Origin of the sequence: Massilia oculi (genome assembly GCF_017582745.1) — a bacterium.
GTDB lineage: Bacteria > Pseudomonadota > Gammaproteobacteria > Burkholderiales > Burkholderiaceae_D > Telluria > Telluria oculi_A.
On the sequence record NZ_JAFVIM010000033.1, the window covers coordinates 1 to 51,913 of the forward strand.

Here is a 51,913-nt window from a genome sequence, read left to right on the forward strand (position 1 = left end):
ATGCCGCGTTGTAGTCTTTCCAGTTGGTCGTTCGGTACTTCAGCTTTACGGGAGCAATCATGCCGTCAGTTTACCCGTGCTGCGCCTCGGCCGCTGATGGGCCGATTTGTGCAACAAAGCCACATCACGTATATCCACGCATTTGAAGGTTGGCTCTGTCTGGCCATCATCCTGGCCATCAAGTAGCACACGACGCGCTTCTGGTCGCAAGTCCCGCGCATCGACCAAAGTCACCTCAGGATATAGCCTGAATCCGATGTCTGTTTCCATCCCCCACTGATCAGGGCGTCGCTGAGCGCCCTTGCGAGCGTCGGCATTCAGACTCCTCCCGACTGTTATGCGGTCAAGGAGGGGGTAGCAGGTCGGTTTAAAAAGTGGAAGTTGCAGAATCCTTTGCGGATGTACTCTGCTGATGACCTCAAGACTTGGACGCATGAGGACGTTAGAATACAAAAAACCCCCGGACCTCATAGGAGATCCGGGGGTTTCATGGGACTGCTGAGTCTCAGCAATCACTTATCTGGCGGAGACGGTGGGATTCGAACCCACGATACGGGTATAAGCCGTATGCTTCCTTAGCAGGGAAGTGCCTTCGGCCACTCGGCCACGTCTCCAATCAGAACCAACGTTTGCACGTCAGCGCTGAGTGCAGGCATCTTAAGGGCTGGACCTCATCGCGTCAAGGACGCACGCCCAAAAATTTTGAAATTTGTTAACCTTGCTCCAGGCCAAATGCCTTGTGCAGCGCGCGCACGGCCAGCTCCATATACTTCTCGTCGATCAGTACCGAGATCTTGATTTCCGAGGTCGAGATCATCTGGATATTGATACCCTCTTCCGACAAGGTACGGAACATCTGCGACGCCACGCCGACGTGGCTGCGCATGCCCACGCCCACTGCCGACACCTTCGACACCTTGGCGTCGCCCAGCACGCGGGTTGCGCCCAGCGCTTCCTGCTGGCTCTCCAGCACGGTCATCGCGCGCACGTAGTCGCCCCGCGGCACGGTGAAGGTGAAATCGGTCTTGCCGTCCACCGACTGGTTCTGGATGATCATGTCGACTTCGATGTTCGCATCGGCGATCGGTCCCAGGATGTGGTACGCCACGCCCGGCTTGTCCGGCACGCCCAGGACGGTGATCTTTGCTTCGTCGCGATTGAACGCGATGCCGGAGATGACGGCTTGTTCCATATTGCTTTCTTCCTCAAACGAAATCAGGGTGCCGGACTGGGCTTCTTCTTCCAGCGGCATCAGGGGATCGGTCAGCGACGACAGCACGCGCGTCGGCACCTGGTAGTTACCGGCGAACTCGACCGAGCGAGTCTGCAGCACTTTCGAGCCCAGCGAGGCCAGTTCGAGCATTTCCTCGAACGTGATCTTCGACAGGCGGCGCGCCTCGTCCACCACGCGCGGGTCGGTCGTGTAGACGCCGTCGACGTCAGTGTAGATCAGGCATTCCTCGGCCTTCAGCGCGGCCGCAATCGCCACTGCGGAAGTATCCGAGCCGCCGCGGCCCAGGGTCGAGATATTGCCTTCTTCATCCACGCCCTGGAAACCGGTGATGATGACGATCTTGCCGGCCGCGACGTCGCGCAGCACGCGGCTGTCGTCGATCGACTGGATGCGCGCCTTGGTGAACGACGAGTCGGTGCGGATGCCCGCCTGCCAGCCGGTGTACGACACCGCATCCTTGCCGATGGCCAGCAGTGCCATGGCCAGGAGGCCCACCGACACCTGCTCGCCGGTCGAGGCGATCATGTCCAGTTCGCGCGGGTCCGGTTGCGGCATGATTTCCTTGGCCAGACCAATCAGGCGGTTGGTCTCGCCCGACATCGCGGACGGAACAACGACGATTTGGTGACCTGCGTCATGCCACTTGGCCACCCGGGCCGCGACATTCTTGATACGGTCCGTCGAGCCCATCGACGTCCCGCCATATTTGTGGACAATTAAAGCCATATCAGGAAGGGTTCCAGCTTGTGTAAAGAGAAAAGAGGACCCTAAATGTAGCATGCTGCAACGCGGCATCACAAGGCTTGAAGAACGAAAAAGCTATATGGAAAGAAAATAACTTAATGCGTTTTCGGAATACACTTGCCTATACAATCCCGCGTCAGCTCGCTTCCCAACGAAGTCCGATCAACTCCCGGCCGCTTGCCGACCAGTGCCGGCAGTCCATGCCGATGCCCGCCGCGAACAGCAGGTCGAAGTCGCGGCTCACGGTCGGCAGGCGCTCGCGTTCCCAGGCCGGCACGCCCAGCGCCTGGTAATGCGCCTTCAGACCACGCGATGGCCGGTTGGCCGCGAGTTTCAAGCGCTCCCCGCCCTTGCGAAAGTCGAGCGTCAGCGTTTGTGCGCGCAGCCAGGCCGGATCGAAACCCTGCTCGGCCCGCTCGAAGTGCAGCACCCCGCCGTAGTCCGGGAAAGCGATCGACGCCTCGCCCTGCCAGCGGAACGTCTGCCCTTCCCTGTCGAGCACGCCGATATCGTCCGGATCGCGCATGCCGGAGAGAATCGGCAGGTGCGGCGTCAGGTAGAGCTTGCCGCGATGGCGGCGGATGTGGCAGCCCGGATGCGTGACCTTCAATTGCGCATCCTCGCGCGCCGAGAACAGCTGCGACACCATCTCGTTCAGCCAGGCCGTCGACGGCATCGCCAACCCGCGCACCGAGAACAGGTGACGCATGAAGTTGTCGATGCGGTCCTCGCTCAAGCCACCCAGATAGGCCAGGTCGATGGCGTCGCCCTCCTGGCAGGCCGCCAGGTCCTGGGCCGCCAGCTCGTCGAGCAGGCGCTGGGCCGAGGCCACGTGGGCCGCGCCGCGCGCCAGCCGCGCCTGGAATCCCGGGAAGTTCGTCGCCAGCGCCGGCATCACCTGGTGGCGCAGCGCATTGCGGGTGTAGCGCGGGTCCTGGTTCGATTCGTCCTCGACCCAGGCCAGCGTATGCTCGCGCGCATACGCTTCCAGCGCCGTGCGCGGCTGCGACAGCAGCGGCCGCGCCAGCACCAGGTCGGCCACGCCCAGCAATCCCGGCGCGAGATTGTCCGCATCCATGCCCGACAGCCCGGCGGCGCCCGAGCCGCGCAGCAATTGCAGCAGCACGGTCTCGGCCTGGTCGTCCAGGTGGTGGGCGGTGAGCAGCAGCTTGACGTCGTGCGCGCTACACATCTCGCCCAGCGCGGCGTAGCGCAGCTTGCGCGCCGCGGCCTCGATGCCGGAACCGTCGTGCGGGATCGTCACGCGGCGATGGTCGAAGCCGATGCCGAGTTCGCCGGCGCTGCGCTCGCAATGCGCGCACCAGGCGTCGGCATGCTGGCTCAGTCCGTGATGCACGTGAAAGGCATGCAGCCGCACGCCCTGCTGTGCGCACCAGTCGTGCGCCAGCCGCAGCAAGACCATCGAATCGAGGCCGCCGCTACAGGCAACTGCTATGGATTGGGGAGTGTATTTGTCGCGCAGGCCGAGCATGGCCTGCGCGAACGATGCCGGGACCAGCCCGGCCGGGTTGGCCCCGCGTTTGGAACGGCTCAGAGGATTACTCCTCGCGCGGCAGCGTTTCCTTGAACTTGCCATAGCTCATCAGCTTCGCGTGACGGGCTTCCAGCAGGTCCTTGGTCTTCATGCCCTGGAACTGGCGCAGCGAGTCGGCCAGTGCGCGCTTGAGCAGTTGCGCCATCTGCGCCGGATCGCGGTGGGCACCGCCCAGCGGTTCGCTGACGATCTTGTCGACCAGGCCCATCGCCTTCAGGCGGTGCGCGGTCAGGCCCAGGGCTTCGGCGGCATCGGCCGCGCGTTCCGAGGTCTTCCACAGGATCGAGGCGCAGCCTTCCGGCGAGATCACCGAATAGGTCGAGTACTGCAGCATCAGCACCGCGTCGCCGACGGCGATCGCCAGCGCGCCGCCCGAACCGCCTTCGCCGATGATGGTGGCGATCAGCGGCACCTTGAGTTCGGCCATGACGTACAGGTTGTGGCCGATGGCTTCCGACTGGCCGCGCTCTTCGGCGTCGATGCCGGGGAAAGCGCCAGGGGTGTCGACGAAAGTGAAGATCGGCAGGCCGAACTTCTCGGCCAGCTTCATCAGGCGCATCGCCTTGCGGTAGCCTTCGGGCTTCGGCATGCCGAAGTTGCGCATCGCGCGCTCTTTGGTGTCGCGGCCCTTCTGGTGGCCGATCACCATGCATGGCTGGCCGTTGAAGCGGGCCAGGCCGCCGATGATCGACTGGTCGTCGGCGAAGGTGCGGTCGCCGTGCAGCTCATGGAAATCGGTGAAGATCGCGTTCACGTAGTCCATCGTGTAAGGACGCTGCGGGTGACGCGCGATCTGCGACACTTGCCACGGAGTCAGCTTGGCATAGATGTCCTTGGTGAGCTGCTGGCTCTTCTTGTCCAGGCGATCGATCTCTTCGGAGATGTCGACAGCGGAATCGTCTTGTACGAAACGCAGCTCTTCAATCTTGGAATCGAGCTCGGCAATCGGCTGCTCAAAATTGAGGAAAGTTGTTTTAGTCATTGTACCTCCGGGGTAATGTCTTGGGCCGCGCTCCGTGATGCGCGGCCGATCAGGGCGCTATTCTACCGTAAGCCGACAGCGGATCGAACGTCGGAATTGCAGGGTTAACGTCGAGTATTAGCGTCTAGGCAAGAGGCGCAACGGGGTCCAGGCTGCGCCACAAATACCAAGTAGCAACCGTGCGCCAGGGTTCCCAGTTGGCGGAGACCTCGCGCGCATCGCTGCGCGAGACCGGCTCGCCCGAGAAATAATTTTGGCTGATGCCCTGGATCAGGCCGGGGTCGTCCAGTGGCAGGACGTTCGGCCGCAGCAGATTAAATATCAAAAACATCTCGGCTGTCCAGCGCGTGATGCCGCGGATCTGGACCAGCTCGGCGATGACGGCTTCGTCATCCATTTCCGACCACAGGTCGGCATGCACCCGCTTGGCCTTGAAATGGTCGGCCAGGTCGAGGATGTATTCGGTCTTGCGCTTGGACAGGCCGCAACCCGACAGTTCCACGGCGCCCAGCTTGATCACCTGGCTCGGCGCCAGCTTGGGACAGACGGCAAGCAATTTACCCCAGGCCAGGTCGGCCGCCTTTGGCGTCACCTGCTGGCCGACGATCGAACGGGCCAGCGTGATGAACGGGTCGGGCTGGCCGCGCAGGTGCAGGTCGCCGAACTGGGGGATCAGCTTGTTCATGATGCGGTCGCGCTGCATCAGTTCGCGCTTGGCCTCGGCCCAGTAGATCGGCACCGCCAGCGCATCCTGCGCCGGCGATGCCGACGACTCCACGCTGGCGCCTGCGGCGGCGCCGCCGGCCTTGTCCTTGTTGGCTGCCATTATGCGCGGCGCCAGGTCGTTCCGTCGGCCTTGTCTTCCAGGACGATGCCGGCTGCCGTGAGTTCCTTGCGGATCGCGTCGGCCTGGGCGAAGTCGCGCGCGGCCTTGGCGGCCGCGCGCCGCGCGATCGCGTCCAGGATCGCTGCTTCGTCGAGTCCACCCTCGCCCGGCGTGCCCGCCTGCAGGAAGTCTCGCGGCGTGCGCTCGAGCAGGCCCAGCACGGCGGCCAGCGCCTTCAATTGGCGTGCAGTTTCCACCGACTTGCTGCGGTTGACTTCGCTCGCCAGGTCGAACAGCTCGGCCACCGCCAGCGGGGTATTGAAATCGTCGTCCATCGCTTCGCGGAAACGCTTCGCGTGCGCTTCGTCCCAGTCGACGGCGAGCTCGCCATCGCCCAGGTCGATATCGTTCAGCGCCGTGTACAGGCGGGTGAGCGCGCCCCTGGCGTCGTCGATGTGGACGTCCGAGTAATTCAGCGGGCTGCGGTAGTGGGCGCGCAGGATGAAGAAGCGCACCACTTCGGCGTCGTACTTGGCGAGGACTTCACGGATGGTGAAGAAGTTGCCCAGCGACTTGGACATCTTTTCGTTGTCCACGCGCACGAAGCCGTTGTGGATCCAGTAGTTGACCATCGGGCCGCCGAAGGCGCCTTCGGATTGCGCGATCTCGTTCTCGTGGTGCGGGAATTGCAGGTCGGCGCCGCCGCCGTGGATGTCGAAGTGTTCGCCGAGCGTGGCGCACGACATAGCCGAGCACTCGATGTGCCAGCCCGGACGGCCGCGGCCCCATTGCGAATCCCATTTCGCTTCAGCGGGCTCGGATTCCTTGGCAGCCTTCCACAGCACGAAGTCGAGCGGATCGCGCTTACCGGTATTGACGTCGACGCGCTCGCCGGCGCGCAGGTCGTCCAGCGACTTGCCCGACAGCTTGCCGTAGCCCTCGAAGCCGCGCACGGCGTAGTTGACGTCGCCCTCTTCGGTTTTATAGGCCAGGCCCTTCTGCTCAAGCTTCTCGATGATCGAGAGCATGTGCGGCACGTATTCGGTGGCGCGCGGCACCACGGTCGGCGGCAGGATGCCGAGCGCTTCGGTGTCTTCGTCCATGTATTTCTCGAAGCGCGAGGTCAGCGCGCCGATGGTCTCGCCATTCTCGACCGCACGCCGGATGATCTTGTCGTCGATGTCCGTGATGTTGCGCACGTAGTTGACCTCGTAGCCGGACGCCATCAGCCAGCGGTACACGACGTCGAAAGCCATCATCATCCGCGCGTGGCCGACGTGGCAGTAATCGTAGACGGTCATGCCGCACACATACATGCCGACCTTGCCAGTGACCTTGGGAACGAATACCTGCTTGTCACGCGCGAGCGTGTTGTAAATCTTGAGTTGGCTCATTGAATTCCGATTCGGAAGAGGAGCGCCGGGCGCAGCACAGACCGCAAACTCCGGCGCAGCAACAGCAATGCTGGTGCGCCCTGGACGGGTGCGGCGTCGGGTTCGCCTGACTCCTCGGTGTTGTTCTTATTTGATAGAATGGGACGTTGCTCTGCGCACGCCTTTTGTAAAGTATAGCATTGATAAAATCCCGGCTGGCCGCCTACGGTCCAGCTTTATTTTTGGGGAAAACCCTTGACAGCGCCTTGCGCGAGGTCCATCAGAGGAAGCCAGATGTCGTCACCGATCACCCGCCGTTCCCTGCTCGCCCGTATGACGGGCGCCACTGCCGCCCTGGCCTGCGGCCTGCTGCTCCCGGGCGCCGCGCTGGCCCAGGACGCCCTTGATCCGGCGGCAACGCCCGCGGTTGCCGAAGCCCCGGCCATGGTCGGCCCGCAGTATACGATCAAGACCACGATGGGCGAGATCGTCGTCCAGCTGGACCAGGAAAAAGCCCCGAAGACCGTGGCCAACTTCGCCGCCTACGCCAAGTCGGGTTTTTATAAAGGCACGATCTTCCACCGCGTGATCGACGGCTTCATGATCCAGGCCGGCGGCATGAACGAGAAATTCGAGGGCAAAAAAACCCTCAAGCCGGTGAAGAACGAGTCGGACAACGGCCTGTCGAACCAGCCCTATACGATCTCGATGGCGCGCGAGGACAATCCCGACAGCGCGACCTCACAGTGGTTCATCAACGTCGCCGACAATTCCGGCATCGACCATCCCTTCGTCAAGGGCTCGGGCTATACCGTGTTCGGCAAGGTCGTGAAGGGCCAGGACGTGGTCGACAAGATCAAGGGCGTGGTGGTCGACGACGTGCGCGGCATGCAAAACGTGCCGGTCGTGCCGATCAAGATTACCAACGTCATCCTGCTTCAGCGCGACAAGCTAGTAAAATAACGGTTTGCCGCAGTTGCAATACAGAGCAAACAACAACCCATAGAACAGGACAAGCCATGACGACTATTCTCATCACCACCAACCAGGGCAATATCACCGCCGAGCTGGACGCCGAAAAAGCACCGAAGACCGTTGCCAACTTCCTCGACTACGTGGGCAAAGGCCACTTCACCAACACCATCTTCCACCGCGTGATCAAGGACTTCATGATCCAGGGCGGCGGTTTCGAGCCAGGCATGAAGCAGAAACCGACCGAAGCGACCGTCGAGAACGAAGCCAAGAACGGCCTGAAGAACGACAAGTACACGCTGGCCATGGCCCGCACCTCGGCGCCGCACTCGGCATCGGCCCAGTTCTTCATCAACACCAAGAACAACGCCTTCCTCGACTACCCTGGCCAGGACGGCTGGGGCTATGCCGTGTTCGGCAAAGTGACCGAAGGCCAGGAAGTGGTCGACGCGATCAACGGCGTCAAGACCAGCCGCAGCGGCATGCACTCGGACGTGCCGGTCGACGCGGTCATCATCGAAAAGATCGAAGTGCTGTAATGGGCGGCGCGCACCAGCACCAGTCAATCCGATGACGCTGTCCGCGCGCCCGCTCGCGCTGTTCATCTCCGACCTGCACCTGCAGGTCTCGCACCCGCGCACGCTGGAGGCCTTCCTGGCCTTCATGAAAGAGCGCGCGGTGCATGCCGAGCGGCTCTACCTGCTCGGCGACATCTTCGAATACTGGGCCGGCGACGACGACCTCGCCGACCCGTTCAATGCGCAGGTCGTGGCCGCGATCCGCGCAGTCAGCAACGCCGGCACCGCCGTCTACTGGATGGCCGGCAACCGCGACTTCCTGGTCGGCGACGGCTTCGCCGAAGCCGCCGGCCTGCAGCTGCTGCAAGACCCGCATGTGATCGAGGCCGGCCCACGCCGCGTGGCCCTGCTGCACGGCGACGCCCAGTGCACGCTCGACACCGCGTACATGGCGTTTCGCGCCCAGGTGCGCCAGCCTGCCTGGCAAGCCAACTTCCTCGGCATGCCGCTGGCCCAGCGCAAGGCCATCATCGCCGGCCTGCGCCAGGGTTCGCGCGACGCGCACACCGACAAATCGTACGAGACCGTGGACGTCACGCTTGACGCGATCGACGCCGTGTTCCTTGATACCGGCGCCGACGCCATCATCCATGGCCATACCCACCGCCCCGCCGTGCACGAGCACGGCAATCGCTTGCGCTACGTGCTGCCCGACTGGGAGCTCGACGCCGAGCCGGTACGCGGCGGCTGGTTCGCGCTGCATGCCGACGGCAGCATCGTGCGCCACGACCTGACCGAACTCAAGCGATAAGCCGCTGCCGCTCCCCGCTCCTGGCCGCGCGCTCGACCGCCGCGACCAGCCGGCTATTGTGCAGCGCATGCGCGAAGCCCGGAGTGGCGTAGGTGCCGCCGGCGATATCGCGCGCCAGGCTGGCATAGACTTCGCCGACATTGATCGCCGCGCCTGCCCAGAAGTCGGCGGCGGTTGGCCCGACGCCGGACGCGACCGGCGCATCCGGCGCCGCGAACGCCACGCTGGCCGACAGCGCCAGGTCGCCGACCTGGACGCCGGCCAGGTGGGTGCCCGACAAGGTAAGCGTGCCTTCCGTGCCCCGCAGCTCGAGCCTGAACCCTGCATCCGGCGACGCCACGCCCGCCAGGACTTGTACCGACACCGAGGCGCCGCGCGCGGTGCGGGCGATCAGGTCGACGTGGTCCTGGATCTCGCGCACCGAGACCGTGCCGGTATCGACCAGTTCGATCTCCGGCCACAACAAGGCGGTGCGCGCATCGACCTCGACGATGTCGCCCAACACCGCCTCGACCACGTCCAGCACGTGGGCCGTCGTGATCGTCAAGAAGTTCGCGCCGGATGCCGATTTATTGAAATAGTCGTAGGCAGCCATCGATTGCGGACCGAAGCCGAAGGTTGTCGCGCGCACGTGCGCCGACAGCAGGCGCCCGAGCTTGCCCGATGCGACCAGTTCGGCGGCGCGGCGCACCGACGGATTCAGGCGCCCCTGCAGGCCGATCGCCGTATGCAGCCTGCCGGCCGCAGCCGCCATCTCTTCGGTCTCGGCCAGGCTGGCGCCGAGCGGTGCCTCGCAGTAGACCGCCTTGCCGGCGCGCAGGGCCGCCAGCACCAGTTCGCGGTGCGCCGGCACCTTGACGGCGACGGTGACGATATCGATCGTGTCGTCCGCGATGAGCCGGTAGGGATCGGCATACCAGCGCCCGGCGCCGAAGCTGTCGGCCGCGGCGCGCGCGCTGTCCTCGTGGCGCGTGGCCACCGCCGCCAGGACCAGGCCCGGCTGCGAAATGATCGCGGGCACGTGGGAAGCGCCGGCCCAGCTGGCTTTGGCGTCCGCACCGATGATTCCGACCCGTAATGATGTGCTTGCCATCTTGTATCGCTCCGAATGAATAAGGGAGCACCGATGGTAAAAGCTTGATTAGGCATGCGGAAGCCATCAATCGCCACATGACTGTCAAGTTGTGATTTACACTGATGGGATGAATCCTTCCCTGCTCCCCTCGCTCGCCTGGTTCGCGCGCATTGCCCATCACCGCAGCTTTACCCGCGCGGCGGCCGAGATGGGGGTGTCGCGCGCCGCCCTGTCGCAGAATCTCAAGACCCTGGAGCGCGAGCTGGGCACCCGGCTCCTGTACCGCACCACGCGCGACATGGCGCTGACCGAGGCCGGGCAGCGCCTGCTCGACAGCCTGCAACCGGCCTTGCGCCAGATCGAATATGCGCTGCACAGCCTGGGAAATGCGGATGGCGCGGTATCCGGGCTGGTGCGCATCAATACCTCGCGCCTGGCCGCCAGGACCTTGATCGAACCGCAGCTGGCCGGCTTCCAGGCCCGCCATCCCGGGGTACGGCTCGAACTGGTCATGGCCGACGCGCTGTCGAACATCATCGCCGACGGCTGCGACGTCGGCATCCGCCTGGGACGCAGCCTGGCCGAGCACGTCGTCGCCGTGCCGCTCAGCCCGCCAGTGTCGATGGCCGTGGTCGGCGCTCCCGCCTATTTCACGCGGCACGGCGTGCCCGACACCCCGGCTGATCTGGCCGGCCATGACTGCATCAATTACCGCTATCCCGGCACTGGCGCCCTGCACGACTGGGATTTCCGCGAACCCGGCGCCGGGGGCCGCCATTTCACCCAGGCGGTGAGCGGCAAGCTCACCACCAACGACGACGAGGGCATGACGCGGATGGCGCTCCAGGGCCTGGGCCTGATCCAGATCGTCGACATCGCGGTGCGCCGCCAGCTTGCCGACGGCAGCCTGGTGCAGGTCCTGCGCGACTGGCGCCACGAGGACGCCGGCTTCTACCTGTACTCGCCGGCGCGCGAGCACATGCCGCCCGCCGTGCGCGTCCTGCTCGACTTCCTGGTCGAGCGGCGCGAGGCCATGCCTTCACGCTAGAGCGAGCAATGTTCGGGTATGCATGTTTACATTTGCGCAGGAGGTGTTATAGTGAACTACATCACCACCTCAATACCTCACCATGGAGGCAATATGAGCACCACGCCGCAAGACACCGCAAGGGAGACCGACAATGAGCGCCGACTGGAACGATAGCACCCCGATCTACCGCCAGCTCAAGGAGCGGGTGGTCGGCATGATGCTCGACGGCGTACTGCAAGCCGGCGATGCCCTGCCCTCGGTGCGCTCGATCGCCGCCGAGTATCAACTCAACCCGATCACAGTGTCGAAGGCATACCAGGAACTCGTCGACGAGCACCTGGTGGAAAAGCGAAGGGGAATTGGCATGTACGTCACCGAAGGAGCAAGCGAAAAACTGCTGGCAAGCGAACGCGAACGCTTCATCCGCGAAGAGTGGCCGGCCATGGTCGAGCGCATCCGCCGCCTGGGGCTGGATGTCGAACAGCTGCTGCGCGACTGCGGCAATCCACAGGGAGGTGCGGCATGAACACCGTTCAAGACGCGATCCCCAACACAGCCCCGAAGCCAGCCTCGAGCGCGGTCCTGTCCGCCCGCGGTTTGACCAAGCGCTACGGCAAGCAGGTGGCCGTCGACGGCATCGACTTCGAGATCCCGGCCGGCCGCATCGTCGGCCTGATCGGCCCCAATGGCTCGGGCAAGACCACCACGCTCAAGGCGGCCCTGGGCCTGATCCCGTTCGAGGGCGAGCTGTCGGTGCTGGGCCTCGATCCGCGCACCCAGCGCGACGCCTTGATGAAGGACGTGTGCTTCATCGCCGACGTCGCCATCCTGCCGCGCTGGCTGCGGGTGAAGGATGCGGTCGACTTCGTCGAGGGCGTGCATCCGCGCTTCGACCGCAGCAAGGCCGAGCGCTACATCGCCAATACCAAGCTCAAGCCGGGCATGAAGGTCAAGGAAATGTCGAAGGGCATGGTCGTGCAGCTGCACCTGGCGCTGGTGATGGCGATCGACGCCCGCCTGCTGGTGCTGGACGAGCCGACGCTCGGGCTCGACATCCTCTACCGCAAGCAGTTCTACCAGCATCTGCTGGAAGACTACTTTGACGAACAAAAAACCATCGTCATCACCACCCACCAGGTGGAAGAGGTCGAGCACATCCTGACCGACCTGCTGTTCATCCGCGAAGGGAAGATCGCGCTCGCGGCGTCGATGGAAGAGATCGGCCAGCGCTACGTCGAGGTGATGGTGCCGAACGAAAAGGCTGCCGCGGCGCGGGCCCTGCAGCCGCTCGACCAGCGCGCCATGTTCGGCAAGTCGGTGATGCTGTTCGATACCCAGCGCGCGGGCGGCCTGTCGCGCAGCCAGCTCGAAGCCCTCGGCGAAGTGCGCCACCCGAGCGTGGCCGACCTGTTCGTCGCCACCATGAAAGGAAGCTACGCATGAATACGCACATGAGCACGCACATGAGCACGATGAAATGGCTGATCCGGCGCGAGCTGTGGGAACACAAGGGCGCCTTCGTCTATGCGCCGCTGGTGGTGGCGGCGGCCCTGGTGCTGCTGCTCGGCGGCGGCTTCCTGTACGCATTGACGTCAACTGCCTTCCATATCCAGCACAATGGACATCAGATGATCACGATCGAGGGCGTGCCGCCGGAGATGTATGCCAAGGCGGCGGCGATCGCGGCCTCGAGCTACCTGGCGATCACGGCGCCGCTGTTCCTGGTGCTGCCGGTGGTGGCGTTCTTCTACTGCCTCGCGGCCCTGCACGACGAACGGCGCGACCGCAGCATCCTGTTCTGGAAGTCGCTGCCGATGTCGGACCAGGAGACCGTGCTGTCGAAGGCGGCGGTCGCCCTGGTTGTCGCGCCGCTGCTGACGGTGGCGATCGGCATCGCCACATCGCTGGTGCTATTGGTGCTCGGCCTGCTGGCCAGCGCGGTCAGGGGCGTCAACCTGATCGCCCCGGTGCTGGCCAACGCCAACTTCTACCTGTCGCCGCTCTACCTGCTGAGCTTCCTGCCGCTGTACATCGTGTGGGCGTTGCCGACCGTCGGCTGGCTGCTGCTGGTGTCGAGCTGGGCCCGCTCCAAGGTATTCCTGTGGGCGGTCGGCGCGCCGCTCATCGCGCTGGCCCTGCTGGCCTGGTTCGATTTCCTGGTCGGCCGCTTCTCGGGCCTGAGCCTGAACGTCAAGTGGTTCGGCGAAGAGGTGGTGGCGCGCATCCTGGGCGGCCTGATGCCCGGTATCTGGTTCGGCGAAGTCAATGGCCGGGCGCTGGCCGAACAGAACGCCGGTTTCGACGGGCCGATGCTGATCGGCCTGTCCTACGGCACGCTGGCCTCGCCCGCGGTGTGGATCGCCGCCGCCGCCGGCTGCGCGATGATCTACGGCGCGATCCGCGTGCGCCGCTGGCGCGACGAGGGTTGATGCAATGCGCGCCATCCTCCTGATGACGATCGGCGCCGCGCTTGGTTGTGGCGTCCCGGGCGCGGTCGAGGCGGGCGAGACCAGCGCGCCAGGCAACCCCGACACTGTCCACGTGAATGCGGTCCGCGACGCCGAAGCACGCAAGTACAAGGTGATCGTGGCCGGGATGGATGCGTTCGAAAAGCACCGGCGCCTCGCGCCCGGAGCCGACGCGCTGCGCTTCCGGGTCGAACGCCAGCGCCAGGCCGACACCAGCCTGGCGCCGGTGGCGCGGCTCGAGGGCGACGAGGGCTTCGTGCTGCCCTTGGCGCTGGACGCCGACGGCGAGATTCAGATGCCGCGCAGCGAGCCGGCCCTGGACGCCAACAGCGAGCTAGTACTCAACCAGAAGCGCCGCGACTACCGTATCGAGCCAAGCGTACGCACGCCGGGTCTGCCGGAACATGTGCGCAGGCTGGGCGACCTGCGACTGGAATGCCAGGTGCGGGTCGCGATGGCGAAGGAAGAACTCGGACTGATGTGGACGCTGGCCATCAACGGTCTGCTGCTCAGCAGCGACTGGTGCAACTTCACGAAAGACAAAAAAGTCCGCTTCAGTTACAGCAGCGCACACACGATAGCCAAGGCCTTCCTGGAAGAAGGTGCGCGCAGCGCGAATATCGAGTTCAGCGGCAAGCGCTTCAGCCTTGCCTTGTACGACCAGAGCTGGAGCGACGACGCGTTGGTCCAGCTCGAATTCGCGCCGCTTACTGGAACTGCTGGCGAAACGCCTCGAACTGCCCCTTGAGCTCATCCATCTCGGCGCGCAGCGACGCGACTTCTTCCTCGAGCTGGGCGATGCGGCCGCCCTGGGTCTGGCCGCTGGATGCCGACGAGGTCTGCTCGCTGCCGGCCACGATGGTGATCTCGCCGCCCAGCAGCTGGCCGTAACGCGATTCCTTGGTGCCCGGCGCGCGTTCGAGCTTGACCACCAGCGGCGGGTATTTATCGATCAGGAACTGCAGCGCCGTCTCGACGTCCTGCACGCTCTTGAACTCGTGCAGGCGGCCGCTGCGGGTACGGATCTCGCCGGCGGTCTGCAGGCCGCGCAGCATCAGCACCGTGAGCACAGCCAGCTTGTCCTGCTCCAGCGTCCACTTGATGCGCATGCGATGCTCGTACTTGACGACGCGGGCGCCGGCCTGCGAGATTGCGTTGACGAGTTTACGCTCGGTGAGGCGCTGCAGGGTGTCGAGCACGATGTCGTCCGAGAGCTGCATCACCGGATCGCGGCTCGACAATTGATTGCATCCGTTCACGATCGCATTCAGCGACATCGGATAGTTATCGGGCGTCAGCGCCTCTTTCTCGGCCAGCACGGCCAGCACGCGCAGCTCTACCGGGTCCAGCACGGCTGCGGCGTCGCTGCCGCCAGTCGCTTCGTTCGTCATGTGGTTCCTTAATCTACTTAATCTACCAGGCGGTTCAGTTGTTCCGAGTCGAGTTTATCACCCTCCTCCACCCTCGGACAGCACAGGCCGGCGGCGCGCAGGGTGTCGGTGAGGCGTTCGATCTGCTCGTCCTGGCGCGCGGCGTGGTCGATCAGGCCGCGCAGGGCTTTCGACAGCGGGTCGTCGCCGTTGGGCGTGACGCCATAGGCGGCGAACATGCGCGCGCTGCGCGACTGGTCTTCTTTCTGGATGATGTGGGCCGGATTGCCGACCGCGGTGGCGCCGGCCGGGACCGGCTTGACCACCACCGCGTTGGAACCGATCTTGGCGTATTCGCCCACCGTGAAGGCGCCCAGCACCTGGGCGCCGGCGCCGACGATCACACCGCGTTCGAGCGTCGGATGGCGCTTGGTGCCGGCCACCAGCGTGGTGCCGCCCAGCGTGACGCCCTGGTAGATGGTGCAGTCGTCGCCGATCACGGCGGTCTCGCCGATCACGACGCCGAAGCCGTGGTCGATGAAGACCCGGCGGCCGATCGCGGCGCCCGGGTGGATCTCGATACCGGTGACGATGCGGGCCAGGTGGGCGATGAAGCGGCCGAGCCATTTCAGGCCCATGCGCCAGCAGGCGTGGGCCCAGCGGTGGGCGACGATGGCGTGCAGGCCCGGATAGCAGGTCAGCACTTCCCAGCCGTTACGGGCGGCAGGATCGCGCTCGATGATGTTGCGAATGTCTTCGCGCAGTCGTGAGAAAAACATGGCGGTGCTTCGGAGGGAACGGCTTTCATGGTAGCCGATCCGGGGATGGAATGCTTATGGAGATGTTAATGCGGAGGGAACGGCCTGGACGCGCTGCCAGGCCGTTGTTGCGGCGATACCGGGGTCAGCCTTCGCGCGCGATGCGCTGGCGGCGCGCCTCGTACAGGCAGACGCCCGAGGCGACCGACACGTTCAGGCTCTCGACCGAGCCGAACATCGGGATATTGACCAGCACGTCGCAGGTCTCGCGCGTCAGGCGGCGCATGCCCTCGCCTTCCGAACCCATGACCAGGGCGGCCGGGCCGGTGAAGTCGGCTTCGTACAGGCCGCGCTCGGCGTCGTCCGAGGTGCCGATCAGGAGGATGTCGCGCTCCTTCAGCTCGCGCATGGTGCGCGCCAGGTTGGTGACGGTGATGTAGGGCACCGTCTCGGCCGCGCCGCTGGCGACCTTGGCGGCGGTGGCGTTCAGGCCGACCGCGCGGTCCTTCGGCACGATGACGGCATGCGCGCCGACGCCGTCGGCCACGCGCAGGCAGGCGCCCAGGTTGTGCGGATCGGTGATGCCGTCCAGGATCAGCAGCAGCGGCGGACCCTCGATGGCGTCGAGCAGCTCGTCCAGGTTGCGCGCCAGCGCCAGCTGGCTGGCGAAGGCGATCACGCCCTGGTGGCGGCGGGTGCCGGTGATCTTGTCGAGGCGCGAGGCATCGACCGGCATCACGCGTACGCCGGCCGCCTTGGCATTGGCGATCAGGTCCTTCATGCGGCCGTCATTGCGCTCGGCATCGACAAAGATCTCTTCCACCGACTGCGCCTCATGACGCAGGCGCGAGGTCACGGCGTGGAAGCCGAAAATCATTTTATTTTTCATTCGCTACTTCTTCTATTACTTCTTCTTGCTGGTTTTGGATGCGGTCTTGGCCGCCTTGGGTGCGGCTTCTTTCGTGGTGCTCCTGGCGGCGGTTTTCGCGACCGGTTTCGCGGCGGCTTTCTTCGCCGCCGGCTTGGCAGCGGCCTTCGCCGCTGCCTTGGCCGGCGCCTTGGCTGCCTCCCTGGCCGGGACTTCGGCCGGGACTTCGGCGACCGGCGCCTTGCCTGCTGCCTTCTTCGCCGCCTTGGCCGGGGCCTTGGCAACGCCGGTGGCGGCGGTCTTGGCCGCGCGCGGCTTGCGTGGCGGCGGCACGAAGACGACGTCTTCCTCGGCCTTGTCCTCGACCACCGGAGCAGGAGCCGGCGCCGGCGCCGGTGCGCTCAACAGGCCCTCGGCCACGGCCTTGGCGCGCGCCTTGCGCGATTTCGGCGGCTTGGTTTCGGTGGCCTCGTGCGCGGCCTGCAGCGCGCGCTCCAGCGGCGACGGCAGCGCCGCCGGGGCGGATGGCGCCTTCGCCTGCGGCGCCTTGGCAGCCTGGGCCTGGGCGCCGGGCGCCGCCAGGGTCAGGTCGATCTTGCGCGACTCCAGGTCGACGCGCGCCACCTTGACGGTCACGCGGTCGGTAAGCTGGTAGCGCTGGCCGGTGCGTTCGCCGCGCAGCTCATGGCGCGCCTCGTCGTACTGGAAGTAGTCGGCGCCGAGTTCCGTGATGTGCACCAGGCCCTCCACGAACAGCTCGTCGAGCTGCACGAAGATGCCGAAGGTGGTCACGCCAGCCACGGTGCCGGTGAACTCTTCGCCGATCTTGTCCTGCATGAAGAAGCACTTGAGCCAGTTCTCGACGTCACGCGAGGCTTCGTCGGCGCGGCGCTCGTTGGCCGAGCAGTGCACGCCGAGGGCGTCCCAGATGGTCAGGTCCTTCTCGCTCTTCTGCGGCTTGCCCTCTGCCTTGTCCTTGGCCGCCTGCTTGCGCGCGGCGTTCGACTGGGTCGTGTTCAGCTTGCCCAGCTCGATGCCCTTCGGCTCGTAGCGCTTGCCCAGCAGGATCGCCTTGATCGCGCGGTGGGTCAGCAGATCGGGATAGCGGCGGATCGGGCTGGTGAAGTGGGCATAGGCCTCGTAGGCCAGGCCGAAGTGGCCGACGTTGTCCGGGCTGTAGACCGCCTGCTGCATCGAGCGCAGCAACATGGTCTGCAGCAGCGCCGCGTCGGGACGCTCGCGGATCTGCTGCATCACGGCGGCGTAGTCGCGCGCGGTCGGCTTGCTGCCGCCGCCCAGGTTCAGGCCCACCTGCTTGAGGAAGGTGCGCAGCTGGTTCAGCTTTTCTTCGGTCGGCACCGCGTGCACGCGGAAGGTGCCCGGGTGCTTGTGGCGCAGCAGGAAGTCGGCGGCGCACACGTTGGCGGCCAGCATGCACTCCTCGATCAGGCGGTGCGCGTCGTTGCGGGTGCGCGGGATGATCTTTTCGATCTTGCCCAGCGCATTACAGACGATATAAGTTTCGGTGGTTTCGAAATCGATCGCGCCGCGTTCCTGGCGCGCCTTGAGCAGCGCGCGGAACACCTGGTTCAGGTTCAGCAGGTGCGGCACGATGGCCGGGCGCTTCTGCGCTTCCTCGCCGTCGGTACTGGCCAGGATGTCGGCCACCTGGTTATAGGTCAGGCGCGCCGCCGAGTGCATCACGGCCGGATAGAACTGGTAAGCCGTGACTTCGCCGTCCTCGGTGACCACCATATCGCACACCAGGGTGCAGCGGTCGACCGCCGGGTTCAGCGAGCACAGGCCGTTGGACAGCTTCTCGGGCAGCATCGGAATCACACGGCGCGGGAAATACACCGAGGTGCTGCGCTCGATGGCATCTAGATCCAGCGCGTCGTTCGGCTTCACATAATGACTGACGTCGGCGATCGCGACCAGCAGGCGGTAGCCGCGGGCGGCGCCGAGCTTGACCGGCTCGCAGTAGACCGCATCGTCGAAGTCGCGCGCGTCTTCGCCGTCGATGGTCACCAGCGGCACGTCGCGCAGGTCGACGCGGTTGGCCAGGTCGGCGGCCACGACTTCGTTCGGCAGGCGCGCGGCCTGTTTCAGTGCCGGCGGCGAGAACACGTGCGGCACGCCGAACTTGCGCACCGCGATCTCGATTTCCATGCCCGGGTCGTCCAGTTCGCCGAGCACTTCGACGATACGGCCGGTCGGCTTCTGGAAACGGCCCGGCTGCTCGAGCAGCTCGACGCTGACCACCTGCCCGGCGCGCGCCTTGCCCGGCGAACCGGAGACCAGGATGTCCTGGCTGATGCGCTGGTCTTCGGGCGAGACGATCCAGACGCCGCCTTCATTCAAGAGGCGGCCGATGATGTGGGTGTTGGCGCGTTCGACGACTTCGACGATCGAGCCTTCCTGGCGGCCGCGGCGGTCCTGGCCGGTCACGCGCGCCATCACGCGGTCGCCGTGCAGCACTTTCTGCATCTCGCGGTCGGACAGGAACAGGTCTGGACCTGGCTCGTCCGGGATCACGAATCCAAAGCCGTCGCGATGCGCGCTGACACGACCGGCGATGAAGCCGGAATGGTCGGCCAGCATATAAGTGCCGCTGCGGTCGGAACGGATCTGGCCGTCGCGCTCCATGGCGTTCAGGCGGCGGCCCAGGACTTCCTGGGCGGCGGGCTTCACCTTGAGGACACGCGCCAGGCCGGCCGCATCGAGCGGTGCATCAGCTTCGCGGAAGACTGCGAGGATTTCCTCGCGGCTTGGAATGGTATGAGTAGGTTGCTTCAAATCGGTTCTTTTTTCTTTTGGCCAGTAATTGCGCCGCTCATGAATAGGAGGCGGCGTCATGCTTGATTGACACCTTGACAGGCGTAGTGTAACGGAGGTCCATCCGATTCGCCTAACGTGGCGTGCTGTGGGACGTCCCTGGAATATTATTCATTGCCCCGATCAGAACTTCATCGTGGGTCTTTGACTATTGAAAATCATCCGCTATAATCTCGCTCTCTTCAGCAACGGCGGCAACGACGAAGCGAAGAAAGCAGCAGTGGCAAGCGGTGTATTTAGCGTGACGATCTGGAAATGTTGATCTAGCGGAAAATGACAAAGCCTGCTATTGTAGCAGAGTTGGTTTGCAGTGCCCACGTGGCGGAATTGGTAGACGCGCATGGTTCAGGTCCATGTGCCGCGAGGTGTGGGGGTTCGAGTCCCTCCGTGGGCACCAACAGATTGACAGGTTGTTTGTAATACAGAAAACGCCCACGTGGCGGAATTGGTAGACGCGCATGGTTCAGGTCCATGTGCCGCGAGGTGTGGGGGTTCGAGTCCCTCCGTGGGCACCAACGTTTTCTGACAGTATGGTTGTGCGGTTGTTTCAGTGCCCACGTGGCGGAATTGGTAGACGCGCATGGTTCAGGTCCATGTGCCGCGAGGTGTGGGGGTTCGAGTCCCTCCGTGGGCACCAAAATCTACCTGGCTGTAAAAGCAGTATCGTCGTACGGTTGTATCAGTGCCCACGTGGCGGAATTGGTAGACGCGCATGGTTCAGGTCCATGTGCCGCGAGGTGTGGGGGTTCGAGTCCCTCCGTGGGCACCAAAATCTACCTTGTTTTTCGGACGAATCGTCCCGCAAAACGCCGTAGCCTTCTCATGAGGACTACGGCGTTTTGCGTTTATCCGCCCTCTTTTTCACTGCGTCGCCAGGTCGTCCAGGATCGGACAATCCGAACGATCGTCGCCATGGCAGGATGCGGCCAGGCTTTCCAGCGTCCTGCGCATCGCTTCCATTTCGGCGATCTTGCGATCCAGCTCGGCGATATGCGCCAGCGCCATCGCGCGCACGTCGGCGCTGGCCCGGTGTTTATCTTCCCACAGCGCCAGCAGATCCCCGATCTGGTCCAGCGAAAAACCGAGCGCGCGGCCGCGGTGGATGAATTGCAGCACCCGCACGTCCTGTTCGCTGTACAGGCGATATCCGGCCTCGGTGCGGCGCGGCGCTTTCACCAGGCCGATCGATTCGTAATGGCGAATCATTTTCGCCGTCACGCCGGAGGCGCGCGCGGCGTCGCCAATGTTCAGGCTGGTGGACTGCATGGCATTTCTCCCGTTGTTTTCCGACCCAAGCATACACCTTCCCACCGTAGGAAGCTCAAGCGGCGCTTGACTTGCAGTCGAGAACGTCCGAGCATGGAGCCATGCAGATTCTCCGACCCGCCGCTCTCGGGCTGGCGCTCGCCCTCATCCTGTCCTCGGCCCTGGCCGGGCCGGCGCCCTACTACCAATGGCGCAGCAAGCTCACCGGCGAACTGGCGTGTTCCCAGACCCCGCTGGGTGAAGGCTGGGAAAAATCAAACGGTCCCTATCGGGACATGCGTTGCGAAAAACTCATTGTTGTTAAATAATGAAAGTGGAAGGCAAGGCGTTTCGACAAACATCGCCTTCCCACTTCATTACATAACAGAGCATCCTCTGAGGAGACAACCATGTTCACCAGCCCGGAGCAGTTCGCAAACGCCACCAAGACCCTGTTCGATCTCCAGATGCAGACCTTCAACGCCCTGGCCGGCAAGACCGTCAAGGGCGTCGAGCAGGTCGTCGCCCTCAACCTGAACGCCGCGAAGAACTCGGTCGACAGCACGATGGCCGCCGGCCGCAGCATGGCCGAAGCCACCCAGGCCGGCAATCCGAAAGCCGCCTTCGACACCCTGGCCGCGCGCATGCAGCCGGCCGCCGGCGTCACCAACGCCACCGAGTACGCGGCCCAGCTCAAGTCCATCATCGACGAGATGCACGAAGAATTCCGCGGCGCCGCCGATGCCCACGTGGCGGAAGCGAAGAACACGCTGTCGGCGCTGATCTACGACGTCACCCAGAACGTCAAGCCGGGCTCGGAAAACGCGGTCGAGATCATCAAGGCCGCGATCGAGAATGCCTTCAAGGGCTACGAGCAGGTGACCCAGGCCACCCGCCAGGCGGTGCAGACCGTCGAAGCCCAGTTCGAGCGCGCCAGCGCCATGGTGACGCCGGGCGCCGCCAAGACCGAAAAAGCCGGCTGACCGGCCCCGTGGACATCCGGCGTCACGGCGCCGGATGCTCGATTCCCAGCAAGTCTTCCAGCCGCGCCAGCGAGGCGTCATCCTTGATCACCGAACGCAGCCAGGCGTGCAGCGGCTGCTCGCCCCAGCGCGCGGCCTTCTCGGCCAGGTAGGCCACCGGGCTGTGCGGCTCGGTGCGGCGGAAGAATTCCGCCACCTGGCGCAGCTGGGCCAGCGCCTGGTCGCGGTGCGCCACCTGCCCGTCGACCCGCACCGGCAGCGCCAGCGCGGTGACCGTGCCGCCGGCTGCAGCCTCGATCGGCGCCGCTCCCGCCATCGCAACCGGCTTGATCAGGTCGACCACGTCGCGCAGCGCGGCCCGCCCGACGCTATAGCCCGGCCCATCGGCGCCGAGCTGGGCGTCGACCACCCGCTCCAGTTCCTGCAAGGCCGCCAGGCAGGCCTCGCAATCGGCCAGCAGCGCCTGCACGAAGTCGCCCTTGCTGCGCGCGCGCGCCGTCTCCAGTTCGGCCACCGCTTCCGGGCCCTTGGCGCGCGCGACTTCCCAGGCCTGCAGGGTCAGCACGCCATTCTCGGCCAGCGGCATCGTCTTGACCAGCGGCGCGATCCGCCCCGCCAGCCACGACAGGTTGCCGATGCGGCGCTCGAAGCCATCCTCGTCGGCCTGCGGGTGCAATCCTTCCCAGTAGCGCTCGCACAGCGCCGCCACCAGCCCCAGGCCCTCGGCCAGCCCGCGCATGCCGCCGGTCTTCGCATTCGCCTCGGCCAGCCACACGGCCAGTTGCAAGTCCTTGCTGCGGGTTTGCAGCAAGCCGGTGCAGCGCTTGCCGACCAGCTTCCAGTCGGCTTCCTTGAGCGCCGTGACCCAGGCGCCCTGCTCCAGCGAAGGATCGTCGGCCAGGCGTGCGCGTGCGATCTCGTCGACCTCGGACGAGAAAGCCAGGTCGTCGCCGCAGGGATTGTCGGGCGCGATCGGCGCCAGCAAAGCATCGATGTCCAGCATGGCGCGCTCCTCAGGCTTCTCTCGGTTCGATCGAGTACTTGAACTTGCCGGCCTTGGTGGCGCCGACCTTCACGCGAGCGATGCCGCCGCCCTCGGCCATGCGCGCCAGCACGCTGTCGGCGATCTCCGGCAGCAAGGTGCCGTTCAGGACGTTGTCGACGTTGCGCGCGCCGGAATCGACCTCGGTGCAGCGCCGCAGTACCGCTTCCACCAGCGCCTCGTCGTACTCGAACTTCGCCTTGTGGTTGTCCAGCACCCGCGCGCCGATGCGCGCCAGCTTGAGACGGATGATGTTGGCCAGCACCTCGTCGCCGATCGGGTAGAACGGCACCACCGCCAGGCGGCCCAGGAAGGCCGGCTTGAAGTGCTTCATCAACGCCGGCCGCAGCAGCTCGGACAGCTGTTCCGGCGTGGGCAGCTCGCCCGCCGCCTTGTTCAGGCAAGCCGCCATCATCTGGCTCGAGCCGGCGTTGGAGGTCAGGATGATGATCGTGTTGCGAAAGTCGATCTGGCGGCCTTCGGCATCGTCCATCACCCCCTTGTCGAACACCTGGAAGAACATCTCGAGCACGTCGGGATGCGCCTTCTCGGCCTCGTCGAGCAGCACCACGCTATAGGGATTGCGTCGCACCGCCTCGGTCAGCACACCGCCTTCGCCATAGCCGACGTAGCCCGGCGGCGAGCCTTTCAGGCCGGAGACGCTGTGCGCTTCCTGGTATTCGCTCATATTGATCGTGATGAGCTTGCGCTCGCCGCCATACAGGATGTCGGCCAGCGCCAGCGCGGTCTCGGTCTTGCCCACGCCCGAGGTGCCGACGAACAGGAACACACCCTTCGGTTTATTCGGGTCGTCCAGGTTGGCACGCGCAGTGCGCACGCGCTGGTACACCACGTGACTCGCATGGTCCTGGCCGAGGATCCGCTCGTCCAGCATCGCTTTCAGGTTGACCACGGTGCGGATCTCGTCCTTGACCATGCGGCCCAGCGGAATGCCGGTCCAGGCGGCGACGATCTCGGCCACCGTGTGGCCGTCGACCTGCACCGGCACCAGGGGAGCTTCGCCCTGCAGGGCGCGCAGCGCCTCGTGCAGCGCGCGCAAATCCTTCGCGCCGCTGTTCTCGTCCCGGCTGCCGGAGGCCTCCAGCTCGGCGCGCAGCTTGCCGATCTGGCCGGCCAGCGCCTGTTCTTCTTCCCATCGGCGCTGCAGCATCTCCTGTTCGGCCGCGGCGCTGCCGCGCTGCTGGCCCAGCGCCGCCAGCGCCTCGGCATGGCTCGCGCCCGCACTGGCGTCGCGGCTCAAGGCCTTGACACGCGCGTCCAGCCGTTCGATGCGGCGCACGCAGTCTTCCAGCAGCGCCGGCGTGGCGCTCTGACCGAGGGCCACCTTGGCGCAGGCGGTGTCCAGTACGCTGATCGCCTTGTCCGGCAGCTGGCGGCCGCTGATGTAGCGGTGCGACAGGCGCACCGCCTCGGTGATGGCGTCGTCGTAGACCCGCACGCCGAAGTGCCGTTCCATCAGCGGCGCCATGGCGCGCAGCATGGCCGACGCCGTGTCTTCGTCCGGCTCCTCGACCTTGATCACCTGGAAGCGGCGCGCCAGCGCGGCGTCCTTCTCGAAATACTTCTTGTACTCGCCCCAGGTCGTGGCGGCGATCGTGCGCAGCTCGCCGCGCGCCAGCGCCGGTTTCAGCAGGTTGGCCGCGTCGTTCTGGCCGGCGGTGCCGCCGGCGCCGATCATCGTGTGCGCTTCGTCGATGAACAGGATGATCGCATGCGGGCTTTTCTTGACCTCGTCGATCACGTTCTTGAGGCGGTTCTCGAACTCGCCCTTCACGCTGGCCCCGGCCTGCAGCAGGCCCATGTCGAGCGTGTGGATCTCGACGCCCTTCAGCACGTCCGGCACGTCGCCCTGGGCGATGCGCAGGGCCAGGCCCTCGACCACGGCGGTCTTGCCGACGCCGGCCTCGCCGGTGAGGATCGGGTTGTTCTGGCGCCGCCGCATGAGGATGTCGATCGCCTGGCGGATCTCCATGTCGCGCCCGATCACCGGATCGACCTTGCCGTCGCGCGCGCGCGCCGTCAGGCAGGTGGTGTACTGGTCAAGGGCCGGCGTGGCGCGGACGGCGGCCTGGCTCAGTTCCGAGGCGGCGTCCGGCCCGGCCGCGCCCACCGCCTCCTCTGACTGGAGATCGGGCGCCTCGGTCGAGCCGCGCGTCAGGCGCTCCAGGTCGTGCTTCAGGCGGTCGAGCGGGAAGCGCGCGAACAGTGGCGAGGCGCGCTGCGCCAGCTGGGCCAGCGACGGCTCGGTCAAGAGCGCCAGCAGCAGGTGGCTGCTGCGGATCCGGTTCGGCTGGCCCGAGCCAAGGGAGGCGATCAGCCAGGCATGCTCGAACAGCAACGGCAGGTGGCGCGAGAACACGGGCGTGCGCGCGCTGCCGGTGGCGAAGCGCCCCACTTCGCGCCGCAGGTCGGCCTCCAGGCCGGTCAGGCTGATGTCGCACTGGCGCGCGATCGCGGCCAGGTCGCTGCCCGGTTGCTCGATCAGGCCCAGGAACAGGTGCTCGACGTCGACCTCGTACTGGCCCAGCCCCATGCAGATGCTGGCGGCGCGGGTGGCAGCTAGGCGGGTGGTGTCGTTCAGCTTGGAGATGAGCGTCTTGAGGTTGATGTCCATCGTGGCTCCCTTGTTGTAGTGGCGTGGTAACGCCGCCTTCAGCCCCTGGGCGGCCTGGCGGTCCGGTTGATCTCGTAGTGCAGCGACGACGGCTGCAGCACCGCATTGAAGTTGACCGGCTCGAGCAGCCCATCGACCGCCAGGCGGGCGTGGATCGCGAAGTGCAGGCGGTTGACGTCGCCCGCCTCCGGCTCGAGCACGGCGCGCGCCTCGAGCAGGCGCGGTTCGTGGGTGGCGATCGCATCCTCGATGCTGGCGCAGACGGCGGCGCGGTCGATGCTGCTGGTCAGGCAAAAGCCGGCGAAGTCGATCAGGCCATAGTGCAGGATCGAGGTGCGCGCCGCGGGATAGCCTTCGAGGTGGGCGACGTCCAGCGCGATGCGGGTATTGAGCAGGGCTTCCAGGTCGCGCGCGACGCTGTCCTTGAGCTGCTCGACGCCCAGCGCGGCGCCGGCCGCGCCGTCCTCGACCATCAGGCGGTCGAGCAGGCCCGGCGTGAAGCCTTTCATGGTGCCTCCCGGGGATGTCGGATGCGCGGCGGACTGCCTTGGCAAGCGCGCAGCCGCCGCGCAAGAACGAACGGCGTCGCCTCTCAGACGACCTTGTTGGCCGCCAGGTCCCAGCCGCCGGAGGTATTGCCGCCGGCGCCGCCGGTGACCTTTTGCTGGGTGTACTTCCACTTGATCTTCGAGAACTTCAGGCCGACCTGCTCCTGGATGATGCTGCCTTCGGACACGCTGGGGCTGATGCCGCCGATCAGGACGTTCTCGAGCTCGATCTCGAAATACTTGATGCGCTCGCCCTGGCCGTCGGCGCGCATGAATTCCAGCTTGGCTTTCGGGATCGTCTTGCCGGCCGAGCAGGTCTGCAGCAGGATCGGCGACGACAGGTCGGCCAGCTTGGTCAGCGCGATCTCCTGGTGTTCGCAGCGCTCGGCCGTGTGGCCGCCGCCGGTGGACGCGGTGGCCGAACGCGGCTGGCTCACGCCCCACGCCACCGAGGTGCACTCGATCCAGTCCTTGTGCTTGTCGTCCATCGATTCGCCCTTGATCCCGTCGATCTGCAGGTACACGTCAATTGCCATGTTCTACTCCAAGTAAGTTAAGAATAAGTGCTAGCTTTTGGTCGACTGCGGCAGCTCCGCGACCAAACGGAGCGAAACGGAGAGTTCGTCGAGCTGGAAGTGCGGCCGCAGGAAGGACACGGCGCGGTAGACGCCGGGACGGCCCGGCACCTCGGACACCTGCACGCTGGCTTCGCGCAGCGGGAATTGCGCCTTCTGGTCCTGGCTCGCGTTATCGTCGAGCAGGACGTACTGGGTCAGCCAGCGGTTCAGGTAATCCTCGACGTTGGAGGCGGCGGCGAAGCTGCCGATCTTGTCGCGCATCATGGACTTCATGTAGTGGGCGATGCGCGAGACGGCGAAGATGTACTGCAGCTGCGACGACAGCACGGCATTGGCATTGGCCGCCTCGTTGTTGTACTTGCGCGCCTTCTGGGCCGACTGGGCGCCGAAGAAAGCCGCATACGAGGTGTTCTTGCAATGCACCAGCGAGATGAAGCCGAGATCGGACAGCTCCTTCTCGCGGCGGTCGGTGATCGCGACCTCGGTCGGGCATTTCAGCGCCACTTCTCCCTCGTCGGTCTTGAAGGTGTGGGTCGGCAGGTTCTCGACCAGGCCGCCGCCCTCGACGCCGCGGATCGCGGCGCACCAGCCGTAGTCCTCGAAGGCGCGCGTCAGGCGGGCGCCGAAGGCATAGGCCGCGTTGCACCACAAGTACTTGGAGTGGTCGCTGCCGTCCACGTCCTCGACGTAGTTGAAGCCCTCGGTGGTCATGCCGTCCGCCGGGTGGTATGGCAGGCGCCCCAGGAAGCGCGGCAGGCACAGGCCGACGTAGCGCGAATCCTCGGACTCCCTGAACGCCTTCCACTTGGCGTATTCGACGGTGTCGAACACCTTGGCCAGGTCGCGCGGCTTGCCCAGGTCGCCGAAGCTTTCGACGCCGAACAGTTCGGGGCTGCTCGAGGTGATGAAGGGTGCGTGGCTGGCCGCGGCCACGTGCGACATCTGCTCGAGGAAGTAGATGTCCTCGGGCTGGCGCGAGATCTCGAAGTCGCCGATCAGGGTGCCGTAGGGCGCGCCGCCGAAAGTGCCGAATTCTTCTTCGTAGATCTTCTTGAACATCGTGCTCTGGTCGAACTCCATGGCCGACTGGAAGTCCTTGACCAGCTCGCGCTTGCTGGCATTGAGCATGCGAATCTGCAGGTTGGCGCTGGTGGTGCTGTTCCTGACCAGGTAATTCAGGCCCGTCCAGCTGCGCTCGAGCTTCTGGAATTCGGGCGCATGCATGATGCTCGACAGCTGGTCGGAGATCATGCGGTCCAGTTCCGCCAGGCGCGCGTCGATGGTGGCCGACAGGTTGGACGAGATCACCATCGTCCCCTGCATCACCTGGGTCACCAGCTCCGAGATCAGGTCGCGCGCGCGTTCGTGCTCGCTGCTCGATGCCGCCACGCGGCTTTCTTCGACGATCTGGTCGAGCAGCGAAGCATCCAGTTCCGGGGCCGCCTTGGTCGCTTGGGTGGATTCGAATACCGCCGCCATCTCACTCTCCCTTGCCCGACTTGCGCAGGCTGTCGAGTTTTTCGGTATTGCCCAGCACCTCGGTCAGGATGTCTTCGAGCTTGTCGTTCCCGGCCAGCTTGTTGCGCAGGTCGGCCAGCTTGGTGCGCGCTTCGAGCAGCCCGGCCAGCGGCGCCACCTGGCGCACCACCGACTCGGGACGGAAGTCGTCCATCTCGCGAAACTGCAGGGCTACCGCGAACTGGCCGCCTTCCGGCGACAGGTGATTGTCGACCTTGAAGGTCGCGACGGGCGCGACGGCGCCCAGCACCTCGTCGAAATTGCCGGCGTCGACGTTGACGAACTTACGGTCCTTGAGGCGCTTCTTCTCGGCCTTGGGATCGAGGCCGAAGTCGCCGACCACGCCGACCACGAAGGGCAGCTCCTTGTTCTCGATCGCGTCGCCGATCTCGACGTCATAGGTCATCTGCACGCGCGGCGCGCGCACCTTCTGCAAGCGTTTTTGTACGCTTTCGCTCTTGGCCATGTCGACTCCAGTGGGGGAAGATGGGATTACTTCAGAACGTCGAACGGACTGCCGCTGCTGGCCGCCGCACGCGCCGGCGCCGCCACCGCGGGCTGGCTCGGGGTCTTGCGGGTCGACGCCGGGCGTGTGGCCGGACGGGTGGTGACCAGCACCTCCTCGCCCAGGCTGGTGCGCAGCAGCTTGGCCAGGTCTTGCGCTTCGCTGCGCACCGAGCCCTGCAGATTGTTCTTGCGCGTCAGGTCGGCCAGCGCCTTGCTGGCCACGCGCAGGCCGCTGACGGCCAGGATGCTGTACGCCAGCGTGTCGTCGGGATCGCGCGCCAGCGCTTCCTGCGCGCTGCTGATGGCGTCGCCGTACTGGGTGGCGTCGAAGCGGATCTGGGCCATGCGCACCCAGGGTTTCTTGTCGACCGGATGCGCCACACTGGCCGCCTTGAGCAGGCTCACGGCCTTCTCGCTCTGCCCGGCCGCGAGGGCGGCATCGGCTTCGGCATAGATGTTTTCGGACACGGCGGCGCGCTTGGCGGTCGTGCCCGTGCCATCGGTGACGCACCCGGCCAGGGCGGCGACCCCGACCAGCAGGGGTAACAGGCGTTTGCGGATCATGTTCGTCTCTCCAGTGGGTGAACAAGCCCCCATTATTCGCATCGCGCTTTTCAAGAAGTTGTGCACTGTCAATGAAAAAGCGAGTTCAGCAATCACTGTTGGATGTCGCTTGCGTTTGCGCCGTGTCAGCGCGGCCTGGCGCGGATGGGTTTCAATCCAAGCCTAGTGCCTTAGGACAATTGCGAGGAGATCGTCGATGAGGAAGCTCAACCGGGTCGGCCTGCTGATGGCGGCAAGCGCGCTGGCAGCGGCGCTCGCCGGCTGCGGCGGCGCCGCGCTGGCGCCACTGGCGGGCGCGGCCCTCGAAGCGGCCGGCTTGCGCAAGCCGGCCGAACTGCCGGAATCACAAAAGCCGCCGCGCAACGTGCCGCTCAAGCTGCACGCCGCCACTCGCCTGAACGTGGATGCTCGTGGCCAGCCGCTGGCGCTGGCGGTGCGCCTGTACAAGCTGCGCCAGAAGGATGCCTTCGAGGGCGCGCCCTACGCCACCTTCCTCGATCCGCGCCTGGAGCGCGAAAGCCTGGGCGCCGACCTGGTCGAGGTGCGCGAGATCATGCTGGTGCCGGGCCAGCGCTACGAGGTGACGGAAAAAGTCGCGCGCGAAGCCGGCCACGTCGGCATCGTCGCCCTGTTCCACACCCCAGCCGCCGGCCGCTGGCGCACCGCGGTCAGCAGCCTGGATGCCGAACGCGACGGCCTGAACGTCGGCCTGCACGCCTGCGCGATGAGTGTCGGCTCAGTGGCGAAAGGCGGTACCGCGGCGCTGGGCTCTGTGCGCTGTCAATAATCGTTTATGACTTTCCTGCAAGCTAGTCCTTTCTGAACGGCGAGGAGGCGTTGTGAGCATGCCATCCAAGGTCTTATGGGGCGAGGGATTGTTCCTGCGGCCCCAGCATTTCCAGCAGCAGGACCGTTACCACGAGGCGCGCCTGAACCAGACAGCCTGCGCGCTGCACCCGTATTGCTGGGGCGTACGCAAGCTGGCGGTCGACCTCGACGCGCTGCGCAGCGACATCCTGCGCATCGACGAGCTCGCGCTGCTGTTCCCCGACGGCGAAGTGGTGCGCGCCCCGGGCGACGACGTGCTGCCGCCGCAGGTGCGACTTGGCGACCTGCCGCCGGCGCAGCAGACGGTCACCTACCACGCCGCCCTGCCGGCGCTGCGCACGCACGGCGACAACTGCGCCAACGGCCTGGACGGACAGGAGACCATCGACGTGCGCTTCGGGCGCATCGACCGCGAGACCCAGGATTTATATACCCAGGCCGCCGACGCGCCCGTCACCTACCTGCGCAAGGCGCTGCGCCTGGTGGCCGACAGCGAGCCCCTGGAAGCCTACGAGAGCTTCGCGCTGCTGCGCCTGCGGCGCGTGGCCACCGGCGGCTTCGAGATCGATCCTGGCTTCATTCCGCCCAGCCTGTCGATCGACGCCGTGACGATGCCCGGCGCCGGCCTCTACGTCGGCCTGGCGCGGCTGATGGAAAAGCTGCTGGCCAAGGTCAATGCGCTGTATGGCGACCTGCGCGAGCCGAGCCGCAACGTGGTCGAGATCCGCGGCGGCGACGTGTCCTCGATCTGGCTGCTGCACACGGCCAGCGCCGGCTATTCGGCGCTGGCCCACTACCTGCACCACCGCGAGCTGCATCCCGAGCGCCTGTACGGCGTGATGCTGGAACTGGCCGGCGGCCTGATGACCTACTCGCGCAGCTACCGGCTCGAAGACCTGCCCTCCTACGTCCACGCCGATCCCGGCCCGCAGTTCGCGCGCCTGGACGGCATCATCCGCGACCTGCTCGATACCGTGATCTCGTCCCGCTACTTCACCATCGCCCTGCACAAGGATCGCGCTTCGTACTACCACGGCGCGCTCGACTCGGGCCGCATCAATGCCCAGACCACCCTGTACCTGGCGGTGGCCGCCGACATGCCGGCGCTGCGCCTGGTCGAGGCGGTGCCGCTGCAGTTCAAGGTCGGCGCACCCGAAGACGTCGACAAGTTCGTGCTGTCGGCGCTGCCCGGCGTGAAGCTGGTGCATGCGCCACAGGTGCCGAGCGCGATCCCGGTGCGTCCCGACACCTATTACTTCGTGCTCGAAGGCCGCGGCGCGCTGTACGAGGCGATGCTCAAGGCCCAGGCGATCTCGGTGTACGTGCCGAGCGGCGTGCGCGAGCTGCGCCTCGAACTGATCGCGGTGTCGGCATGAGCGCCTTCGTCGAGCGCCGCGCCGCGCAACGAGGCGACGCCGCCAGCCGCCGCCAGCGGCTGGTGGACATCATGTACGAGGGCTTCCATGCCCTGTTCCTGCTGAAGAACGGCTGCGGGCCGCAGGACAAGGGCGCCTTTGCCGACAATATGACGGCCTTCCTGGCCGACGTCGACCGCAGCGCCAAGGCGCTCGGCATCGCGGCCGAGGACGTGACGGCGGCCAAGTATGCCTACTGCTCGGCGGTGGACGAGATCATCCTGCGCTCGAGCTACGAGGTGCGAGAAGCCTGGGAAACCCGTCCGCTGCAGCTGCGCGTGTTCGGCGACCAGCTCGCCGGCGAGCATTTCTTCCACCGGCTGGAAGACTTGCGCGCCAAGGGGGCGCAGCAGGTCGAGGCGCTGGAGGTCTTCCATATGTGCCTGCTGCTGGGCTTCCAGGGCCGCTATGCGCTGGACGGCAAGGACAAGCTGGACTACCTGGTGGCGCGCCTGGGCGACGAGATCGCCCGCATGCGCGGCCGCACCCGCGGCTTCGCGCCGCACGCCGAACGGCCCGACCAGGTGGTCAACCGGCTGCGCAGCGACCTGTCGCTGTGGGTGCTGGCGTCGGTGTTCACGCTGGCCGGGCTGGGGGCCTACCTGGGATTCCGCACGGTGCTGGGCAACGAGTCGGAATTCGCGCTGGCGCACTACAACGACCTGGTCAAGCTGCCGCCGAAGGCGGCGCATGTGACCATCACCCTGCCCTGAAATGGGGGATGGCCCCGGGACCCTCGATCCCGGGGCCGCTGTTTTACTGGATAACCTTGAACTCGATGCGCCGGTTGCGCGCCTTGCCCTCCGGCGTGCGGTTGTCGGCCACCGGCCGATCCGGGCCTTCGCCCGACACCGCGATCGATTCTTCCGCGATCCCCTGGCTCACCACATAGGCCTTGACCGCCTCGGCGCGCGCCTGGCTCAGCGACAGGTTGCCGGCGCGCGAGCCGGCGTTGTCGGTGTGGCCGATCACCTCGACCTTCACGCCGCTGAGCTTTTTCAGCGCCGCCGTCATCCCGTCCAGCACCTCGGTGCCGGCCGGGGTCAGGGTCGCCTTGCCCGATTCGAATTCGATGATGCGGTCGGCCAGCGCCGCATCGAGCACGCCCTGCTGCGACACGGTCACCCGCAGGCCGTTGTTGACCGTATAGGTCGGATTGAGCCGGGCCGCGATCTCGGCGGCGATCTGCTGGCGCTGGGCTTCGCTCGCCACGTCGCCGCGCAGGCTGACGCTGTTGCCCTCGACTTTCAGCTGGCCGCCCTTCACCAGGCGCAGGCTCGGGCCGATCAGGCTGCCTACGTAGTTGTTCCAGTTGGCCGGCGTGGAGACCGTGCCGACCGACAGCTGGTCGACCACGCGCTGCGCGCCGTACACGCCGCGCAGGCGCTCGAGCAGCGCGGCCTTGGCGGCTTCGTCGGCGACCATGCCGCTGACCACGACGGGGGCCTCGGCCGCGCCGGGCGGCGTCTGCGCGGCCAGCGGCAGGGCGCCGGCCATCCCGAGGACCAGCAATGCGATGCGCTCTTTCATGTCAGGCTCCAATGAAGGTCTTCATGAACAGGTCGCGCGCCAGCGACAGCGGCAGGTCGGGCTGGGCCAGGTGGCTCGAGAGCTGGCGCACGTCGGCGTCGAACTGCAGCTGCTCGTCGATCCAGTCGGTGTCCAGCAGCCGCACCTGCAGCTCGGCGCCGACCAGCGGGTCGATCACGGCGCGCAGGGTTTCGGCCAGCGCCGCGCAAAAGCCCACCACCAGCACCGGCCGTTCTTCCTGGCGCGTGATGAACAGCGCCAGGTCGAACTGCGCGCGGCGCAGGAAAGGCGTGATCAGTTCGAGCCAGAAGGCGGCCACCGGATAACGCGCCGACGCGTTGTGCGGCAGCGGCAGCACCAGGCTTTTGTGCAGCTCGGCCGGCTGGCTGTGCATGACCGGCTGCAGCAGCAATCCCAGCGCCAGCACCAGCCGGGCCGCGCTGGTATGGGAAGGGCCGCGATCCAGCAAGCCGTCGAGCGAGGCGATCGTGCCGTGCTCCATCCAGCGCGCCAATGCCGCTTCGTCCCCGAGCCCGATCGCGCTGTCGGCGATCGCCTGCAGGTAGGCGGCCGGGTCGCCCTCGCCAAGCACCTTGGGGCAGATCTCTTCCAGGAACACCCACAGCGGCGCGAACGCCAGCGGACAACGGGCGACGAAGGCGGCCGGGTCGCTCACCGCCAGCGTGCGGGTGGCGAGAAAGGGAAAGCGCCGCCCCGACTGGTCGTGGCTGGCCAGCAGGTGGCCGGCCACCGCGTGGTGACGCGCCGGGCCGACCAGGGCGAAGCTCACCGGCGCCATCGCATCGTAGTGAAAGCGCCAGCGCGCGTCCGACGGCAGCAAGGTCATCACCTGCGCCAGCCAGGCGTCGAGCATGCCGATCGCGGCCGGGTCATGGGCCAGCTTGACGAAGTCGGCGCGCGCCGGGACCTTGCCAAAGTAGCCGATGCGGTCCGCGCGCATCATTGGGCTCCCGTGCTGGCCAACGCCGGCGCCGCATTGTGGACATCATGGCGGCCGACGATCGCCGGCGGCAGGCGCAGGCCGCGGAAACCCTGGGCCTGGCCCTGGCCGCCCCCCGGTGGACTGCGGGCTGCTGACGATCTTCAGGTCGACCGCCACCGACACGTTCTGCGCCGTCCAGCGCAGCTCGAACACGCCGCCGTCCTTGCGCTTGCGCTGGGCCGCCTCGAACAGGCGCTGCAGGCCGAACTGGCCCGGCTGGTTGAACAGCTCCACCGTGCGGCCGTCGAAGGTGACGGCCGAGACCCGGGCGCCCGTGACGCCCTGCGGACCAGGATGGACCATATTGCTCCAGCTGGGCGGCGTGTTCCGGTAGCGCAGCTGCTGGCCGTCGATCTCGAGCGTGTATTCGAGCGTGCCGGGCGCGCTCAGGGGCAGCACCTGGAACACCGTCTGGGCCGCCCCGCTGGCCGCCACGCCGTTGTTCGACAACGGCGCCACCCAGCCCGGGAAGGCGGCCACCGCCTGCGGCGCCAGCGAGATGCCGATGTCGGCCCAGGTGCGCGCCGCCAGCACGTCGCCACGCCGCACCACCAGTGGCCCCATCGCCGTGCCCACGAACTTGGCCACCGCGCCTTCGGGGCCGAACACCTGGCCGATCTCGCCGGGGGTCGCCTCGACGCTGGAATCCTGGGCGAACGGGTACTTGGTCGCGAGCGTGCGGGTGAAGGGTTCGACCACCTGCGCCTGCCAGGTCTTGTTGATCTCCGCCTCGGACGGCAGCACGATCATGGCGAAGGTCTGGGTCAGCGGGCGCACCAGCAGCGGGCGCAGCGCCTGCTTCTGGCTGTCGCTCATCCCGGTCAGCATCTGTTCGTCGACGTAGCGCAGCGCATCGGCCAGCTCCGAGCCGCTGCCCTCCAGCGTCTGCTGCATGAACTGCTTGGCGCCGGGGCCCGGATCGCCCTGGTTCTTCAAGGCGTTCAGCCGCGTGCGCAGGCGAGAGAGCGCGTCGAGGTAGCCGGTCATCAGGGACGCCTCCTTCTCCTTGACGCCGACCAGGCGCGCCACGCCGGCGAATTCGCGGCCGATGGGTCCCGCGCCCTGCTGTTGCTGGGCCAGCAGCTGGGCCGGATCGACCGTGTCGGCCAGCGTGCGGACGTCTGACGGCGCGCGCCGCAAGACCACCTGCTTGAACCACTCGATCGCGCCGCGCTCAGTCTTGCCGACGGGCGCGCGCAGGCCGCCCGGATTGTCCCAGGCCGTCTCTTCGTAGATCGTGCGCAGCAGCTTGGCGATCGGCGAGGATTGCGGGTCGCCCAGGCGGTTCATGGCCTGCACGCTGGCGTCGAAGCCGCGCAGGTCGGTAATCGCCACGCCCTGCACGAACTTCGACCATTCGCGCGCATAGTCGGCCTTGTACAAGTCGATCAGCGCCTTCTGGATCTGTTCCGGGCTGCCTTCCAGGGTCAGGTCGTCGCGCGCGGCGGTCTTGAGCACCCAGTCGACCGTGTTCAGTTCCTTGTTGGAGGCGTCGCGGATCGCGCCGAGCACGAACTTGTCCCAGGCCGCGCGGGTGAAAGCGCCGCTGACGGCGTGGCTGCCGGCCACCAGCGCCGCATCCTGCTCGCCAACGATGCGCGCCACCGTCACCGCCGGAAAGCGGGTGGCGGCGCGGGTCTTGATGTCGGCGTACACGCGCTCGCGCGCCGGCGTGCCGCGCACCACGCGGCGCAGGTGTTCGCGGGTGGTGTCGAGCAGGCCCAGCTTGTTGGAAATCTGCGGCCAGGCCGGATCGTCGATGTGGGCCAGGTGGAAGGTCATCAGGCGCTCGGCGCTGCGGATCATCTGCTCGCGCGGCATGCTGCCGCGGTTCGTCTCCAGCCAGCCGCGCCAGTAGCGCGTGAGCTGGTCGTTCAGGTGACCCGGCTCGGCATACGATTTATTGCCCAGCATGAGATAAGTCTTGAGCGCGTTGTAGGCGTCGCCGACATTCGTGGGCGACGCGTCCTGGTAAGGCTGGCCAAGCCTGGGCGCGGCGGAGACAGATGCGGGCGCGGCCGCCTGGCCCACCGGCTCGAGTCCGGCAGCCTTGTTGTTCACCTCCGCCAGCATGGTCTCGAGGGCCCCGGCGACCGGTTCGACCATCACCGCGCGCACCCCGGCGAAGTATTCGTCGCGCAGCTTGCGCGCCAGGACCTCGCCCTGGTACAGGCCGAAGCCCAGCGCCCACGGCTTGTCGTCGGCATAGCGCTCGAGCTGCTCGATGCGGTCCTGCAGGATGTCGAGCGCCTCCAGGCGCGACTGCAGATCAATGCGGCCGGCCTGCATCTTCATCACCTTGTCGAGGTCGGACTGCACGTTGGCGACCAGTTGGCGATTGCCCATGTACGACCACGACCAGCCGCCCATCGCGCACCCCAGCAGGATCGTGGCCGCGAAGAAGGCGCCCAGCTTCCAGCGCGCCGCCGATGGATTCGTGTAGCGCTTGACCAGTTCGCGGTCGGCGAAGATCACCTTGCGGAACAGCTCGAGCAGGAAGTAGCCTGACTGCGAACCCGCCTGCTCCCCGGGGACCTCCCCGCCCTTCCTGTCCTGCAGCGCCAGGTCGAAGCGGCTGGCCACGCGCCGGCTCGACAGGTCTTGCACGCTGCCTTCCTGCAGCGCGCTGGTGAAATAAAAGCCGCGGAACACCGGCTTGAACTGATAGGTATTCTCTTCGAACAGCGTGGCCAGGAAGGCGCGCAGCGGCGTGCGCAGCGCGGCGAATTCCAGCGGGAAGGTGAACACGCCGGAACGCAGCGCCGTGCTGCGGTTGGCGCCCATGCCGGCCAGGCTCATTTCCTTGAGGCCGTCGACCAGTTCGTCGAAGTGCTCGTCGAAGAAGGCCAGCACGTCCTGCGGCGCGGCGCGCCGGTTGTAGCGCAGGGTCGCGCCCCAGATCCGCTCGCGCTCGGCCGGTTCGCTGTCATGGAAGAAGTCGAGGAAGCCGGCGACCAGGTCGGCCTTGGTGAAGACCACGTACACCGGCGCGTGCACGCCCAGGCGTTCGGTCAGCTCCTGCACCCGGGTGCGCAGGTTCTTGGCCAGTTCGTGCGAGGCGGTGGCCGGACCGGCCATCAGCTCGGCCACGCTGACCGCGATCAGGATGCCGTTGATCGGCGCGCGCTGGCGGTGCCGCTTGAGCAGGTCGAGAAAGCCGAACCATTCGGCGCGGTCGTCGTCCTGCACCGAGTAGCGCCCCGCGGTGTCGAGCAGGATGCCGTCGGTGGTGAAGAACCAGTCGCAGTTGCGGGTGCCGCCCACGCCCTGCAGCGCCTTGTTGCCGGGAATCGGGAAGCTCAGCCCCGAGTGCACGATGGCGCTGCTCTTGCCGGCCGCCGGGTTCCCGATGATCATGTACCACGGCAGCTCGTACAAGGCCGCGGCGCCGCGGGTCAGGCCCAGCTTCGAGGTCTTGATGGTGCCGACGGCCTCCAGCAGGTTCTTGCGCAGCACCGCGACTTCGTCCTTGCCGCCGTCGTCGCTGGCGGCTGCGCCGGCGATGGCGCCCGCCAGCTTGCGCGCACGGCGTGCGCGCCAGGCACGGCGCAGCATCCACCAGATGCCCCAGCCGGCCAGCAGCGCCAGGGCGCCAATCGCGGCCCACACGATGCCGAGGCCGAGCAGGCCGGCGCCGATTACCAGGATGGCCGCCAGCGCGGCGACGCCGATCGCGACCAGCACGCGGCTGTCGGCTAGGTACTTCCAGAGTCGTGCCATGGCGGAGTCTCTTGTAGAAAAATCTCACAGGAAATGGTCGCACGGGCATACGGCACGCTGCTTGACTCTGCGCAATGCGGCCAAAATCCGAAAAATTGCGCGACAACCCATATGGCTCAGCGCCCCATGACGCCCCGCATGCGCAACTCGATGTGGCCGAAATCCATCATCTTCCAGCGCCCGCCCCAGGTCAGGCCCAGCGATTCGGCCACCTGGCCATACAGCTGGTAGCCGCGCATGGCCCACGGATCCTTTTCCGAGATCACCAGCTTGCCGTCGCGCAGGAAGGCGCAATCGGCCGCCAGGCCATACTGGTGCCAGCTCTGGAAGGCGCGCGCATTGGTGACGTGGCCGCCGCTTGCGGCCAGCTCGTCCTGGCGCGCCGGGCTGCGGTAGCCTTCGAGCAGCGCCATCTCGTAGCCATGCTGTTCCTTCATGATCTTGAAGGCCAGCAGCAGGCGCTGGCTGAAGTCGGGATGCAGCAAACCCCAGTTGCGGCTGGCGCCGACCAGCATCGGCCGCACCAGCTCGACCTCGGCCGTGGTGAACACGCTGGGCGGCAGCGCCACCGGCGGCACCAGCTGCTCGCCGGCCAGCAGCGCAGCCACCTGCTCGTCGGGCAAGGAGGTGCTGCCCTCGTACACCGGCAGCATGGCCGGATTGCTCAGGGCCAGCGCCAGCAGCGAGGGGATCAGGACCGCCGGGGCGCCGATCGCCAGCAGCACCTGGTGGCGGCGTATTCCCTGCACCACCCGCTCGCGCAGCGACAGGGCGACGCTGTCGCGCATGGCGCCCGCGGCGCGCGTGCCGGCATGGCCCAGGGCCCCGGCGCGGCCGGCCAGGCCCCGCATGGCATGCATGCCGCGCGACATCCATGCACGTCCACTTGGAAAAAGAACAAGCCAAGCGAGGCCTGAAGCCAGACAAACGTACAGAAGGGCGATCAAGATCAGCATCGGACTCCCCAGGATTGTTTCTAATCAGAACAGGAGAAGCCAATCTTAGGAGTAATGTCGTGCGTCCATCAGACGAAAATCAAGACAACCGCATGCATGCCCATATGCGCCCCAACCTGATGTCGTCGTCGCGCCGCGGCGGCCGTGAAGACAGCATCCTCGCCAAGCTCGAGCGCGAGCCGGCGCGCCGCGCGGGCGCCGGTAACGGTATGCGCCTCGCCTGGTATGGCGCGGCAGTGGCGGTCGCAGTCGGCTTGACGGCGACGCTGGCCTGGCTGGCGGCCGGCGCCGGTCCGGCGCCGCTGGAGGTAGCGCGGACCGAGGCGGCGCCCGCCCCGATGGCGGAACTGGCCCCTGCGCCGGTCGAGACGGCCTTGATCGTCGATACAGAGCCGGAACCGGTGCTGGCGGCGGCGCCTCCACCCATTCCCCCGCTGCGCCTGCTCGAGCCGGCCGCCGTGCCCCCGGCCCCGCCCAAGGCCGCGCCGGCCCCGGTCAAGGCGGCTCCGCCGCCGCGCCGTCCGGAGGCGCGCGCCGCCGCGCCCACCCGCCCCCGCGCCCAAGCATCGCGCCCGGCCACACGTCCTTCCCGGACGGTCAACCCCGCGCGCGCCGGCGAGTCCCAGGACGACAGCGACGTCGCCCTGATCTCGGCCGTGATCTACCATGCCAACGGTCACGCCACGCCGGCGGAAGATGAAACCCCTGCTCCTCCGGCTCGCTAAGCATGGCAAATTGGCCGCACCTGCCGGGCGGCCGTTCCCATAAAACGCTATACTGTATATAAGTACAGGTTAGGCGTTTGCTCATGATCAGGGTGTTGGAAAACGAGTTTTATTATCTGGATAACTTCCAGCGGGTTCTCGACTGGATCGGCGAACGCTATGGCGACCTGCTCGACGACGGCGAACAGGCGTTCCTGGCCACGTTTCCTGCCCTGCCGCACAATGCGCGCGCACTATTCGTGCGCATGGTCATGCGCAAGGGCAATCTGTTCCGCGCCAGCAAACTGAGCTATGCCGAGATCGGCTGCCCGGTCGAGGCCGCGCAACATCTGCTCGGCACCGGCTGGATCGAGGCCGACCCCGAACTCACCCTCGACGAGCTGTTCGACCTGCTGTCCAAGCCCGAGCTCCTTGACGCCTTCGGCGCCCAGCTGCCGCGCAAGACGGCGCGCAAGGATGAACAGCTGGACGCCTTGCGCCCCGTGTTTCCCGAGGCGCGGCGCTTCTCCGGCTGGCATCCGGCCTGTCCCGACGTCGCCTGGCGCATCCTGGTCAAGCCGCTGTGCGACCGCCTGCGCCTGGTCTTTTTCGGCAACCTGCACCAGGGCTGGACCGACTTCGTGCTGTCCGACCTCGGCCTGTTCCGCTACGAGAGCGTGGATATCTCGCCCGCCTCGCGCGGTTTTCGCCGGCGCGCCGACGTCGACCACTACCTGCAGCTGCACGCCTGCCGCGAGCGCTTCGCCGCCGGCGAAGACGTGGACGAGGTGGTGCGCGACCTGCCCGTGCACGCCTTCGACAATGACTGGCTCGAGAGCCGGCGCGAAAAACTGACGTTCCAGATCGGCCAGCACTATGAAAAGCTGAAGGACTGGGACGGCGCCTTCGCCGCCTACGCGCGCTGCCGCTTTCCCGGCGCGCGGGCGCGCGCGATCCGCGTGCTCGAAAAACACGAGCGCTTCGAGCAGGCGCATGCCCTGTTGCTCGAAGCCCAGGCCACGCCCGAGAACGACGCCGAGCGCCAGCATCTTGCCCGCATCGCGCCGCGCCTGGCGCGCCGCCTCGGGCACGCGCGCCTGGCCCCGCGCGCCAAGACCCACATCGAGCGCATCGAGTTGACCCTGGCACCGCCGAACGGCGAGCGCTGGGTCGAGGGCGCCGTGCGCGGCCACCTGCACGGGGCCGATGCGCCCGTGTTCTACGTCGAGAACGCGCTGGCCAACACCCTGTTCGGCCTGCTGTGCTGGCGCGCCGTGTTCGCCGCCATTCCCGGCGCCTTCTTCCACCCTTTCCACCGCGGGCCGGCCGACCTGCACAGCGCCGACTTCCACCAGCGCCGTCGCGCGGAATTCGCCGCCTGCCTGGCCGGGCTGGACGACGGCAGCTACCGCGACACGATCCGGCGCACGTATCAACAAAAGAACGGCCTGCAATCGCCCTTCGTGCACTGGGACGGCGTCACGCTAGACCTCATCGAGCTGGCCCTGGCCTGCATCCCACCGGCCCACCTGCGCAAGTGGTGCGAACGCATCCTGGCCGACGTCAAGGAAAACCGCACCGGCTTCCCCGACCTGATCCAATTCTGGCCCCTTGAGGCCCGCTACCTGATGATCGAGGTGAAAGGCCCGGGCGACCGCCTGCAGGACAACCAGCTGCGCTGGATCGACTACTGCGCGGCGCATGACATGCCGGTAGCGGTGTGCTACCTGCAGTGGCTCGAATCGACCGAAATGGCGGCGTAGTACGACGTGAGCTACACCATCGCCGTACGCGCCCTGTGCGAGTTCACCGCCAAGCAGGGTGACCTCGACCTGCGCTTCACCCCGTCCCCCAGCGCCCAGGAAGGCATTGCCGGCCACGCCGTCGTGGCCGGCCGCCGCGGCGACGGCTACCGCAGCGAGGTCGCGCTGTCCGGCCAGTGGAACGACTTGCACGTGCGCGGCCGCGCCGACGGCTACGACGCCAATGAAAACCTGATCGAAGAAGTCAAGACCCACCGCGGCCGGGTCGATGCCATCCCCGACAACCACCGCCACCTGCACTGGGCCCAGCTGCGTGTGTATGGCCACCTGATGTGCCAGGAACAGGGCATGGATTCGGTCAACCTGGCCCTGGTCTACTACGACATTGCCAGCGGCGTCGAAACCGTGCTGCGCGAAACGCGCGACAGCGCCTGGCTGCGCACGCACTTCGAGGAGCTGTGCGAACGCTTCTCGGGTTGGGCCGCCAGCGAAGCGGCGCACCGCGCGGCGCGCGATGCCGCACTGACGTCGCTGTCGTTCCCGCATGCCGACTTCCGTCCCGGCCAGCGCCAGCTGGCCGAGAGCATCTACCGCGCCAATGCCAGCGGCCGCTGCCTGCTGGCGCAAGCCCCGACCGGCATCGGCAAGACCGTCGGCAGCCTGTTCCCGGTACTGAAAGCCATGCCGCGCGAGAAGCTGGACAAGGTGTTCTTCCTGGCCGCGAAGACGCCCGGCCGCCGCCTGGCGCTGGACGGCGCCGCGACCCTGTGCGGCGCCAGCCAGGCGCCGCTCCGGGTGCTCGAACTCACCGCACGCGACAAGGCCTGCGAGCATCCCGACAAGGAATGCCATGGCGAATCCTGCCCGTTGGCGCGCGGTTTCTACGACCGCCTGCCGGCCGCGCGCGCGGCCGCGGCCGACGTGCCCGTGCTGGACCGCGAGGCGCTGCGCGAAGTCGCCCTGGCGCACGAAGTCTGCCCCTATTACCTGGGCAGCGAGATGGCGCGCTGGTCCGACATGATCGTCGGCGACTACAACTATTATTTCGACGGCAGCGCCATGCTGTACGCGCTGGCGCTGAACAACGGCTGGAAGACCAGCCTGCTGGTCGACGAGGCCCACAATCTGGTTGGCCGGGCGCGCTCGATGTACAGCACCGAACTCGATCGCGAGCTGCTGCGCCTGGCCCGCGCCGACGCGCCGCCGACCGTCAAGAAGGCGCTCGAGCGCGTGGGCCGCGCCTGGACCGCGGTCGACAAGACGGCGCCCGCGCCCTACCAGCTCCTCGAAAAGATCCCATCGAAGCTGGTGGATGCACTGCAGGAAATGGGCAGCGCCATCAACGAACACCTGGCGGCCTTCCCCGGCCCGCTCGACCCCGACCTGCAGCGCTTCTATTTCGACGCCATGGGCTTCGTGCGCCTGGCCGAATCGTTCGGCCCGCACTCGCTGTGCGACCTGAGCCGGGACGCCGACCGCCCGACCTTGCGCGACTCGACGATCTGCATCCGCAATGTGGTGCCGGCGCCCTTCCTCGGCCCGCGCTTCGCCGCCACGCATTCGAGCACCCTGTTCTCGGCCACGCTCGGGCCCTGGCACTATTGCCTCGATACGCTCGGCATGCCGGAAGACACGGCCTGGGTCGAGGTCGAATCGCCATTCAGGGCGAGCCAGCTCGAGGTCCACGTCGCGCGCGGCATCTCGACCCGCTACCAGGTGCGCGCTGCCTCGGTCCAGCCGATCGCCGAACTGATCGCGCGCCAGTACCGCGAACGTCCCGGCAACTATCTGGCTTTCTTCAGCAGCTTCGACTACCTCGACAAGGTGGCGGGCGCGCTGGAGCGGCTGGATCCGGCGATCCCGGCCTGGCGCCAGGAGCGCCGCATGAGCGAGCACGAACGCCAGGGCTTCATCGACCGCTTCGCCATTGGCGGCGCAGGGGTCGGCTTCGCGGTGCTGGGCGGCGCCTTCGGCGAAGGCGTCGACCTGCCGGGCGAGCGCCTGATCGGCGCCTTCGTCGCCACCCTTGGCCTGCCCCAGGTCAATCCCGTCAACGAGCAGCTGCGCGAACGGATGCAGGCGCTGTTCGGCGCCGGCTACGACTACACCTATCTGTATCCCGGCATCCAGAAGGTGGTGCAGGCGGCCGGCCGCGTGATCCGCACCGAACAGGACCGCGGCGTCGTGTGGCTGATCGACGACCGCTTCGCCCAGCCGGGCATCAGGACCTTGATGCCGGCATGGTGGGAGCTCGATTCACGCCAATAGCTCGCGTACTCGCTGGTAGCCGCTGCGGCTGATCGGCAGCTTCACGCCATCCCTGAGCACCGCGCAGTGGTTATCCTTGCTGACCTGCTCGATGCGCTCGATCGCGCCGACATTGACGATGTAGGAGCGGTGGATCCGCACGAACACGGCGCCGTCGAGTTGTGCTTCGAGTTCGGACAGGCGCCGATGCTTCAGGTATTTCTTGCCGCCAGCCGCGATCCGCACATAATCGTCCTGCGCCTCGATATGGTCGATCGTGCTGGCGGCGACCACGTGCACGCGGGCGCCGTCGCGGATCAGGATTCGTTCGAGTGGTTGCTGGCGCGCCTGCGCGTCCTTCACCACGGCCTCGATCCGTGCCGGCTGCGGAGAACGCAGGCGCGCCTGATTCAAGGCCTCGGCCAGGCGCTCGCGCGAGAACGGCTTGAGCAGGTAGTCGAGCGCATGCACCTCGAAGGCGCGCAGCGCAAACTGGTCGTAGGCAGTGGCGAAGATATAGTGCGGCTTGCCGCCTGCCAGTTCGACCACCTCGAAGCCGTCCAGCTTGGGCATCTGGATGTCCAGGAAGACCAGGTCGGGATCGTGCTCGGCGATTGCCTTCACCGCCTCGAAACCGTTGGCGCATTCGCCCACGATCTCGACGTCGGGATGGGGCGACAGGTATTCGCGCAGCAGCGCGCGCGCCAGGTGTTCGTCGTCCACGATCAGGGTTCGCATCCCTTATTCTCCTGTGTCGGCGGGCAGCACCAGCTCCACCCTGAAAATATTGTCCACGCGCGCCGCATGCACGCTCGCTTCGATCCCATACTCCGCCAGCAGGCGCGCGCGCACATTGGCCAGGCCAATGCCGCCGCCGGCAGCCGCGCCGGAGCCATCCGGATCGACGTCGTTCTCCACCCGCAGCCTGAGCTGCGAACCGAAGCGCTCGACGTGCACGCGCACCATGCCGCCATCGAGCAGCTGGCCGATGCCGTGCTTGACCGCGTTCTCGACCAGCGGCTGCAGGATCATTGGCGGCAGCAGGCAAGCCTCGGCCTGCTCGTCCACCTGGCGCTCCACGCCCAGGCGCGGCCCGAAGCGCACTCCCTCGATCGCCACGAAGCGCTCGACCAGTTCCACTTCCTGGGCCACCGTCACCTTGCGATGCGCCTCGAGTCCCAGTGTATGGCGAAAGAAGCCCGCCAGCTGCAAGGTCATGTCGCGCGCCGCGCCGGCGTCGATCGCCGTCAGGGCGCTGATCGAATTGAGGCTGTTGAACAGGAAGTGCGGATCGACCTGGGTGCGCAGCATGCGCAGTTCGGCGTCCTGGGCCAGGAGCTTGAGTTCGAGTTCGCGCCGCTCCAGGCCGCGCGCGCGTTCGAATTCCAGCGCCAGGTAGTGGGCGCAGGCCGTCATCCCGTACAGCAGCACGCCGACGCCGAACATCACCGCCGTCAGGGGCCGTGACATCACGACGTCCTGGCCACGGGGCGCCAGCCACTGCCACCACGCGGCCCAGCCGGACGCCGCGGCGCACCACAGCAAGGCCGCGCACACGGCGGTGACAAGGAACACGCCCAGCACCGCCGGCGTCGACTTGCGCGCCAGCGGATAGGCGCGGCACAGGTAATAGGCCGAGAAGCCGCACACGGCGGCGTAGACCAGCACCAGCGGCAGCGCGAACAGCAGGCTCGCCGCCAGGCCGGCGCCGCCGGTGGCGGACAGCAGCCCGGCCAGCATCAGCCCCAGCATCAGCCAGGCGGCCAGGTACAGCGCGGCGCTGCGCCGCGCCCAGAATCCGCCGCCCATCAGTTGCGGATTTCCACGCCACCCATGATCGCGTAGCCGCGGATGACCAGCCTCTTGCTGTTGTCCGGCGGCGCGATGGTCTTTTCCTCGAAGCCGCCCAGGATCGGCGTTCCATGCAACACGATGGCCCAGTCGGGCGGACACTTGATGGTCACGCCGCCCCAGAAGGCGAACACATTGACCACCGCCTCGCCCTGGATCGAGGCGCCGCGCATATCGAGTTCGCAGCCGCCCATCACCGCCGTGATCTCGCCGCCGCGGAAATTCTGGGTCGTGACGCGACGCTCATAGCCGCCCAGGATGGCGGTGATGTCCAGCACCTCGCCCACGCCCGCGTCCACCGGCGCGCCGTCGACCATCGCCACGCCGTGTTCCAGCGCGCGCTTGCTGCGCACTGCCTTCGCCACCAAAAAGCCGCCGAGGCCGATCAGGACCAGTGGCCAGACGGTGCGCCAGCTGAAGTCGATGATGTCCATCCGGTCCAGCATCAACAGGATGCCGACGCCGACCAGGCCGGCCCCGAGCAGGGTGCCGCCCTGGGTGCGGGTGTCGCACAGCTTGACGGTGCCGACGATGACGAACAACATCGGCCAGAACGAGAAGGCGCGGTGCATGTCGACGAAGCCCAGGTTATCGAGCAGGAACAGCAGCCCCATCCCGATCACGAACAGGCCGAGCACGACCTGGCTGGTCACGCCTTTTGCATGCGGATCATTTTTCATGGCGGTTCCTTTGATTGTTGGCGAAGCGACGCGCGATGAACGGGTCCAGCACCAGCTTGACGCCCCACATCAGGATGAACAGCGGCCAGCTGTTGCGGAAGGTCAGGCCGAAGGCGTTCTCGAACACGGCGAACAGCCACAGGCCGGTGAACACGGTCCACAAGCCGCTGCTGAATTCCTTCGGGCTCGGGTAGCCGATGGTCTGGCCGATACCGACCACGACCAGCAGCAAGGGGGCGTAATGCCAGTAGTCCTGGGCATCGATATAGTGCAGGCGGTCGAGCAGCACCACCGCGCCGATGACGATCAGGAGCAGGCCCCACAGCACCTGCTTGCGCCAGCGATAGGCATCTTCGGACTCCATTGCGTCACTCCTTTTGGTTATCGAACTGGATACACGATAACAAACGGGAAGGCAATCACGAAAGCGCTATTCGGTGAATGGCCGCTGGAAAGCGGCGAATGGAGAGGATGGGGAAGGATGGACGTAAAAAAGCCCGCCTCGCAGGCGGGCCGTGTACGCCGTATGGGGTGGATCAGGCGGCCGTCTGCGCCTGCTCGCGCTGTGCCTGGCCTTTCGGCTGGTTGCGGTACTTGGCGCGGGCTTCCGCCTGGCGCACCGCTTCGCGCGCGACGTTGGCGCGCTTGATCTCGAGGCGTTCCTTCTTGCCGCGGTGCTGGGCGATGTGTTTGCTGCCGATCTTGCTGGTCATGGATGTCTCCTGTGGTGGGCTGGGCGCCGCGTCCTCGCGGGACGTCGGCGCGTAAAGAAAAAGCTCAGGAGCGGTTGGTGCCCATCTTGAGGTCGGCCGGCATCAGCATGCCCCAGCCAAGCTGGCGCCGGATTTCTTCCGGGGTCGGCGGCGGTTTCGGGTCGCGCGAGCGACGTTCGAGATAGGCGCGCACCAGGTGCTTGGGTGGATGCTTGACATCGTACATGGCAACCTCCGCTTCCGTTTGCGGGCCGCGCCTGCACTAGCGGCGGCGCGTCCCTGAAATTGGTGCCGATCCTCGAGGCGACCGGCTAACCTGTTGAGGTTTCGGATGGCAGCGAATCGAATCGCGCGTTCCTCACTCAGACGGGTGCATCTTATCGAAACCCGGGCAGGTGCACCGTTAGGTGACGCACACTGTGCGCGTCAATACGGACGAGCAGGCCAGGTGACAGCTGCGTGACAGCGATGGACGCAAAAAAGGGGAGCCGAAGCTCCCCTCATATCATGCGTTCGCGACGATCAGAACTTGTAGCGCAGGTTCAGGTAGTACTGGCGGCCGCTGACGTCCAGCTTCTGCTGCTCTTCTTCGCTGTAGCGATACTGGGCGCGCTTGGCATTGGTCAGGTTGGTCGCGCTGAACGCGAGTTCCAGGTTCTTGGTGAAGTAGTAGTTGGCGGAGAACGCCAGCGTGGTCACCGCATCGGCATAGGTCGGCGCGGTCGGCATCGCGATGCCGTTGATGACCGAGAGACCCTGGCTGTTGGCGGTCGGCGACGGCGCCGTGGTGCTGTTCACGTATTCGCCGCGGTAGTTGGCCACCAGTCGCGTCGACAGCTTGGCATCCTCGTAGTACAGGCCGACGTTGCCGGTCCATTCGGACGCGCCCACCATCGGACGGCCGTCGTCGACCTTGGTCTTGGCGCGGCTGACGTTGGAGGTGAAGCCGAAGTTGGTCTTGCCGAACGGTTGCTCGTACTGCAGCTCGATGCCGTTGATCTTCGCGCCCTGCTGCGAGGCCGTGTTGATGAAGAAGGTCTTCACGGTCTGGTCGCGCGGGTCGAGCAGGTCGACGGTGGAGCTGCCGACCGCGCCGGTCTTCGGATAGCCGTCGATCGACGAGTGGAACACGCTCACCGCCACGATCGAACGCGGCGCGAAGTACCACGACCACGACAGGTCGAGGTTGTCCGCGGTTTGCGGTTCCATGTCCGGATTCGGACCCGTCACGCGGCAGCCGTTGGCGTCGCAGCCCGGGGTGCCGAAGCCGCTGCCCAGCAGGTTGTAGTTCTGGCGGCCGATGGTGCGGCTGACGCCGAAGCGCGCCAGCATGTCGTTGCCCATGTCGTAGCGCAGGTTCAGGCTCGGCAGCCAGTTGTCGAAGGTGCGCTTGGTCGGCGTCTTGTAGTACAGGATGCCGGCGGTGGGATTGAACGGCTGGCCGTCGAAGTAGGAGGTGGCGTCGCCGGCATCGGTGATCGCGCCCGGATAGGCGGCGCAGGGAACCGGAGCCTGGCCCGGCTCCACGCGCTGGCAGGCGCCGGCCGGGATCGGGGTGGCGATATTGGCCTTGACTTCGGTGCGGGTGAAGCGCACGCCGACGTTGCCCGACCAGCGCTCGCCTTCCAGGTTGGCCATCACGTAGGCGGCGCTCTGGCGCTCCTGCATGTCGATTTCGGAATTCACGCGGCGCTCCCAGGCGTCGCTGGTCACCTTGGTGTTGGCTGCGATGTATTCCTTGATTGCTTCCGGCGTGTAGGTGAAGCCGGTGTTGTCCCAGCCTGCCGGGCCATCGAGACCATCGCCGAAGTCGCCCGGGAATGCCTGCCAACCGGTGGTCGGGGTCGGGGTGTTGGACACCACGCGGCCGGTGACCGGGTCGACGGTGATGCCGTTGCGGAAGGCAGGGCCGCGGCGGCCGCTGGTGCGCTTATGGTCGGCGAAACGCACGCCGCTTTCCAGCGACTGGAAGATGCCGCGGTCGAGGCGGTACTCGGCGTCGAACTGCGCGCTCCATTCCTTGTCCACGGTCTTCACGCCGGATGCGGCGCGGTCGACGATCGTGTAGCCGCTGCCGTCCGGATTAAGGCCCGGCTGGTTGGCGCCGGCGTTGTGGTACTGGACGAAGGGCGCGTCGTCCAGGTCGCCCAATGCGTACGAGATGCCGGTGCCGTAGCGCGCCAGGGTCAGGCCCTGGTCGAGCTTGGTCTGGCCGACACCGCGGGTGGCCGACAGCAAGGTCTTGACGGTGAGGTCATCGTTGACGCGATACTTGGCATCGAGGTCGAGGAAGGAGCTTTCGGCCTTGGCGCCGTCGCGGAAGAAGCCTTCCGAGTTGCCGACGTACTGCGGCGTGGTCCTGTCGGGGAAGACGATGTCGGCCGCCTTCAGCACCTTCAGCGGGTGGCCGTAGACGGTGGTCTCGTCGACGATCACCGGATTGCGGATCTGCGCGAACACGCGCTGGCCGTTCGAATTGGTGTTGGCGGCGGCGGCGGTCGTCTGTCCGAGCGGCTGGTTCTTACCGAGCAGCATGGAGTAGATGGCGCTCGAGGTCAGGCGGCCATGGTTATCCGCATCCATCGCCGAATGGAAGCCGGTCATGGTGACGTCGAGGTCGCGGTTCGGCTTGAACTGCAGCGACAGCATGCCGCCCTTGCGGTCGCGCACCGATTCCACGAACTCCGAGCTCATCGAACCGGGCAGGCGCACGCCGTTGAGGTCGGCCGCGGTGTAGCCGGTGCCGGCCAGCGACTCGTCGGTAATGCCAAGCATGGTCGAGGTGTTGATCACGTCCCAGCCGCTATTGGTGCCGTAGGCGAAGCGCGACACCGAGTCGCGCCGCACGTGGCGTTTTTCGGCGAACAGCGCGGCCAGCACGCCGAAGGTGCCGGACTCGTTCTTCCAGGTGACCGAACCGTTCATGTCCGGCGCGTAGCGGCCCGGCAGGTCGGCATAGCTGGCCCCCACGCTGACCACGCCCGAGAAGCGTTCTTTCTGCGACAGCGGCTTGCGGGTCGTCACATTGATGGTGCCGGCCAGGCCGCCGTCGACGATGTTTGCTTGCGAGCTCTTGTAGACGACAGCCTGCTGCAATACGTGCGACGGCATCAGCGACAGGCTGGTCGAGCGCGAGCTCGAGCCCTGGTCGGCAACATACCAGTCGGCGCTGCTGACCGCATGGCCGTTGAAGATGATCAGCGACATGTCCGGATTGGTGCCGCGCATCGACACCTTCTCCGCTTCATCGTAGTCGGTGCGCACCGCCACGCCGGCGAGGCGCTGCAGGGAGTCGGCCAGGTTCTTGTCCGGCATCTTGCCCACGTCTTCGGCCGTGATCACCTCGACGTTGGCCGAGGCATCGCGCTTGACCGACAGGGATTTGGCCAGCGAGGCACGGATGCCCGTCACTTCCACGGTCTGCATCGGCACCTCGGGGGTGGCTTCCTGCGCCATGACCGGCAGGGCTGCAAGGCTCCAGACGGCCATCGATACGGCCGCTGCGAGCGGCTTCTGCTTGAACATCTTCTCTCTCCTGGGAATAGTGCTATCGTTCTTGCTTAAGGCAGGCTGAAGACTGCCATGATCGGAGTATTCATGATGTATTCCGTCCGTGAATAATCACTTGTGTTCGCTTCTATATAACTTGAAGGAATGTACATAAAGTCGCCCTCCGTGCGGTTATGGCTGGACGAAGAAATTTCATTACCCAAGCCGGGCGCACCAGATTAGCTTGACGTTTTTTCCCCACATTGATGAACGCCATGCGCCTTGCCTGCCTGCTGCTTGCCAGCGCCGTCCTGACCGGGTGCGCGACCGCGCCCGCCACCAAACCCATCCCCGGCGCGCCGCCGCCGCCCACGCCCCTGTCGACGCTGCTGCAAAAACAGGTCTACCAGATGACGCCGTTCGAGGCCGGCCAGTACATCGCCCACATGCAGGGCGCCGAGCCTGACCTGAAGAAGCGCATCGCCGCGATCGGCCGCCAGAACATCGGCCAGCCCTACTCGCTGCACCTGCTGGGCGAGTTCCCCTACGAGATCCACGACAGCCTGCCTCTCTATAGCCTGGCGCAGAGCGATTGCGTGGTGTTCGCCGAGCACACCTATGCGATGGCCTTGTCCGCCACTTGGGAAGAGTTCTTCTGGATGCTGCAGCGGATCCGCTACCGCGACGGCGTGATCGGCGTGGCCACGCGCAACCACTACACCGAGATGGACTGGAACGTGGCAAACCGCTGGCTGGTGACCGACGTCAGCGCCGAGCTGGCCGGCGCCGGAGGCCCTGCATACGAGATGAAGGTCGACCGCGCGCGCTTCCTGGCCACCCGCCACAATACGGTGCGCGACATCCCGGTCGAGACCAGCCGCCAGGCCTATGTGCCGAAGGAACAGGTGGCGGCCATCGCCAGCCAGTTGCAGGAGGGAGATTTCGTCAACGTGATCTCGACCCGCGACGGTGAGTACTGGGCCTCGCACGTGGGCCTGGTGGTGCTGGGACCGAACGGCGAGCGCCACTTCCTGCATTCGGCCGAACCGCAGGTGCGCGAGGAGACGTTCGAATCGTATATATCGCGCACGCTCGAACGCCAGGAGCGCAATGCGCGCGCGGGCAAGCGCGGCCAGGCGCTGGCCGGCTTCAAGTTCCTGCGCCTGAACGAAGGGATCACGGTGCCGCCGATGGCGCCGCAGCCGCGTCCGGGGCGTCCTGCCGCCTGACGTCCTGCATCGTCGACCGCGTTCCGGCCTGCCGGGTCGGGACGCCTTTTTATTTTCGCCATTCCCAACGGCATCCGCCGCCCAGCCCTCCCCCAATATCCCGAATTAAATAAATAGTCGCCGGAAATCATTATCCAGCGCCATTTCCTATATTCACTCCTCCATTTCAAAACTTGTGCTCACGCATTATATCCCCTATCGCTGTTGAGTGACCTCAAACCCATCATTCAATCTCGGACAGATAATAAGCTTATACACATAAAACCAATCGGCAAAACCACCCATCCAGCGCAGAGTTTTATTCAAACACCTGATCGTGCAGTAAACCATTATTTTGATTGCAGTAGCACGTCGTTCTCTTTCAGCGAGAAGCCGATTGCCATGTCAATTCAACGCTACAGCCTGTCTCACCAGCTCTGCGCAAGAATCGTGTCCATGCATCGCACTACGAAGGCCGCCCTGGCCATCGCGGTCGACCTGGTTGCGCTTCCCGCTTGTTTTTTAATCGCAATGATATTGCGCGGTGGCGATTTACAGCTTGCAAAACAATTTGGCCCCGGCTCTTATCTACTGGTGGCGGCGCTGACGATAGCGGCTTTCTGGCTATCCGATTTGTACCGCGCCGTGGCTTTGTTGCATAAATCAATTGAGCGCGTAGTACCCCAAACCCCAGACGGATTTACGGCATGGTCACCGCTACGGTCGTGGGCGTGCCCAAGCGCGTGAAGCGATTGAGGATGGCGGCA

The 51,913-nt window shown here is 66.2% G+C and carries 47 protein-coding genes, 5 tRNA genes and 1 pseudogene; 23 read left to right on the top strand and 30 right to left on the bottom strand.

Going from position 1 to position 51,913, the window contains the following annotated elements; genetic code table 11:
• A partial coding sequence (locus tag J3U95_RS25530; protein ID WP_208281383.1) for a hypothetical protein occupies positions 1-186 on the top strand: 186 nt, incomplete at its 5' end.
• A 335-nt stretch (positions 187-521) separates the two neighbouring features.
• Here the strand turns inward: J3U95_RS25530 and J3U95_RS25535 are convergent.
• The 6 genes from J3U95_RS25535 to cysS form a co-directional block, all read right to left on the bottom strand.
• Positions 522-614, bottom strand: a tRNA-Ser gene (locus J3U95_RS25535).
• 98 nt (positions 615-712) lie between these two features.
• The gene (locus J3U95_RS25540; protein WP_208281384.1) at positions 713-1,960 is read right to left on the bottom strand and encodes an aspartate kinase; all 1,248 of its coding nucleotides are present in this window, start codon (positions 1,958-1,960) and stop codon (positions 713-715) included.
• A gap of 154 nt (positions 1,961-2,114) precedes the next feature.
• Positions 2,115-3,470: a tRNA lysidine(34) synthetase TilS gene (gene tilS / locus J3U95_RS25545; RefSeq protein WP_208281385.1), complete on the bottom strand. Its 1,356-nt coding sequence runs from the start codon at positions 3,468-3,470 to the stop codon at positions 2,115-2,117.
• 67 nt (positions 3,471-3,537) lie between these two features.
• Complete coding sequence (locus J3U95_RS25550; RefSeq protein WP_208281386.1) at positions 3,538-4,515, bottom strand: acetyl-CoA carboxylase carboxyltransferase subunit alpha; 978 nt, start codon at positions 4,513-4,515, stop codon at positions 3,538-3,540.
• A 124-nt stretch (positions 4,516-4,639) separates the two neighbouring features.
• Complete coding sequence (locus J3U95_RS25555) at positions 4,640-5,341, bottom strand: DNA-3-methyladenine glycosylase family protein (protein ID WP_229520100.1); 702 nt, start codon at positions 5,339-5,341, stop codon at positions 4,640-4,642.
• The gene (cysS, locus tag J3U95_RS25560; protein WP_208281387.1) at positions 5,341-6,735 is read right to left on the bottom strand and encodes a cysteine--tRNA ligase; all 1,395 of its coding nucleotides are present in this window, start codon (positions 6,733-6,735) and stop codon (positions 5,341-5,343) included. Before cysS ends, J3U95_RS25555 begins: the two co-directional genes overlap by 1 nt.
• Positions 6,736-7,008: 273 nt before the next feature.
• On the opposite strand from cysS, the gene J3U95_RS25565 reads away from it, so the two are divergent.
• From J3U95_RS25565 to J3U95_RS25575, 3 genes are read left to right on the top strand one after another with little or no spacing between them, the layout of a single operon-like run.
• Positions 7,009-7,677 carry a peptidylprolyl isomerase gene (locus J3U95_RS25565; RefSeq protein ID WP_208281388.1) on the top strand — a complete coding sequence of 223 codons (669 nt, stop codon included), beginning with the start codon at positions 7,009-7,011 and terminating at the stop codon, positions 7,675-7,677.
• 56 nt (positions 7,678-7,733) lie between these two features.
• A complete protein-coding gene (locus J3U95_RS25570; protein ID WP_208281389.1) occupies positions 7,734-8,225 on the top strand; it encodes a peptidylprolyl isomerase in 492 nt (163 codons plus the stop codon).
• A gap of 31 nt (positions 8,226-8,256) precedes the next feature.
• The gene (locus J3U95_RS25575) at positions 8,257-9,015 is read left to right on the top strand and encodes a UDP-2,3-diacylglucosamine diphosphatase (protein ID WP_208281390.1); all 759 of its coding nucleotides are present in this window, start codon (positions 8,257-8,259) and stop codon (positions 9,013-9,015) included.
• Here J3U95_RS25575 and J3U95_RS25580 read toward each other — a convergent pair.
• Positions 9,005-10,108 (bottom strand): Gfo/Idh/MocA family protein, encoded by a 1,104-nt coding sequence (locus J3U95_RS25580; protein ID WP_208281391.1) that lies wholly within the window; start codon positions 10,106-10,108, stop codon positions 9,005-9,007. The genes J3U95_RS25575 and J3U95_RS25580 overlap by 11 nt on opposite strands.
• Before the next feature lie 109 nt (positions 10,109-10,217).
• Here J3U95_RS25580 and J3U95_RS25585 point away from each other — a divergent pair, with 109 nt between their 5' ends.
• The 5 genes from J3U95_RS25585 to J3U95_RS25605 all read left to right on the top strand — a co-directional run bounded on the left by J3U95_RS25585 (position 10,218) and on the right by J3U95_RS25605 (position 14,336).
• On the top strand, positions 10,218-11,138 hold the full coding sequence (locus J3U95_RS25585) for a LysR family transcriptional regulator (protein ID WP_208281392.1): 921 nt from the start codon (positions 10,218-10,220) through the stop codon (positions 11,136-11,138).
• Positions 11,139-11,271: 133 nt separating this feature from the next.
• Entirely contained in the window at positions 11,272-11,646 is a 375-nt protein-coding gene (locus tag J3U95_RS25590) for a GntR family transcriptional regulator (protein ID WP_208281393.1), read from the top strand.
• Positions 11,643-12,563, top strand: a complete 921-nt coding sequence (locus J3U95_RS25595) for an ABC transporter ATP-binding protein (RefSeq protein WP_208281394.1) — start codon at positions 11,643-11,645, stop codon at positions 12,561-12,563. The genes J3U95_RS25590 and J3U95_RS25595 overlap by 4 nt, the downstream gene beginning before the upstream one ends.
• Positions 12,564-12,583: 20 nt before the next feature.
• Positions 12,584-13,549 (top strand): hypothetical protein, encoded by a 966-nt coding sequence (locus J3U95_RS25600; protein WP_229520101.1) that lies wholly within the window; start codon positions 12,584-12,586, stop codon positions 13,547-13,549.
• 4 nt (positions 13,550-13,553) lie between these two features.
• Positions 13,554-14,336, top strand: a complete 783-nt coding sequence (locus J3U95_RS25605; RefSeq protein WP_229520102.1) for a hypothetical protein — start codon at positions 13,554-13,556, stop codon at positions 14,334-14,336.
• Here the strand turns inward: J3U95_RS25605 and J3U95_RS25610 are convergent.
• The 4 genes from J3U95_RS25610 to rnr all read right to left on the bottom strand — a co-directional run bounded on the left by J3U95_RS25610 (position 14,296) and on the right by rnr (position 19,440).
• Positions 14,296-14,979 carry a YceH family protein gene (locus J3U95_RS25610; protein ID WP_208281395.1) on the bottom strand — a complete coding sequence of 228 codons (684 nt, stop codon included), beginning with the start codon at positions 14,977-14,979 and terminating at the stop codon, positions 14,296-14,298. The genes J3U95_RS25605 and J3U95_RS25610 overlap by 41 nt on opposite strands.
• 17 nt (positions 14,980-14,996) lie before the next feature.
• Entirely contained in the window at positions 14,997-15,737 is a 741-nt protein-coding gene (gene cysE / locus J3U95_RS25615) for a serine O-acetyltransferase (protein WP_147935085.1), read from the bottom strand.
• Between the two features lie 124 nt (positions 15,738-15,861).
• The gene (rlmB, locus tag J3U95_RS25620; protein WP_005669879.1) at positions 15,862-16,605 is read right to left on the bottom strand and encodes a 23S rRNA (guanosine(2251)-2'-O)-methyltransferase RlmB; all 744 of its coding nucleotides are present in this window, start codon (positions 16,603-16,605) and stop codon (positions 15,862-15,864) included.
• A 15-nt stretch (positions 16,606-16,620) separates the two neighbouring features.
• The gene (rnr, locus tag J3U95_RS25625) at positions 16,621-19,440 is read right to left on the bottom strand and encodes a ribonuclease R (RefSeq protein WP_370662109.1); all 2,820 of its coding nucleotides are present in this window, start codon (positions 19,438-19,440) and stop codon (positions 16,621-16,623) included.
• Positions 19,441-19,731: 291 nt separating this feature from the next.
• Between rnr and J3U95_RS25630 the strand changes: the two genes are divergently transcribed.
• From J3U95_RS25630 to J3U95_RS25645, 4 genes are all read left to right on the top strand, one after another.
• A tRNA-Leu gene (locus J3U95_RS25630) sits at positions 19,732-19,816 on the top strand.
• A 33-nt stretch (positions 19,817-19,849) separates the two neighbouring features.
• Positions 19,850-19,934 (top strand) — tRNA-Leu (locus tag J3U95_RS25635).
• A 37-nt stretch (positions 19,935-19,971) separates the two neighbouring features.
• Positions 19,972-20,056: transfer RNA gene (locus J3U95_RS25640), tRNA-Leu, on the top strand.
• 47 nt (positions 20,057-20,103) lie between these two features.
• Positions 20,104-20,188, top strand: a tRNA-Leu gene (locus J3U95_RS25645).
• 92 nt (positions 20,189-20,280) lie between these two features.
• On the opposite strand, the gene cueR is transcribed toward J3U95_RS25645, so the two are convergent.
• Positions 20,281-20,685, bottom strand: a complete 405-nt coding sequence (gene cueR, locus J3U95_RS25650) for a Cu(I)-responsive transcriptional regulator (protein WP_208281397.1) — start codon at positions 20,683-20,685, stop codon at positions 20,281-20,283.
• A 101-nt stretch (positions 20,686-20,786) separates the two neighbouring features.
• On the opposite strand from cueR, the gene J3U95_RS25655 reads away from it, so the two are divergent.
• The gene (locus tag J3U95_RS25655) at positions 20,787-20,993 is read left to right on the top strand and encodes a hypothetical protein (RefSeq protein ID WP_208281398.1); all 207 of its coding nucleotides are present in this window, start codon (positions 20,787-20,789) and stop codon (positions 20,991-20,993) included.
• An 81-nt stretch (positions 20,994-21,074) separates the two neighbouring features.
• Positions 21,075-21,647, top strand: coding sequence for a TIGR01841 family phasin (gene phaP, locus J3U95_RS25660; protein WP_208281399.1), 573 nt, complete (start codon positions 21,075-21,077; stop codon positions 21,645-21,647).
• A 22-nt stretch (positions 21,648-21,669) separates the two neighbouring features.
• Here the strand turns inward: phaP and tssA are convergent, their stop codons facing one another.
• The 7 genes from tssA to J3U95_RS25695 all read right to left on the bottom strand — a co-directional run bounded on the left by tssA (position 21,670) and on the right by J3U95_RS25695 (position 29,039).
• Positions 21,670-22,650, bottom strand: coding sequence for a type VI secretion system protein TssA (gene tssA, locus J3U95_RS25665; RefSeq protein WP_208281400.1), 981 nt, complete (start codon positions 22,648-22,650; stop codon positions 21,670-21,672).
• Between the two features lie 10 nt (positions 22,651-22,660).
• Positions 22,661-25,324 (bottom strand): type VI secretion system ATPase TssH, encoded by a 2,664-nt coding sequence (gene tssH / locus J3U95_RS25670; RefSeq protein ID WP_208281401.1) that lies wholly within the window; start codon positions 25,322-25,324, stop codon positions 22,661-22,663.
• A gap of 38 nt (positions 25,325-25,362) precedes the next feature.
• Positions 25,363-25,833 carry a type VI secretion system baseplate subunit TssE gene (tssE, locus tag J3U95_RS25675; RefSeq protein ID WP_208281402.1) on the bottom strand — a complete coding sequence of 157 codons (471 nt, stop codon included), beginning with the start codon at positions 25,831-25,833 and terminating at the stop codon, positions 25,363-25,365.
• 83 nt (positions 25,834-25,916) lie between these two features.
• The gene (locus tag J3U95_RS25680) at positions 25,917-26,408 is read right to left on the bottom strand and encodes an Hcp family type VI secretion system effector (RefSeq protein WP_005669863.1); all 492 of its coding nucleotides are present in this window, start codon (positions 26,406-26,408) and stop codon (positions 25,917-25,919) included.
• 30 nt (positions 26,409-26,438) lie between these two features.
• On the bottom strand, positions 26,439-27,929 hold the full coding sequence (tssC, locus tag J3U95_RS25685) for a type VI secretion system contractile sheath large subunit (RefSeq protein ID WP_208281403.1): 1,491 nt from the start codon (positions 27,927-27,929) through the stop codon (positions 26,439-26,441).
• Between the two features lies 1 nt (position 27,930).
• Positions 27,931-28,434: a type VI secretion system contractile sheath small subunit gene (tssB, locus tag J3U95_RS25690; RefSeq protein WP_208281404.1), complete on the bottom strand. Its 504-nt coding sequence runs from the start codon at positions 28,432-28,434 to the stop codon at positions 27,931-27,933.
• Positions 28,435-28,460: 26 nt separating this feature from the next.
• The gene (locus tag J3U95_RS25695; RefSeq protein WP_208281405.1) at positions 28,461-29,039 is read right to left on the bottom strand and encodes a tetratricopeptide repeat protein; all 579 of its coding nucleotides are present in this window, start codon (positions 29,037-29,039) and stop codon (positions 28,461-28,463) included.
• Between the two features lie 196 nt (positions 29,040-29,235).
• Between J3U95_RS25695 and tssJ the strand changes: the two genes are divergently transcribed.
• From tssJ to icmH, 3 genes are read left to right on the top strand one after another with little or no spacing between them, the layout of a single operon-like run.
• Positions 29,236-29,826 carry a type VI secretion system lipoprotein TssJ gene (gene tssJ, locus J3U95_RS25700; protein ID WP_208281406.1) on the top strand — a complete coding sequence of 197 codons (591 nt, stop codon included), beginning with the start codon at positions 29,236-29,238 and terminating at the stop codon, positions 29,824-29,826.
• Between the two features lie 58 nt (positions 29,827-29,884).
• Positions 29,885-31,243, top strand: coding sequence for a type VI secretion system baseplate subunit TssK (gene tssK, locus J3U95_RS25705; RefSeq protein WP_208281407.1), 1,359 nt, complete (start codon positions 29,885-29,887; stop codon positions 31,241-31,243).
• A complete protein-coding gene (gene icmH, locus J3U95_RS25710) occupies positions 31,240-31,995 on the top strand; it encodes a type IVB secretion system protein IcmH/DotU (protein ID WP_208281408.1) in 756 nt (251 codons plus the stop codon). Before tssK ends, icmH begins: the two co-directional genes overlap by 4 nt.
• A gap of 43 nt (positions 31,996-32,038) precedes the next feature.
• On the opposite strand, the gene J3U95_RS25715 is transcribed toward icmH, so the two are convergent.
• From J3U95_RS25715 to J3U95_RS25730, 4 genes and pseudogenes are all read right to left on the bottom strand, one after another.
• Positions 32,039-32,812 carry an OmpA family protein gene (locus J3U95_RS25715; RefSeq protein ID WP_229520103.1) on the bottom strand — a complete coding sequence of 258 codons (774 nt, stop codon included), beginning with the start codon at positions 32,810-32,812 and terminating at the stop codon, positions 32,039-32,041.
• Position 32,813: 1 nt separating this feature from the next.
• Positions 32,814-33,776 (bottom strand): type VI secretion system-associated protein TagF, encoded by a 963-nt coding sequence (gene tagF / locus J3U95_RS25720; protein WP_229520104.1) that lies wholly within the window; start codon positions 33,774-33,776, stop codon positions 32,814-32,816.
• A pseudogene (gene tssM, locus J3U95_RS25725) lies at positions 33,773-37,535 on the bottom strand (type VI secretion system membrane subunit TssM). Before tssM ends, tagF begins: the two are co-directional and overlap by 4 nt.
• 116 nt (positions 37,536-37,651) lie before the next feature.
• Positions 37,652-38,491: a M15 family metallopeptidase gene (locus J3U95_RS25730; protein ID WP_208281409.1), complete on the bottom strand. Its 840-nt coding sequence runs from the start codon at positions 38,489-38,491 to the stop codon at positions 37,652-37,654.
• 92 nt (positions 38,492-38,583) lie between these two features.
• Between J3U95_RS25730 and J3U95_RS25735 the strand changes: the two genes are divergently transcribed.
• The 3 genes from J3U95_RS25735 to J3U95_RS25745 all read left to right on the top strand — a co-directional run bounded on the left by J3U95_RS25735 (position 38,584) and on the right by J3U95_RS25745 (position 43,226).
• Complete coding sequence (locus tag J3U95_RS25735; RefSeq protein WP_208281410.1) at positions 38,584-39,216, top strand: hypothetical protein; 633 nt, start codon at positions 38,584-38,586, stop codon at positions 39,214-39,216.
• 83 nt (positions 39,217-39,299) lie between these two features.
• Positions 39,300-40,958, top strand: coding sequence for a VRR-NUC domain-containing protein (locus J3U95_RS25740; RefSeq protein ID WP_208281411.1), 1,659 nt, complete (start codon positions 39,300-39,302; stop codon positions 40,956-40,958).
• Between the two features lie 6 nt (positions 40,959-40,964).
• Positions 40,965-43,226: an ATP-dependent DNA helicase gene (locus tag J3U95_RS25745; RefSeq protein ID WP_208281412.1), complete on the top strand. Its 2,262-nt coding sequence runs from the start codon at positions 40,965-40,967 to the stop codon at positions 43,224-43,226.
• Here J3U95_RS25745 and J3U95_RS25750 read toward each other — a convergent pair.
• The 7 genes from J3U95_RS25750 to J3U95_RS25780 all read right to left on the bottom strand — a co-directional run bounded on the left by J3U95_RS25750 (position 43,215) and on the right by J3U95_RS25780 (position 49,974).
• Entirely contained in the window at positions 43,215-43,943 is a 729-nt protein-coding gene (locus J3U95_RS25750; RefSeq protein WP_208281413.1) for a LytR/AlgR family response regulator transcription factor, read from the bottom strand. The genes J3U95_RS25745 and J3U95_RS25750 overlap by 12 nt on opposite strands.
• A gap of 3 nt (positions 43,944-43,946) precedes the next feature.
• A complete protein-coding gene (locus J3U95_RS25755; RefSeq protein WP_208281414.1) occupies positions 43,947-45,014 on the bottom strand; it encodes a sensor histidine kinase in 1,068 nt (355 codons plus the stop codon).
• Positions 45,014-45,736 carry a LiaI-LiaF-like domain-containing protein gene (locus J3U95_RS25760; RefSeq protein WP_208281415.1) on the bottom strand — a complete coding sequence of 241 codons (723 nt, stop codon included), beginning with the start codon at positions 45,734-45,736 and terminating at the stop codon, positions 45,014-45,016. The genes J3U95_RS25755 and J3U95_RS25760 overlap by 1 nt, the downstream gene beginning before the upstream one ends.
• A complete protein-coding gene (locus tag J3U95_RS25765) occupies positions 45,726-46,100 on the bottom strand; it encodes a LiaF transmembrane domain-containing protein (protein WP_208281416.1) in 375 nt (124 codons plus the stop codon). Before J3U95_RS25765 ends, J3U95_RS25760 begins: the two co-directional genes overlap by 11 nt.
• Positions 46,101-46,272: 172 nt before the next feature.
• Positions 46,273-46,449 carry a hypothetical protein gene (locus tag J3U95_RS25770; protein ID WP_177185564.1) on the bottom strand — a complete coding sequence of 59 codons (177 nt, stop codon included), beginning with the start codon at positions 46,447-46,449 and terminating at the stop codon, positions 46,273-46,275.
• A gap of 64 nt (positions 46,450-46,513) precedes the next feature.
• On the bottom strand, positions 46,514-46,675 hold the full coding sequence (locus J3U95_RS25775; protein ID WP_183407287.1) for a hypothetical protein: 162 nt from the start codon (positions 46,673-46,675) through the stop codon (positions 46,514-46,516).
• Positions 46,676-46,971: 296 nt separating this feature from the next.
• Positions 46,972-49,974: a TonB-dependent receptor gene (locus tag J3U95_RS25780; RefSeq protein WP_208281417.1), complete on the bottom strand. Its 3,003-nt coding sequence runs from the start codon at positions 49,972-49,974 to the stop codon at positions 46,972-46,974.
• 239 nt (positions 49,975-50,213) lie between these two features.
• On the opposite strand from J3U95_RS25780, the gene J3U95_RS25785 reads away from it, so the two are divergent.
• Positions 50,214-51,167 (top strand): N-acetylmuramoyl-L-alanine amidase-like domain-containing protein, encoded by a 954-nt coding sequence (locus J3U95_RS25785; RefSeq protein ID WP_229520105.1) that lies wholly within the window; start codon positions 50,214-50,216, stop codon positions 51,165-51,167.
• 204 nt (positions 51,168-51,371) lie between these two features.
• A complete protein-coding gene (locus tag J3U95_RS25790; protein WP_208281419.1) occupies positions 51,372-51,893 on the top strand; it encodes a hypothetical protein in 522 nt (173 codons plus the stop codon).
• Positions 51,894-51,913: the final 20 nt, after the last annotated feature.

What these genes read in the sequence shown, in the direction of transcription:
- J3U95_RS25735 (WP_208281410.1), top strand. Translation starts at nt 38,584, where the DNA reads ATGCATGCCCATATGCGCCCCAACCTGATGTCGTCGTCGCGCCGCGGC.
- cueR (WP_208281397.1), bottom strand. Translation starts at nt 20,685, where the DNA reads ATGCAGTCCACCAGCCTGAACATTGGCGACGCCGCGCGCGCCTCCGGC.
- tssB (WP_208281404.1), bottom strand. Translation starts at nt 28,434, where the DNA reads ATGGCCAAGAGCGAAAGCGTACAAAAACGCTTGCAGAAGGTGCGCGCG.
- rlmB (WP_005669879.1), bottom strand. Translation starts at nt 16,605, where the DNA reads ATGAAAAATAAAATGATTTTCGGCTTCCACGCCGTGACCTCGCGCCTG.
- tagF (WP_229520104.1), bottom strand. Translation starts at nt 33,776, where the DNA reads ATGATGCGCGCGGACCGCATCGGCTACTTTGGCAAGGTCCCGGCGCGC.
- J3U95_RS25750 (WP_208281413.1), bottom strand. Translation starts at nt 43,943, where the DNA reads ATGCGAACCCTGATCGTGGACGACGAACACCTGGCGCGCGCGCTGCTG.
- J3U95_RS25595 (WP_208281394.1), top strand. Translation starts at nt 11,643, where the DNA reads ATGAACACCGTTCAAGACGCGATCCCCAACACAGCCCCGAAGCCAGCC.
- tssC (WP_208281403.1), bottom strand. Translation starts at nt 27,929, where the DNA reads ATGGCGGCGGTATTCGAATCCACCCAAGCGACCAAGGCGGCCCCGGAA.
- J3U95_RS25585 (WP_208281392.1), top strand. Translation starts at nt 10,218, where the DNA reads ATGAATCCTTCCCTGCTCCCCTCGCTCGCCTGGTTCGCGCGCATTGCC.
- cysE (WP_147935085.1), bottom strand. Translation starts at nt 15,737, where the DNA reads ATGTTTTTCTCACGACTGCGCGAAGACATTCGCAACATCATCGAGCGC.
- J3U95_RS25730 (WP_208281409.1), bottom strand. Translation starts at nt 38,491, where the DNA reads ATGCTGATCTTGATCGCCCTTCTGTACGTTTGTCTGGCTTCAGGCCTC.
- tssK (WP_208281407.1), top strand. Translation starts at nt 29,885, where the DNA reads ATGCCATCCAAGGTCTTATGGGGCGAGGGATTGTTCCTGCGGCCCCAG.
- J3U95_RS25590 (WP_208281393.1), top strand. Translation starts at nt 11,272, where the DNA reads ATGAGCGCCGACTGGAACGATAGCACCCCGATCTACCGCCAGCTCAAG.
- J3U95_RS25575 (WP_208281390.1), top strand. Translation starts at nt 8,257, where the DNA reads ATGACGCTGTCCGCGCGCCCGCTCGCGCTGTTCATCTCCGACCTGCAC.
- icmH (WP_208281408.1), top strand. Translation starts at nt 31,240, where the DNA reads ATGAGCGCCTTCGTCGAGCGCCGCGCCGCGCAACGAGGCGACGCCGCC.
- phaP (WP_208281399.1), top strand. Translation starts at nt 21,075, where the DNA reads ATGTTCACCAGCCCGGAGCAGTTCGCAAACGCCACCAAGACCCTGTTC.
- J3U95_RS25775 (WP_183407287.1), bottom strand. Translation starts at nt 46,675, where the DNA reads ATGTACGATGTCAAGCATCCACCCAAGCACCTGGTGCGCGCCTATCTC.
- tssH (WP_208281401.1), bottom strand. Translation starts at nt 25,324, where the DNA reads ATGGACATCAACCTCAAGACGCTCATCTCCAAGCTGAACGACACCACC.
- J3U95_RS25770 (WP_177185564.1), bottom strand. Translation starts at nt 46,449, where the DNA reads ATGACCAGCAAGATCGGCAGCAAACACATCGCCCAGCACCGCGGCAAG.
- J3U95_RS25580 (WP_208281391.1), bottom strand. Translation starts at nt 10,108, where the DNA reads ATGGCAAGCACATCATTACGGGTCGGAATCATCGGTGCGGACGCCAAA.
- J3U95_RS25755 (WP_208281414.1), bottom strand. Translation starts at nt 45,014, where the DNA reads ATGGGCGGCGGATTCTGGGCGCGGCGCAGCGCCGCGCTGTACCTGGCC.
- tssE (WP_208281402.1), bottom strand. Translation starts at nt 25,833, where the DNA reads ATGAAAGGCTTCACGCCGGGCCTGCTCGACCGCCTGATGGTCGAGGAC.
- J3U95_RS25680 (WP_005669863.1), bottom strand. Translation starts at nt 26,408, where the DNA reads ATGGCAATTGACGTGTACCTGCAGATCGACGGGATCAAGGGCGAATCG.
- J3U95_RS25715 (WP_229520103.1), bottom strand. Translation starts at nt 32,812, where the DNA reads ATGAAAGAGCGCATCGCATTGCTGGTCCTCGGGATGGCCGGCGCCCTG.
- J3U95_RS25765 (WP_208281416.1), bottom strand. Translation starts at nt 46,100, where the DNA reads ATGGAGTCCGAAGATGCCTATCGCTGGCGCAAGCAGGTGCTGTGGGGC.
- J3U95_RS25600 (WP_229520101.1), top strand. Translation starts at nt 12,584, where the DNA reads ATGAGCACGATGAAATGGCTGATCCGGCGCGAGCTGTGGGAACACAAG.
- J3U95_RS25610 (WP_208281395.1), bottom strand. Translation starts at nt 14,979, where the DNA reads ATGACGAACGAAGCGACTGGCGGCAGCGACGCCGCAGCCGTGCTGGAC.
- J3U95_RS25555 (WP_229520100.1), bottom strand. Translation starts at nt 5,341, where the DNA reads ATGGCAGCCAACAAGGACAAGGCCGGCGGCGCCGCCGCAGGCGCCAGC.
- J3U95_RS25740 (WP_208281411.1), top strand. Translation starts at nt 39,300, where the DNA reads ATGATCAGGGTGTTGGAAAACGAGTTTTATTATCTGGATAACTTCCAG.
- J3U95_RS25780 (WP_208281417.1), bottom strand. Translation starts at nt 49,974, where the DNA reads ATGTTCAAGCAGAAGCCGCTCGCAGCGGCCGTATCGATGGCCGTCTGG.
- cysS (WP_208281387.1), bottom strand. Translation starts at nt 6,735, where the DNA reads ATGAGCCAACTCAAGATTTACAACACGCTCGCGCGTGACAAGCAGGTA.
- J3U95_RS25565 (WP_208281388.1), top strand. Translation starts at nt 7,009, where the DNA reads ATGTCGTCACCGATCACCCGCCGTTCCCTGCTCGCCCGTATGACGGGC.
- J3U95_RS25760 (WP_208281415.1), bottom strand. Translation starts at nt 45,736, where the DNA reads ATGAAAAATGATCCGCATGCAAAAGGCGTGACCAGCCAGGTCGTGCTC.
- J3U95_RS25540 (WP_208281384.1), bottom strand. Translation starts at nt 1,960, where the DNA reads ATGGCTTTAATTGTCCACAAATATGGCGGGACGTCGATGGGCTCGACG.
- tssJ (WP_208281406.1), top strand. Translation starts at nt 29,236, where the DNA reads ATGAGGAAGCTCAACCGGGTCGGCCTGCTGATGGCGGCAAGCGCGCTG.
- rnr (WP_370662109.1), bottom strand. Translation starts at nt 19,440, where the DNA reads ATGACGCCGCCTCCTATTCATGAGCGGCGCAATTACTGGCCAAAAGAA.
- J3U95_RS25570 (WP_208281389.1), top strand. Translation starts at nt 7,734, where the DNA reads ATGACGACTATTCTCATCACCACCAACCAGGGCAATATCACCGCCGAG.
- J3U95_RS25605 (WP_229520102.1), top strand. Translation starts at nt 13,554, where the DNA reads ATGCGCGCCATCCTCCTGATGACGATCGGCGCCGCGCTTGGTTGTGGC.
- J3U95_RS25550 (WP_208281386.1), bottom strand. Translation starts at nt 4,515, where the DNA reads ATGACTAAAACAACTTTCCTCAATTTTGAGCAGCCGATTGCCGAGCTC.
- tilS (WP_208281385.1), bottom strand. Translation starts at nt 3,470, where the DNA reads ATGCTCGGCCTGCGCGACAAATACACTCCCCAATCCATAGCAGTTGCC.
- J3U95_RS25655 (WP_208281398.1), top strand. Translation starts at nt 20,787, where the DNA reads ATGCAGATTCTCCGACCCGCCGCTCTCGGGCTGGCGCTCGCCCTCATC.
- J3U95_RS25785 (WP_229520105.1), top strand. Translation starts at nt 50,214, where the DNA reads ATGCGCCTTGCCTGCCTGCTGCTTGCCAGCGCCGTCCTGACCGGGTGC.
- tssA (WP_208281400.1), bottom strand. Translation starts at nt 22,650, where the DNA reads ATGCTGGACATCGATGCTTTGCTGGCGCCGATCGCGCCCGACAATCCC.
- J3U95_RS25695 (WP_208281405.1), bottom strand. Translation starts at nt 29,039, where the DNA reads ATGATCCGCAAACGCCTGTTACCCCTGCTGGTCGGGGTCGCCGCCCTG.